The following is a 57,266-nucleotide window of genomic DNA, read 5'->3' on the forward strand; positions in this document are numbered from 1 at the left end:
TTTTCAGTGGGAAAAACTTCGACACCGAGGAGTTCAAGTGCATCTTGTTCTCTCCACCAGAGAAAGTGTCAATTTATTTCTACAGGACTGACAAGGAGTTTCACACTGAATTTCTAGAGGACATGATCGAGGAGAACGATGTATACGGGCTTCTGATTATAGAGAGAGACGAGGCCACCATAGGTATGTTGAGGGGAAGTAGACTCGAGGTTTTAGATGAGCTGCAGGGCTACATACCCGGCAAGCACCACAAAGGAGGACAGAGCCAGAGGCGCGAGGCGAGGATAATTGAGGAGCTAGTACACGAGTTTCACAAGGAGGTAGGCGACAGGGCCAACTCTTACTTCCTCCCCTATTTAGAGAGCAAGAAGTTGAAGGGGATCCTAGTGGGGGGACCAGGCTTCGCTAAGCAGGACTTCGTCGAGGGAGACTACCTGGACTACAGGCTCAAGAAATTGGTTATGGAGCCCCTTTTGGACGTGAGCTATCAGGGAGATAACGGCCTGAGGGAGATGGTGACTAGAGCAGGGGACGCATTGAAGGGACAGAAGTTGGTTGAGGTGCAGAAGGCACTCGAGGAGATCAAGTACCACCTAGCGAAGGCTGACGATCTAGTAGTGTACGGTAGAAAAGAGATAGAGACGGCCATGGATGCGGGAGCACTGGAGTACCTCGTTGTGTATGAGGACGATAACACGGCCTCTTTGATTCAGAGGGCCGAGAACTCCAAGGTCAATCTTTATGTCATAGGGGACGAAGTGCCCGAAGCGGAGTGGATAAGGAAAACCTTTGCGGGAGCGGTTGGGAAACTGCGCTACAAGCTCTGAATCCCCATTTTGCATTTACGAGGTTTAAGAGGGTGGAAGGTTCTTCTCGTAGAAGAGATTGCCTCTAGAAAAGTGTGGTTTCTGACTTCCTCCCCGCCCTAAAGGGCGGGGGTTCCCCTCATCGATTCGGGACTACATATCTCATCTGAGGGGCAGTCGAGAGGGTCAGAGACCCCCTCCCATTTAGGTTCACGACCGCGATTACGTCACGGTCGTTTTCACATCCACAACTACACCTAAACCAACGGTGGGCGACTTCCTCCATCTTTTTACCGCACTTAGGACACGAGACAGAAGAATAACTAGGATTAACATGCTCAACGACCATACCGCGTTTCCTAGCTTGCCACTCAACCCAACACTGAATCCTGCGATATTGCATCAAGTACAATTTATCGCGAAATTCCTTCGACAACTTATTCACGTTTTTGATGAGGTTCTTGAGGTTCTCCAACTTTATGACGTTAGCACCCATCGTTTCGGCGATTTCAACGACCCACTTCCCCACTTTCCTAGCGAAGTCCTCCAGAATTCTCTTAGCTTTTCGATGAAAAGAGCAGACTCTATACAAGGTCCTCTTGTTCTCCCTCCACCTCTTTGGGTACTTCCTCTGCAAATTCTCAGCTAAAGACTTCCAGCGGTGGACCTCTTCAAGGCGAGTCGGGATCCTAACGTAGTCCTTGTCGTCCTTCCCTACGACTACTTCACCCATGTTAATGTCGACGGCGACGCTCGATTTCGGCTCGACCTCCTCCAACGGTTTCTCGAAAACCACTTTGAGGAAAGCCTTCCCGTCTCCGACTACCAACCTGGCCTCCTTCGCCCTCCAGTTAGCATACTCCCTCAAGTTCCTAGGATAGCCTAGAATTGGTAGCTCACCAACACCAGCAATCCTAACGGTCGTTGTTTCAAAGTTTACACTGTAACTTGCTCTAGGAGTTAGCCAAACAGTCGGCTTGTGAACTCTTGGGAAACGACCTCTCCTAGGATTGTTACACCAACCCCTGTACACTGAGAGAGTATCACGGTAACAGTCCTCGGCGACCTTTGATGGTAGAGAGTACTCCTCCCTTAACCTCGTGTACAACTCCTCGTGAACTCTTCCCAATACTCCCTTCTCTTCGTTTTTCACGTTCTCCTTTAACCAAAAGAGGGCGGAACGTAGTGCTTTAACGTAGTTATTCACGAGGGCTAGGAGGGGTTCAGAGAGGGCGATCTTCATAGAAACAGTAGCTCTGATCGCTTTTTTACTCCTCCTAGCCATCAAGGGAATTTAAGGAAAAAAGAAGTATTTAGTTTTTGTCCATCCCCGCCCCTAGAAGGGGCGAGGCTTTCATCCCTTTGTAATTTAAGGGAGCGGAAGTCCCCTTCGGTGAGGACGGATACCCCCTTATAAAAACGTTAATGAGACTCCAACGTCTTCTAGACCTCTACTGTGAGAGCTGGGTCGCACCCTAGGGGCTGGGGGAACTCACGCCCGTGGAGAGGAAACCCTCCGTGACCCCTCTCCCGTACTGTTCACAGGACGGTTCCACTGAACCTCCGCTACGGACGGGGATCGAGGTCCCTCCGAGGAGCGGGACTCACCACGAGGACGCCCCGTCCGCGAGGGCAGGGTAGTTCACTGTAGCTACCCATAGCTTTGAAGACAGCGAACTATGAACCCCTCTCGCCCTTACAGTATGGGTTGCCATAGTTCTTAGACGGAACTTTCACCAAGGGATCGAGGTAATCCTAAAGGAGATGGAGAGTGACAGTGGCGAGGTGTTAGTGCTCTACGTGCTTGAGGAGCGTGTAGATCGAAATTACGGGTGAGAGGCTTCTAGGTCTGCTTTATACTGTTTTTTTATCGGGGAGTGTTGGTGATTGAAGTTGAGCTCCCATACTTTTTAACAGCAACATTCGAAACAGATTTCATTACGGGCCACCGGACCCTCAAATAACTTAAGATTAGATTACTCCACGTCTTCTCATTTCCCCTATTATCTCCTTAATAGGTACGGGCGGGAGGACACCGTAGTTTTCTCGGAATAACTTCGTGAGTTCCTCAGGTTCTTGGAGGCCAACCTCATCAATTATCTTCTTCACAAGGTTGATCTCGTCTTCCCAGTAGTTCCAAGGATACATGAACCAACTCCACTCCCTCACCTCTTCAGCGTAGAAGTCTGGCTTGAACTTCGACGAATTCGCGAGATACTGCAGCGTAGCAGTCCTTACTTCTCTCACGTTGAAGTTCTCTCTTACGAAGTCAGCCGAGAGCATGATGCTATCTCCCGTGTCACATATGTCGTCCACTATCATCACGCTTGCTCCCCTCAGGTCTAGTTTGAATGGGTACTTCACTCGGGCCTCTGGGTTCCTTGATGCCGTTACCACCCAGTGCTCTACCTTTACCGAGACTATGTCTATCACTCCAAGGTGATCAGCCAGAAGCCTACTTGGAACAAGTCCTCCGCGGGCAACTGCCACTATAACGTCAGGGGTGTATCCGTCCTCTTTAACCTTCTCACTAAGTGTTTTGCTGAGCTCCACAATCTTGTCCCAGCCTACTACCTTGACGGGTACCTTGGGCACTATAATTACCCACCCTTCTTCAAAAGGGGGGTTAATCAATCTTTCAGTTCCGCCTCGCAAAGTTTACATAGTCTCCTCGCTCCATCAAATCGCGTCTGGCAGGCGTCGCATATGATGCGTTGACATGAGTCACACCTCCCAATTGCTAAGTTCTCTCCACACAACTCGCAGGTAGTGGACCAACAGATCTCGCACTTTCCTTCCCTTAGGTGATCGGAGCAACATGCTCTGCCACACACCCTACATACATTGCTGGCCTCTGCTTCCCAACAGACTTCACACTTCAATGAAGCTTCTGAACCAAGCCTGAGCCTCTTCATCGTTAGGTGCCTGTTTAGGTGGGTGTTTGAAGTAGAAGGCTGACACCTTATCTAGGGGACCCGTCACTCCCTTATCCAGGGCAACTTTCACCGCCCTTATGACGTCCACTAGGACGGCAGCAGCATTGGCCTTGTCGTCTACCTCCAGACTCATCTCTACCTTTACTGGCGCTCCAGCAAATCCTTCACCCTTAACGTAGATGTAGGCCACCTTGGTGTTGCCTAGGAAAGGAACGAAGTCGCTCGGCCCTATTCTTATCCTTCCCTCGCTCTCTAAGGTGTCGTCCTCTATCGTGCTGGTTACTGCCTTGGTCTTGCTTATTCGCTTAGAGATCAGCCTCTCCTCCGTCTTCATGTTAAGGAAGTCCGTATTTCCTCCGACGTTAAGTTGGTAGGTCTCGTCAACCGTCACCCCCCTCATTCTGAACAGGCTAGTTATGGCCCTGTGGGCTATCGTGGCACCTATCTGGCCTTTTATGTCGTCTCCAGCTACTGGAAGCCCCCTCTCCTTAAACATCCTAGGGAACTCTCCCTTGGGGTCGCTGGCAATGAAAACCGGTATTGCGTTAACGAAGGCCACTCCGGCCTGGAGTGCGGCCTTGGCGTAGGCTCGGGTTGCCTCCTCGCTTCCCACTGGCAGGAGGTTCACCAAGACTTCTGCTTCACTTCGCTTCAATTCCTCCACCACCGCATCCACTGTTCCGTTCCTCACTGGTTTGAAGGCGTCAATCATGTGAGGTGCTACTCCGTCAAGTACAGGACCAGCTACGACCTTCACTCCCTTCTTCTTCAGTTCCACGATCTTCCTCGTTATGTTAGGACTCTCAAAGATGGCCTCACTAACGTCCTTCCCTACCTTGTTTTCAGAGACGTCGAAGGCTGCCACCACCTCCAAGTCCGAGACTCTGTACTTTCCCACTACCGGTGTTATGAGCCCTTCAGTGTATTCTGGTCCCTTGCTTCTGTAGAATTCTATCCCTTGAACTAACATTGAGGCACAGTTACCTAGCCCAGCGATGGCGACCTTGATCATTTAACCCCGTGTGTTCTGTTAGTAGGTAATAAAAACTGCTAGTGATGAGGGTTTAGGCTGAGTGGTGAGGAGGTGGAGCGACACTGAGGTGGTCCCCACGTTAAGGAGATTATATGTCAGGGTCAGCGGAAGAGTCCAAGGGGTAGGGTTCAGAAACTTTGTGTTGAGAAATGCCAAGAGACTCGGTCTGAGAGGTTACGTAGTCAACTTACCCGACGGGACCGTCGAAATAGTGGCAGAGGGCCACGAAGAGATGTTAAAGAGGTTACTGAAGCTAGCATCGAGAGGCCCTCCCTTGGCCGAGGTGAGGAACCTGGAATTTTCGTTCCATGAATACACTGGCGAGTTCCAGGACTTTGTAGTTAGGAAGTGAATTCCCCGGAAGGCAGTGAAGTATTTTAACCACAGCGTTGTTTAAGACGCTCGGTGTATCTGTTGCGCCAATGGAGTTAAACCCGAGGGATATAGTACCAGAGTTTTGGTACAATATTATTCCAGATCTGCCTAGGCCTTTACCTCCCCCTAGAGATCCACCTGGGGCCGATTTCTCTAGGATAGACCTCCTGAGGGACATCATGCCACAGGAGGTGTTGAGACAACAATTCACCGTCGAGAGGTTCGTTAAGATCCCAGAGGAGGTAAGGGACAGGTATTTGAACATAGGAAGGCCGACTCCCCTCTTACGAGCCAGGAAGTTGGAGGAGAAATTGAGGACTCCCGCTAGGATATACTTCAAGTACGAGGGTGCCACACCCACAGGATCCCACAAGATAAACGCCGCCATCCCTCAAGCCTACTACGCTCAAGCTGAGGGCATTTCAGCGGTTACCACCGAGACTGGAGCTGGGCAGTGGGGAACAGCTGTCGCCCTTGCGGCTTCCATGTTCGGCCTGAAGTCGTCTGTCTTCATGGTTAGAGTAAGCTATGAGCAGAAGCCCATGAGGAAGACCATAATGAACCTCTATGGGGCAGATGTCTACGCCAGCCCAACCAATTTCACCGAAGCGGGAAAAAGGGCATTATCGAGGGATCCCAATCATCCCGGCTCCTTGGGGATAGCTATGAGCGAGGCTGTTGAGTATGCCCTGAAGCAGAGGTGGAAGTACCTGGTTGGCAGCGTCCTAGACGTGGTGTTGCTATACCAGAGCGTGATCGGCCTTGAGACCTCAACGCAGTTGGAGGCTGTGGGAGAGGAACCCGACGTCCTAATTGGTTGTGTGGGAGGTGGGAGTAACTTCGGTGGCTTCGCCTTTCCTTTCCTAGGGCACGGGACTAAAGCCAGACTGATAGCAGTGGGACCGGCGGAGGTCCCGAAGTTCAGCTCTGGGAAGTACGAATACGATTACCCAGACGAAGCGGGTCTACTCCCCATGATTAAGATGTTGACGTTGGGAAGGGAATATGTCCCGCCTCCAATCTATGCTGGTGGACTAAGATATCACGGGGTAGCCCCCAGCCTCAGCCTACTGATGCAGGAGGGAAGAGTTGAGTGGAGGGAGTATGAGGAGCCAGAGATCTTCGAAGCAGCGAAACTCTTTTCGGAGACTCAAGGCATAGTTCCGGCGCCTGAGTCGGCGCATGCGGTGAAGGCAGTGGTGGATGAAGCGATGAGGGCTAAACGTGATGGAGAAAGGAGGACTATAGCGTTCAACCTGAGTGGACACGGGTTACTAGACCTTTCCAATTACGAGAGTATGATGAAGAGGTTCAAGAGTTGAGGAAGCTCGTGGTTTACGACACTTTGGGTTTCCCCACCCCTCAGGACTTCCTCAAGTTCAGTGAAGGGTTGAAGGGGGCCGGCTGTGACATTTACGAGGTGGGACTTCCTCCGAAGTATGCCAAGTACGACGGACCCGTTATACGAAGGAGTCACCAGACGGTCAGTAAGTTCGGCGACCTGAGCGGATCCCTCAAGGAAGCAGTAGAGGTCTCTAAGGTCCCCGTAGTTGTCTTGACCTATCTAGAGGAACACCTCGATAGGCTCAGAGAATTCCTAAAGTCCCTCAGGGAGTCTAAAGTGGAGGGAGTACTCTTTCCAGACCTTCTGATAGATTTCCCAGATCAGTTGGAGGCTGTCGTATCCAAGGTGAGGAGTGAGGGACTTAAGAACGTCATATTCACAGCTCCTTCCGTCCCTGACTCCATAATAAAAAGGAGCGGCGAAATCACCGACATGTTCCTGTATTACGGAGTGAGGCCAACTACCGGCATACCCATTCCAGTTGACGTTGGAGCCCTTATACGTAGAGTGAGGAACATGGTTAGGTCTGATCTGATAGTAGGGTTCGGCCTCTCTAGCGAGTCCGACCTTAGGTCGGCACTACGGGCTGGGGCCGACGGCGTGGCGGTAGGTACAGCATTAATTACTGAGCTGGAGGGGAGAGGGGTGACAGGTGGGCTGGCCCTAGTGAGGAAGTACAGGGAGATCCTCGATGGAGCTTAGGTCCCTTTTAACAAAGGTCCTGGAGGGGTACACCCTCACCGTCGAGGAGTCTAGGGAACTAGCGTCACATATAGTGAGAGGGAAACTACAGGAGGCACAGACTGCGGGGGCCCTGATCGCTATGAAAGTGAGGGGAGAATCACCCACAGAAGTAATTGGGTTCGCGGAGGCCATGAGGGAGAGCATGATCAAGGTGAGTGGGCCCTCAAGATCCGTAGACACTGCTGGCACAGGAGGAGATACGTACGGAACTTTGAACGTGAGTACTGCAGTGGCCCTACTTGTAAGCAGCTTAGTCCCTGTAGCAAAGCATGGCAATAGGGCGGTTAGCTCTAGTTCTGGGAGTGCCGATGTATTGGAGGAGCTAGGTTACAGTATAGATGTTGAGCCTCAACAAGTTGAGGAGCTCCTTACATCGGTTGGCTTCGTTTTTCTCTTCGCTCAGAAGTATCACCCAGCCATGAAGAACGTAGCACCGGTCAGACGTGCCCTAGGAGTTAAGACTGTCTTCAATCTGCTCGGGCCACTCACTAATCCAGCGCAGGTGAGAAGGCAGCTAGTGGGCGTCTACTCCAAGAGGGCAGTGGAGCTTCTGAGTCACGCTGTTCCCGAGTTGGGATATGAGAAGGTGGTGTTGGTGCACGGGGAGCCTGGACTCGACGAGGTTAGCCCCTGTTGTGAGACCCATATAACGGAGGTTACGCCACATGGAGCAGAGACCTACTCTTTATTTCCTGCTGACCTCGGCGTATCCTCCGTATCTTTGGAAAGGGTGAAGGTGGAGAACGCGAGGGAGTCGGCCCTGAGGATCCTTAGAGCCTTTGCCGGCTTGGATAAGGATTCGAGAAACTTCATCAAACTGAATGCCGCTCTTGCTCTCTATGCAGCGGGGGTAGTGTCTAGTCCTAAGGACGGAGCTGAGTTGGCGGAGCAATGCTTCGTGGATTCTCTGGAGAGGGTGAGGAAGATAGTGGAGAGCCACGGCGATCCAAATAGGTTTGAGGAAGTGAAGAGGATTGCCCTTGCTTAAGATCTGTGGGCTAACAAGAATAGAAGACGCCCTAGCTGCTCGTGGCGCTGACATGTTGGGTGTGGTATTAGAGCCTAGTAGCCCCCGTGTAGGTTCCTTGACCCTGCTCAGGGACATCAAGTCCGAGGTGAAGGTTCCAGCGGTCGCGGTGAGGGTCAGTGGCTCCCTTGAGGAGATGTTCGATCTGGCCAGAGACGCCGACTACCTCCAGATCCACAGGGTCCTCACTAATGATGAACTTGAAGCGCTAAGTAGCTACGAAAAGAGGAAGATCCTTTACGTTCCAGCCGACCTCAAGTTCCTAAATTACTTGAAGAACGCATGCGAGAGAGGGGACCTAGTCCTGGTGGATTCCCCTTCTAAAACCTCAGCCACAGACTTGAAGGTTGCCGCAGTTATGCTATCAGAATGTTCTAAGGCCGGACTGGCAGGGGGGATAGGCCTCGACAACTTGGACTCCTACTTGAAGCTTCAGCCATACTTCCTTGATGTATCAAGGGGAGTTGAAATCTCACCGGGAGTCAAGGACCATCGGAAGCTAAGGGAACTGATAAGGAGGGTGAAAGGATGAACATTCTCCTCATAGGGGAGATCCCCCAACCATACGAACTCTTCAGGTGCGCGGAGGCGAACGAGGAGAGGGCCGCGTTGTTGGAGAGCGTCGAAGGTCCTCAGACTAGGTCGAGGTACAGTATCGTTGCTTGGGGGAGTAGGGCCTATCTCCAAATTACCGGGAGTGGTGAAGTCACGGGCGATATCTCAGGGAGTGTAGGTTCGCTCAGTACCATCATGACAGATCTTGTATCGAGATCTCCGAAGTTGAACGTTCCTACGCACTTCAAGGGAGGAGCTCTTGGGTACCTCTCTTACGACGCGGTTAGACATTGGGAGAGGATAAGAGAACTCTCCAGGCCTTGGGAGAACTGGCCTGACGGAGAGTTCTTCGTTCCAGCAAACTTGGCAGTGTACGATCACGTGAACGGGAAAGTTTACGTGGAGGGAGAGGTGCCTAGATGCGGGCAGATCTCTATTGGAACGGTCAATTTCTCCAAGCTAGACGAGACGATGAGTGACGGAGAATACATCAACGCGGTGAAGAAGATCTTAGAGTATATCAGGGAAGGCTACGTCTTCCAAACCGTCCCCTCAAAGGGTTACAGGTACGTGTGGAAAGGAGACCTGACCTCACTTTACTATAAGCTCAGACAGGTTAACCCCTCACCTTACATGTTCTACTTAAAGTTCGGAAAGAGGACGCTCTTGGGTTCCAGTCCAGAAACTCTATTCAGGACCACTGAGGGCACGGTAGAGAGCTATCCCATAGCAGGTACTAGGCCCCGCGGTAATAGTGCAGTGGAAGATTTGAGGCTGGAACAGGAGCTACTGGCGTCAGAGAAGGAGAGGGCAGAACATTTGATGTTAGTTGATCTAGCACGCAATGACTTGGGCAAGGTCTCCGTTCCTGGTTCGGTCACAGTGCCAGAGCTCATGTATGTTGAGAAGTATAGTCATGTCCAGCATATCGTTAGTAAAGTGGTAGGAACGTTGAAGAGGAATCTAACTTCCATGGACGTAATGAGGGCCACGTTCCCAGCTGGCACAGTCACAGGCGCACCTAAGCCTATGGCTATGAACCTCATAGAGCAACTGGAGACCGCAAGGAGAGGCCCTTACGCCGGGGCCGTAGGTTACGTCTCAACCGAGGGTAACTCTCAATTCGCCATAACTATTAGGAGCGCATTCGTTAATGGCGAAGTGTTCAGGATACAGGCAGGAGGTGGAATAGTTTACGATTCCTCTCCAGAGGGAGAACTACAGGAAGTGAAGTATAAACTTAAGGCCTTAACGGTTTCCATGGGGGTGTGAGGGTGGATCTTACTCTAATAATAGACAACTACGATAGCTTCGTTTATAATATAGTGCAGGCAGTGGCGGAGCTGGGGACTAGGCCTGTAGTGGTGAGGAACGACGAGATATCTGTGAGTGGAGTAGAGAGAATGGAACCAGACCGCATTATCATTTCTCCTGGACCAGGCACACCGGAGAAGGCGGAAGACATGGGGATCGTAATAGATGTGATAAGGCGTCTAGCTCCGAGGCTACCTATCTTGGGGGTGTGCTTAGGTCACCAGGCAATAGGCTACGCCTTCGGCAGTACCATCAGGAAGGCAAAGAGGGTTATGCATGGGAAACTGAGTCAGGTAGTAAGGAGGGGAAGCCTGATTTATCAGGGAATGCCGGAACAGTTCGAGGCCACCCGGTATCACAGTCTCGTGGTGGATGGAGTAAGGGATCCACTGAAAATAAACGCCTTCTCAAAGGACGATGGCGAGGTAATGGGCATAGAGCACGTCGAATACAGGGTGTTCGGGGTGCAGTTCCACCCAGAGAGTGTCGGGACCAAGGAGGGTTATAAAGTGTTCTACAATTTCCTTAATAGGGTGTGAACTGTTTGCCACGCTACCTATCAGGTTGGCTGAAGGAAGTAGTGCAGCTCTCCTTAAATAAACCTAGAACTGGGAGGAACAGGGAGAGGCCTGTTTATAGTCTCTCCCGTGTCATAACACTTGCCAAGGCCTCTGGGGTAACTCCAGTGATAGCAGAGTTTAAGAGAGCCTCTCCCTCAGGGTTCAGCCAGGAGAGAGACCTCAACTCTTACGCCAAGTTCATGGAGGATAACGGTGCAGTAGCGCTCAGCGTGTTAACGGAGCAGAAGTTCTTCAGAGGTTCCTACAACGATCTATATAACGCGAGCAGTATTGTAAAGATCCCAGTACTTATGAAGGACTTTGTCGTGACTGAGTCACAGATCGAGGACGCCTTTCAGCTAGGGGCTGATGCCGTTCTTCTGATTGTTAGATTACTTACCAGGAGGGAGCTCTGTGGACTTATTACCTTCGCTCATACGTTCGGACTGGAGGCCCTCGTGGAGGTGCATGACGAGAGTGACCTAGAGATCGCTCAAGCCTGTGGAGCACAGCTCATAGGTCTTAACTCGAGGGACTTGGAGACTCTCAAGGTTAACTTAGAGAATCCATTGAAACTCCTAGAGAAGGTGAGGAAATCGATCAAGGTGGTAGAGAGCGGCATAAGGACGAAGCAGGACATCTCCTTGTTTAAGGAGAAGGGGGCCGATGCCTTCTTGATTGGAACCACATTAATGCAGGAGCCCTCTAGGATCAAAGAGTTAATATCTGCGTAACTTGTCTCCTGATCGATGCGACCGATCGAGCGTTTCGCTCCCAATCTAAACTCGCTTGCGGGCGAGAGCACGCTGGTTTATCAGGAGAAAGCTAGGGAAGTGGCGGCCCGTGGTGTTAAGGTGATCAATTTCGGTATAGGTCAGCCCGACGTTCCGACCCCAGCAGTAGCCAGGGAGGAGGCGAAACTTGCCCTTGATCAGGGATTCACAGGTTACACCTCCGCTTTAGGACTCGAGGAACTTAGGCAGGCGGTGGCTGACGACCTCAAAGAACGGCTAGGGAGCGATGTGAGGAAGGAAGAGGTCATTATCACTCCAGGTGCCAAGATGTCCCTGTTCTTAGCCTTCGCGGCCTTCGTAGCCCCTGGGGATGAGGTCCTTCTCTTCGATCCAGCGTTCTACTCCTACGCCGAGGTCGCTAGATTGCTTGGCGCTAGGCCAACATACGCTAAGATGAGACGTGAGTCTGGGAAGGGCTTCTCCATAGATCTGGAAGATGTGCAGTCCAAGCTGTCTCCCAAAACCAAAATGATTGTACTCAACAATCCAAGTAATCCGACGGCAGCTCTACTAGATAAGAAGGAGGTTGAAGGATTAGCTCAGATCGCTAAGGAAAGGGGAATACTTCTGCTCTCCGACGAGATCTACGATCACTTCATCTACGAGGGTGAGATGGCTAGCTCACTTGACGATTCATCTTGGAGGGATTACGTAATCTATGTGAACGGCTTCAGTAAGACCTTCTCCATGACTGGGTGGAGACTGGGCTATGTAGTCGCGGACAGCTCGGTTATAAAGAAGATGGGGACATTGGCAGCTAACACTTATACGTGTCCCAACAGCTTCGCTCAGCGAGGAGCGTTGGGAGCGTTCAGGGCCAAGGGAGAAGTTCAGCAAATGGTGGACCTCTTCAAGAGGAGAAGGGACGTGATTTATGGTGAGCTATCTTCCTTGAAGGGTGTAAGTCTCGATAAACCACGTGCTACGTTCTACGCATTCTTGGAGGTGACCCAGGTACTTAAGACCACTGGATGGTCGGCTAAACAGTTCTCCATTAAGCTCATAGAAGAGAAAGGTGTCGTCACAATACCGGGCGACGTTTTCCCAGAGAATGTGGGAAGGAACTACGTTAGGCTTAGCTTCGCCTTAGCAGAAGATAAAATAAGGGAGGGGACGAAGAGAATAGCTGAGTTCGTAAGGGAATCTCTGGGATGAAGAGACTGCGATCCGTGAGTGGTGATTTGATTCCCATGGGCTGACCTATTCAGGGTCAATTAACGATCTCCGCTCCTATTTCTGGTGCCTCCTCCCTGAGGAGTTCGGTTATTCTCAAGGTCTTGGTTAGGTCCTCCATCACTGGGTCGATCTTGTTGAGGAACTCCTTGCTACCTAACAGTTTGACCTTCACGGGAGCATTCATTGCTAGTCTGTTCCTTATTTTAGCGGTTCTGATCGCAGATGTAGCCTTAGTGAGGTTCCTCCCTATCTCTAAGCTCTCTTTGTCATCTTCTATGTCCTCAACTCGAGGTAGCCCAAGAAGCATCACGCTGATCTCTTCACTGTAGAGCCTAGAGTATATTTCCTCAGTGACATGAGGGGCCACTGGATGAAGAAGGACCAACACATCCCTCAAGATCCTTAGTAGGGTGTAAGAACAGGAAGGGTCACCTGAGGAAAGCCTATACTTTATGAGCTCGAGGTATTCATCGGCCAAGATCTCCCAGAAGAAATGGTAGATCTCCTTCACTACTAAGTTGTAATTGTACTCGTTGTAGGCTTCCACCACCCTCTTAACCATGGACTTATGCTCGTTTAGTATCCATCTATCGATTAAATGAAGTTGGATCGGCCTCTCATTTACTTTGGGCGCAGTCGAGGCCAGCCTAGCTGCGTTCCACAGCTTCTGCAGAAAGAGTCTGTAAGTCTTCACCTTCTCCCATTTGAATGGAAAGTCATCTCCTATTGCAGTCTCCAAGAGGGTTAGTCTCAACGGATCGGCACCATATTCGTCTATCCTATCAAGGGGAGAGACCGTGTTTCCCTTACTCTTACTCATCCTTGTTCCGTCAGGTCCCAACACCTGACCGTTCACGAGGACGTCTTGGAAGGGAATTTTCCCCGTTAGTACGATGCTCCTGAAGAATGAGTAGAACAACCACGTCCTTATTATGTCTGTTCCCTGCTCTCTTAGGCTTGTTGGGAAGGTCTTCGAGAACCTTTTAGGATTGTCGAAGTAGCCGGCGATAAAGAGAGCGGTTATACTCGAGTCTACCCACACGTCTGCAACGTCAGTGATAGGTCGTAGTTTAGCCCCACAAGTTGGACAGAGTTCCACGGGTGGAGAATCCTTGGCTGGGTCCACTGGGAGATCTTCTTCCCTAGCTGGGACCAGGTGACCCCTTTCACACCTCCAGAAAGGAATAGGAGTTCCATAGAGCCTCTGCCTGCTTATGTTCCAGTCCCACTCTAGACCTTTTATCCATTCTTCCAAGTAGTAAGCCATTCTAGCGGGCTTGAAGTTCATTTCTTTGATCTTCTCTAGGAGCAGCTGCTTGTATGGGAGCACTTCCACATATATTTGCTCCTTAATTAGAAACTCCACTGGAGCTCCGCAGTCAGATCTCTCTGTGTGGCTGATCACGTTATGCCTTATTTGTTCAGTTCTCTCGAGGTAATTTCCCCCCTTGAGAAGCTCCAGCATTTTCTTTTTGGCGTCCCTGACCCTCATCCCATCTAATTGGCCAGTGTTAATCATCCTTCCCTTATCATCAACCACTTGGGTTATACCTAAACCGTACTTCAATATCCATCTTATATCTTGCGGATCTCCGAAAGAACACACCATCACTGCACCGGTGCCGAAGTCCTTGTCAACGGCCTCGTCGGCAATCACCTTCACTTTTCTGTTAAAGATAGGAGCTATGGCAGTTCTTCCCACAACGTTAGTGTACCTCGGATCTGACGGGTGGACTACTATTGCTTGCACAGCGGGGATGAGCTCAGGTCTAGTGGTGGCAATAGTTATGTTTCCTCCCCCTCAAGGGGAAACTTAACGTAGGCCAGTACCCCTTCTTCCTCTTTATATCCGACCTCACTTTGTGCTAGTGCGGTCTCGCATTTTGGACACCAATAGACAGGCCCCTCCTTGTTCTTGAGCAAACCCTTCCCGAACATCTCCAATAGGCTCCTTTGTACGGCCCTCCTGTAGTTTGATTCGTAAGTTCTATACTCGAACCTTTCCCACTCCGGCCTGTATCCAAGGCGTACCATCCCTTCTTTCATCTTGGAGATCATCTCTTCCGTCCACTCTCTGCACTTCTGAAGGAAGAGTTCCCTTTTCTCCTTAGGAACGCCTAGTTTGTATTGCACCTTCAGTTCCGTGGGAAGTCCCTGGGTGTCCCACCCCTGTGGGTGAAGTACATTGTAGCCTGCTAATCTTCTGAACCTAGCAGTAGTGTCTATGATTGTTACCCAGTAGGCATGTCCCATATGCAGTTCGCCGCTGGTGAACGGGGGTGGCGTATCTATCACAAAGGAGGGTTTATCGCTGTCCTCCTTGAATCTAAACACCCTCTCGTAGAATTCTCTAGTTAGCCACAGGTTTTGCCATTTCTGTTCCACGACCTTAGGGTCGTAGTGCGTGGGCCACTGGTCTACGTTGGACATCTCAGACCCATGGGATAGACGGTGCTCTCGATTTAAGAGTGTTACTAAAGACTGTACTATACGTCCTTTATCAATGGGGATTAAGGAAACGGAAAGTCCTCACATTTCAAATAATACTACGCCGATCATAACTGTCAATTGCGGTCACCGACGGAGTAATAACGGAGTGCCTCTGTCGAAGGGAGAGTTTGTGAGGTAACGCCTCTGCTCCAACTAGTTTGACAGATTCTCTAGAGGGTGCGGGATGGGAAATAACCTGAGTGTCCATGGAAGCCTCACCCTCCACCATCAGATAATGGGCATATGGAACATGAAGTCCTTTCCGTCAGGGTGGGGTAGTTGACGTAGGTTTGAATCGAGGAGAACCATTCAGGGTAGCGAGGAAGTCAGTTTGGCCACCTTCTTCTGCTTCAAGAATCTAGCCCAATCCACTAGATTAACTAGTAGCTGTGATATGAACTTCTTTGCGTCCTGATCTATCAGGTTGCCTTGGCTGTCGAACTTCTGACTGGCGAAGGTGACAAAGACCTCAGGCAGGTTTACAGGATAGATGTTAAGGAACACGAACATCTGACGCAAGTGGTACTGAGCCCTAGATCCGCCGAGCATACCGATCGAGGCACTCATTACAGCAGCAGGCTTTCCATCGAAAGAATTATCTCCGTAAGGCCTTGAAGCCCAGTCGATAGCATTCTTCAGTACCCCTGGAACCGAGTAGTTATACTCAGGAGTTGCAAAGAGTATGGCATCTGCCTCCTTTATTTTCCTTTTGAGTTCCCTCACAGGTTCGGGCGGATTGTTCTCCTCGTCCTGATTGAAAGGTGGTATTAGGTGCAAGTTCTCATATATTTCGAGGGTGGCCCCATAGGGGAGTAACGATGAAGCCGCCCTCAGCAACATCTTGTTATAAGAATTCTTCCTTATGCTGCCAGGTATCCCTAATATTCGGACGGTCTCCATATGCTTTTACTTGCTCAAGTAAATTATAAAGCTGTCGTTCCTTTTAGTTCAAGAGTAGTAAACTACCCCCAGAAGAGGTCTCTGGTGTAGAAAGATGAAATATAGCAAGCTCCTGCAATAGAAGGAGATAAAATTCTCTACTTTAATAGATACTTTGTTGATTCATATACCTTGAGAATGAGTTTAAGGGTTTGAATAAGAGCCCAACTGCCTCTGCTCTCATGTCGGTAGCAGCCAGTAGTTTCAGATAAGCTTTGAAGTTCATACGCTTTTGAGTTAAAATGAAATCGGCCATGCTAGACCAGCTGTGGGTCGTCCTGCTGATGGGCGGAGGAAGAACTGAATCCGCGACTTCGGTGAAGTCTAAGGGCCGAGGATCGATGTCAAATGTAATCAATCCTAAGAAGCCCAAATCCTGTGGACAGGAAACCTCTACTATACATCACCTTTTCCGAGTAGGTGTACATCGAGTTTCCTGGAAGAAGGAAATCCTCGTCGGGAGGGTGATGCATTTCTATGTCTCAGGTAAACCACCTCAAATCAAGGGTAATGCCTTTTCTTAATCGAACTGCCCACTCAGATATTTGCTTTTGGGATATCCCAAATATCCTAAAACTAGGATTTGGAAATTGATTAGTGGGTTGGCATTGTAGGTGTAGTAAGGTCACGAGGACGTTCTTGTCATCGTTAGCTATCACAAGTTCGACCAAGAGGGGTTCTCTGTCACTCTCCACCGTCCTGAGATGAGAAATGTAAAAACCCGAATCGTTGGGGGATCCTCGAGGATAGTTGGGGAGGTGGGTAGCAAAATATTTAAGGAGAAAAGCTCCCGTTGTGAAGAGATCTTAAATGAGTCTGAGAATAAAGGGGACTAACTCTCACGGTAGCTTAGGGTGGTTCGAGGTTAACTGCAGGATTTGTAATACAACATTAAGAATAGGCACAGATCTTGTTTACGTCTGTCCTAAAGATGAAAAACGGTATCACGCTTACTTCTGCGAGGCGTGCAAGAGGGGAGTAAAGGGGAAGTGCCCCTACTGCAGTACAGAGTTAGTTACAGTAATCTAGTACTGCTTAATGTGTAACTCCTCCCTTGCGCACTAGGTTTCTCGCTGAACCTTCAAAGATTTCCGTAAATGAGAAGTGTTAAGTATGATAGGAGCTACAGTTGCTGCCACATGGTGATTACCATTAGAGAAACTCGTTTGGCCCTACTGAGTCTAAGGCACATTAGAAACTCCAAAACCTCTGGGCGTCTGTGTTCTGGGTTAGGAATTCTAAATTTTAGGCTAAATAGTTTGAATACTCGTCTTGGCTGAAACCATAGATGTAACGGTATTTTTATACCTTATTTCGTAGAAATGGGACCTCAGTGATTTGATGATTCTCAAGTTCAAGGTGAATGGAAGACAGGTTTCGTTTGTTGAGAGCGGGAAAAAGAGTTACCTAGTTGTCGACCTAGACATTAAGTGTAGTAAAGTTTTAGAGGACAATCTTTCCTACCTAGACGCGAACTTAGAGGATAGTGGAATAAAATTGGTCAAACTCGTATTCTGCACCTCATCAAGCGAAACCTATTTGTGCTCTGCTGTAGCTGAAACTAACCTAAAAGTAGTGAGTCAGACCGAAGCAGAGCGAGTTTACGATGTGATCTCTAACCTCGCGAGGCGAGCGTCACCCTGTACCCTCCTTCCCTGAGCTTCGCGGATAGGACCTCTGCGTAGTTTACTACAGCAGTCGATTTGACGGACTGTATCAGCACCTTCATTTCCAAGGTCCTTAAATCCCTCTTCTCAGCGAAGGCTTGGATCAACGTATCCTCATCAGGGGAACAGATTATCAGAGCTCCCACTTTTATCGACTTGCCCAACTCTCGCATAGCCGACTCTAGGAGCTCCATCGCATCCTTCATCTTATATGTCTCGTCCAATAGAACCTCTAACTCAACTGAGAACACTTCAACCACCGTTGACCTTCTTAACTGGGACTTTTAATTGCTCCATCGCCCTTTTCACTAACTCCACGTAAGATGAATCCCCTTCTACTCTCTTCAGTTTCAACTTTCTGTACTTCATTTTCAACAGGACATTATTTTCCCTAATCACCACAACTTCCCCCTCAACTTTCTTCTTCAAATTCCTTACAAACCTCATATATACGACCGTTCCCCTAACCTTTGAGACATCTATAGTCATAGCCTCTCCAACCGAATAGGTCGGCTTTGCCTTTTTCCCTTGCGCGTTAACCTCAACTAAGGAATCTTGTCTGACTTCTAGTGCTAACGCCCTAGCAGCATGTTTGCCGCTCTTACTTTTTGAGTTTTCCAGTAAAAGCTCCACTCCTTGTCAACCTCACCGCATCTAATATCCCATTTAGGTCCAGTTTATCATCTAGGTAAGCGTCAATTAAGACATCACTCTTAATTAGGGCTCTTAGCATTGTCCTTCTCAAGTGAGGTGGTGAACCTCTATATATGGAAAGAAGTATCCTTTGGATCCTTATTCTATTATCCAGCCAACCCAGCCGCTCCTCTAGAAATTGGTCAAACTCCTTCTCTTTAGTTAAAGCCTCGAACGCGACTTCTGCCGAGATCGCTGAGGGTCTTATCCCCTCACCGCTCATTGGAAAGACTAGTCCTCGTGCTTCCCCAACTTTCAGTTTCCTGTTTCCGACTTCTCCCACGGATATTGGAGCACCCCTCAAGTCCTTCAATTCATACTCTCCTAACTTGGTCTTCATATAATCGAGAAGTGCTCTCCTAGAGTTCCTCTCCTCTAGAAAGCCAGCTCCTACGTTGATTGTTCCCTCCGCGGCTGGAAATACCCAATAGAAACCGGTTAACTTGGAGTCGAACTCAAAGATAGCCCTATCCAACTGTGAGCCAGTCTTGACTATGGCCCGAGTGGTATACACTACTTCTCTGTCCATTGGATAGGGTCCTCTGGCGTCAATTGTGACGTCGTAATTTCCATCGTAGGTTCTACTTAACTTGGTGATGGACCTCATACTGTTTATCCAACCCCACTTATCAATAACGAGCCATTTTGGATATCTATAATCTACATCGTACATTAATTCACCGTCCAAGTAGAAGGCGAAGTTCTTGACCTCTACGTCCACCTTCCAAGGGAAGGGAGGGGTGTAGACATTAGGTACTATATCACCACAGGGTTTGAAGTACTTATCTTTTAGGTCATAGAGGTCGACCTGCTGTCCCACACCTCTCAGAAGCATGTAGAGTAGGGAACCCGCCACTCCCCCTCCCAGTATCCCTATCTTCACGCTCAACAGTTAGAGGACACAACTTTAAACATTCATAGAGTTTTCATGCCGAGTCGGGACTTAATCTTCCCCATCGGACTCTGTGATGGTTGGGCAGTTTAGCGAATTTTCTATCCACTGCGTTAACTCATGATCTCATGCGCAATGTCTAGGTCTGAGGGCCCGTTGAAGCATCTGCACCTAATGGCGTCTCACTACTAAACTGGGAACATCTCTTCATTTCTTTTACCAGCATTAACTGGTGTACTCACTTCGCCCTCACGGACGGGAATTCCTGCTTCATAGCTTCACCTTACCCAACGGCTAGAGTGAGGAGCTCCAGGGGCGTCGAGGGACTCCCCAGCTCCGACCTAGATCGGTTAGTGTTAGCGAAGGGCCTTGGGATGGGGCAGAAGCGTACCTCGTGCCTTTGTCTGGACGTCTCGGCGACTCACCCTTTCGACGACTGTCGTTAGTACAGTCCCTTGAGGCTGAATTTAAATAGAGGCTGTCCATTCCACGGGAGGCGTCTCCCCCTCGACCTCTTTAAGATAAAGAGTTTATGCGCAATTAGATCTTTTAAAAATTTATATTCAACTCTAAGTCCTTGGGTTTCACTAGAGTCTCAGAGTTCCACTCGATTACACCCCTCCGCTTCCATTAGCGGGATTATCCCAAGTCGTTTACGGGAAACTTCACACAGATGGGGAAATATACACATCGCCCACGACGTCACTAAAATACCTCATCGACGTAGTGGCCTCAATTTGATGTTTTATTTTAACTTTCATATTAAAATATATAACTTTGCTATTCGAACTAAACTATTGATAACAAAGTTGGACTCATCACTTTATTACAGCTTCGTAACCTTTCTCATCTATTAGTTTGGCAAGTTCCTCTCCACCACTCGCGACTAATTTGCCCCTATTGAGAACGTGAATAACGTCCGTCTTCACGTAGTCCAGTATCCTCCTATAGTGAGTTATTATCAAGTACCCAGTCCCATTCTCTTTAAGGAGTTGGTTTATACTATCTCCTATCATTTTCAATCCATCAACATCCACTCCAGAGTCTGGCTCGTCTAGTATTGCGAATTTGGGTCTCAGGATCAACATCTGTAGTATTTCTGCCCTCTTTTTCTCCCCTCCGCTGAACCCCTCGTGAACGCCCCTATTCAGTAACGACTCTCCGAGGTTGACTTTCTTAACTACTTCTTTAACCTTCTGAAGAAGGGCCACTGCGTTCTCGTTATAGCCGTAAATCCTATTGTACTCTGCGAGGAGAAGTGTAGAGAGCTTGACGCCGGGGATCTCCACCGGCAACTGGAAGGCTAAGAACAATCCCTTCTTCACCTTTTCGTGAGTCTCTAAGTTAGTAATGTTTTCATCATTAAGGAGTATTCTCCCCTTAGTGATCTTGTACTTAGGGTGCCCCATCAGGGCGAGGGATAGGGAGGTCTTCCCACTTCCGTTGGGTCCCATAAGCGCATGTATCTCGCCACTCCTAATCTCGAGGTTTATTCCCCTTATTACCTCCTTTCCTTCCACTTCGACGTGAAGGTCTTCTATAGTTAGCTTCGCCATCCCTGCTCAACCTCACTTACTGGCTTCCCTCAATAAAAACTCCACAGCTTGAATTCTCCATGGCCTTCTCTAGCAGGTCCAACATAGAGTCGAGGACATAATGTAAAGACATCACCTCCGGCCTGGAGTTCTTAAGCTCCTTGAGTTCCTCTCTACTCTGCACAATCATGGTGAAGCCGTTGTTTATTCTCTTATAGCTTGGGAAGATAAGTGACATCACAACTTCGTCGAGTACATCGTTTACCTTCTGCAGTAGGCCCCTTACGATGTGGGATTCATCCTCACTCAACTCGACTTCAGAAAGCAATTCCTCTAGCTTCTCGACGTAGTGGGTCACTGTCATGAGAGTCTGGGCTGCCAGTAGCGCCAAGTAACCTAAAGTGAAACCGTTCTCCTTGTCCTCTCTCTTACCGATTATTCGTCTACTGAGCATGTAGTGGACTCTTTTGAGCTCCTCGAGCGTTCCCTTCTCAGTGGTCCTCTTCTTCTCCTGCACTACGAAGGAACTCAAGTCATCTATCTGTTTAGCCACTATGTTAAGCATCCTCCTCAGCAAGGATTCGACGCCTACCTTCTCTGAATCGAGAAGACAGTCTATTCTTATTAGGCTGTCACCGATCTCAGTTACTTCCATTCCCACCATCTGTTTCACAGAACTCATCACCTCCTCAAACTCCTTCTGTCCAAAGGACTTCTTACTCTCCAGCACAATCTCGTCGTAGCCTAGCGAGTACAGGCACGATATGGTCCTGTGCAGCTGTTGTTTAGTAGAATCCACGTCAACTCTTATGGATTTTTTGGCTGGGCTTACCTTCACCTTCTCTGCAGTGAGCCTAAGGGATCCGCTGGACTCCAACTCCATTATCACCTTATCCCCCGGCTTTATGTTCCACTTGTTTATCCATTTCTTAGGCAAGGTGATGAAGAGGGAGGAAGAGCCGAGCTTCTGCACCTTCCGACTCTCTACGTCTTTCTGTTCTCCGTTGATGGAACTGCGCAAAGTAGACCCTATTAGCCTATCTTAAACCGCGTTTATAAAGATGTTGCAAAGACCATATATGAGTTTCGTCACTGTATAATGTCAGTCTATTTTAGGGATTGTCAGCTTCAACCTCCCCTTAACTTTCGACATCCTTAATTTGTCAGCGGAAGCATTTGGAGGTACCCTGAAGGAGAGACGATATCTATGGCCCTGTTTATTTACGCACATTACGCTGACCTTATCTCCCTCTATCTTCACGTTAACGTCGCTAGTCTCCACATAGGGAATATCTATAACGTAGTAGTAGAATCCTTGGTCTTCGTATAGCGTGTAAAGTGGAGTGAGTTCTCCCATTCCACCATACCTGATCCTTTCTAACCTACTCATGAGCTCCTCTATCTCCCTCCTTATTTCCTCTATCTCCCTCTCAACTAAGTTCTCCGGCTCTGTTGTGGTCCTCTTGTAAGTGGGCATGGTGAATCACGCGTAGGTAGTCGGCCCGGCTCTGCCGCTTATGTTCTTCTTGGTCTCTTCCATCAATCCTCTTATCCTTGCCCTTATCGCCTCTGCCTCCTTCAGTAAGTTATCGGTGGAGACAGAGAAGCCCGTGAACTTAGAAACGACCTCTATCGCTGCAGCTGACGCCTCTGGATCTGGAAGGTCCAAGAAGGATTCAACGGTCACGACTAAGTTCCTTAAACCTCTCCTCTTCGACTCTAGCAAGATCGGGGCATATGGTCCGGCTATGTAGCCCTCGTCGAACCTAGGCGCGAGACTCATTTTCTCTGTTTCTTTGGCTAGCTCTTCGTTGCTGGTGATCCAATATACTCCGAGTCTCTCCAGATCTAACCTGTTTGGAACTGGAATTCCAGTCACTGATATCAGGGCGTAGACGTCGAACTTAGTTGCTAGGGAGCACACAAGCTCTGCCACGTCTGTTGCAAGGGCAGGAGGTATGGCGACCCATGAGTTGAATACCAGCATGTTCTGGGAATAGTAGAGCCTGATTGGTGGTTTCGCTAATCCTCCAGAGACCTGGACAATCGTGGGAGAGAGTTTCTGCAAGTAAAAGTGAGCCACCTCAGCCATTCTTGTTTCTCTTATCAAATATTCCGCGGCTATCTGCCCTACGAGTCCTGCGTCTGGGAGACCCACGAACAAGTACCTCGGTTTAGGTAGAGTTGGTTCCTCTAACATTACGGTCTCGTAAGACACTTCACTCACCTATCTTCTTCATGTAGTTCTCGGGTGTGAGTAGGTTAGCCAATGGCCCTGAAGGCTTTATCTTGAAGATCCATCCCTCACCGTAGGGATCCTTGTTGAGCAGCTCTGGAGACTCCACGAGTCGCTCATTGACCTCGGTTATTGTACCGTCAACTGGAGAGTATATATCGGCGGCGGCCTTAACCGATTCCACGACTGCTATTGGATCTCCTTTCCTGACTTGCGTGTTAGGTTTTGGTAGATCGACTCCAATTATGTCCCTGAGTTTCTTTTGCGCGTAGTCCGTTATTCCAACTATTAAGACGTCCTTCTCTACCTTAACCCACTCGTCCGAGTCCGTGTAGAGCCTATCGTTCACTATTAAGTACTTTGTCCTTTTCTCCATACTTTTACACCAGTGGGAAATCTGTCAGCTTGGCCTCTATTCGTCTTCCTCTCACTTCCACTTTAGAAGAGTAGCCCAAGAAGAGGTGGGAGGACTTCACGTATCCCATCCCTATGACCCGGGTTAGGTATGGTGAGTAAGTTGAGCTGGTGACCACACCTATCTCTTGGTCCTCGACCATTATTTTGCTATCTCTTCTTGGGATGACCCTTTCACCTTTCTTCAACTTGAGTCCGACCCTGATCTTGGTAACCCCTGTTCTGAGGGCCTGGACTAAGGCATTCCTCCCCAAGAACTCCTTCTCTAACGAGAACACCCAGTATCTAGCCTCCAGGGGGTTCACTGTTTCGTCGATGTCCTCCCCATAAAGTACGAAACCCATTTCCTGTCTCAAGCTGTCCCTCGCTATCAGTCCAGCTGGTTTGATCCCGTTTGTCCTTAACTTCCTCAGAAGTAACTCCATTTCCTCTGGCCTGGCCCATATTTCTACTCCATCCTCTCCTGTCCATCCAGATCTACTGAGGAGGAAGGTCTCGATCCCCATGTATTTTATGCCCTTCTTGAAGCTTAGAGGCTCGATCTCCACCTTATCAGTGAATTCCCAAACTCTCCTACCCTGCACGGCCACCATAGCATATTCCATGGTCAGGTCCTCAACTTCCAGGCCACTGTTCCGTTTTATCCAAGAGGCCACCTTCTCCCTGTTGACGGCGTTGGTCACTACCAGCCACGAGGATTCTCCTAGAACGTAAATCATCACATCGTCAACGAAGGTTCCCTTGTCCGTAAGGAAGGCTGTGGGTCCAACCATCTTTCCTGCTTCAGTGCTTCCTATTGCCTTGGCCACCAGGTACTCGAACTCCTCCTTTTTCCCTGTCACCATTAATCTCCCCATGTGGGATAGGTCGAAGAAGGCAGCAGAACTCCTCACCGCCATGTGTTCATCTAAATATGATCCGTAACTCATAGGCATAGACCAACCAGCGAACACTCCGAAGTCCGCTCCCATTTCCTCCTCCAGGTTACGTAACCTTGTACTAAACATTATTACCTCACGAAATGTCGAGATAGAGAGGTTATAAGGTTGGGACTGACGCGACACCCGTGGTTACCTAACTTAGGAAGCGTAGGGGAAATGATGAGTTCTATAGGAATTTCCTCACTCGATCAGCTGTTCTCGGATGTCCCCCAATCGGTTAGACTGAAGAAGCCATTGAACGTGGCTGGGAAGCCTCTCTCCGAGCAGGAGATAGTGAGGAGATTGGAGGAACTCGAAAGGAAGAACACTCAACTAGTATGTCCTCCATTCTTGGGCGCTGGAGCCTGTCCTCACTACGTCCCTCAGGCTGTGAAGTTCGTAATAGGGAGGTCAGAGTTCTACACGGCTTACACCCCATACCAGCCAGAGGTGTCCCAAGGCTTACTCCAGGCCATGTTCGAGTATCAGAGCTACATGGCCGAGCTCCTAGAAATGGAGGTGGTTAACTCATCTCTTTACGATTGGGGCTCTGCCCTCTCCGAGGCCGTCTTGATGGCACATAGGGTAACGGGAAGGCGAAGAGTTTTGGTCCCTGAGACTATTAATCCCTTTCATTTGCAAGTCTTGAAGACGTGGACCTACGGGAGAGGTGTCGTTGTCGAGCGAATTCCTTTCGACCACAGAGGCCTCTTGTCTATTGAGGCTCTGGAAGCCGAGCTCTCCAAGGGAGAGGTCGCAGCGGTCTACGTGCAGCAACCTAACTTCCTAGGTGTCCTCGAGGAGGAGTTGGAGTCTGTGGTTGAATTGGCGAAAAAGCATGGAGCACTGTCTATAATGGGAGTCAATCCATTGGTGTTAGGCGTGGTGAGGCCACCTGGAGAATATGGGTTCGATGTAGCAGTGGGGGACGGTCAGGAATTAGGGCTCTCCCTAAACTACGGTGGGCCAATGGTCGGATTCTTCGCAGTGAGGTGGGAAGGACGCCTAGTGAGGCAGATGCCTGGTAGGATTGTTGGACTAACTACCGACTCCGAGGGTAGACAGTCCTACGCCCTCGTTCTTCAGACTAGAGAACAGTTCACCAGAAGGGAGAAAGCCACATCCAACATAACCACCAACGAGGCTCTGATGGCCTTAGCTAACCTAGTGTACCTTAGTCTGCTCGGCCCAAATGGGCTGCGGGAGTTAGATGAGGAGATCATGAGCAGAAGTCACTATGCAGCTAGGAAGTTGCGAGAGGTGGGAGCCTCTTTGCCTTACAGTGGAGAGTTCTTCGAAGAGTTCCTAGTTAGGTTCCCAGCCCGATACAGCAAGGTTAAGGAGAGGATTCGAAGTAGGGGATTACACGGCGGACTTCAGCTAGACGAGAACTCTGCCTTATTCTGTGTTACTGAGGTTCACTCCAAGGACAATATAGATAAGATGGTAGAGGCTGTAGCGGAGGTCATGTGAATGTGGAACCAGGCTAGGTGGGAGGAACCCCTCCTTTTTCAGTACAAAGGGAAGAATAGAGTCGGATTAGCCGTTCCACGGGAAGACGTAAACGATCGAGTGGAAGTTCCAAGTTCAGTTAAGAGGAGGAATCCCCTGGAGTTACCTGAACTGTCGGAACTAGAGGTCGTAAGGCACTTCATAAGGCTGTCTCAGATGAGCTACGGAGTCGACGTTGGGATGGTGCCGTTGGGTTCCTGCACAATGAAGTATAACCCGAAAGTTCAGGAGGCCGCATCTAAATTGACGGAGAACGCTCATCCCCTACAGGACGAGGATACGGTGCAGGGCGTGTTAGAGATGTTGTACGATATGCAGAACTGGCTGGCTGAGATAACTGGAATGGAGCAGTGCAGCCTACAGGTACCTGCGGGTTCCGCAGGCGAGTTGGCAGGTGTTCTGATGATGAAGAAGTATCACGAGGATAAGGGGGAAACAAGGACGGATATGTTGGTTGCAGACAGCGCCCACGGCACCAACCCGGCTAGTGCAGCAATGGCCGGCTTCAAGGTAGTTTACGTAAAGACCGATCACAGGGGACTAGTTGACTACGGGCTACTCAAGGAGATCGTTGGGCCCTCTACGGCCGGATTCATGCTCACCAATCCAAACACGCTAGGCCTTTTCGAGGAGAACATCTTGGAGATCGCGGACACTATACACTCCGTAGATGGAAAGCTCTACTACGACGGTGCTAATTTGAATGGGATAGTTGGAGTCGCTAGGCCTGGAGACATGGGATTCGACATTGTTCATCTCAACCTACACAAGACCTTCGCGGTGCCTCATGGAGGTGGTGGTCCTGGAGCAGGAGCTATCTGTGCCAAGGGTGATATGGTAGATTACTTACCAGGTCCTCTTGTGGGACGCGTAGATGGGTCCTACTCCTGGTCTATGGAGCCCCACAGAAGTATAGGTAGAATCGCTACTTTCCACGGTAACGTGGGAAACGTCGTAAGGTCCTTCGCTTACTTGTTAGGACTAGGTTCGGATGGTGTGAATATGCTAGGTGTCATGAGTACGCTGGCCACTAACTACCTCATGTCTAGGCTTCAAGACGTGAGGGGACTGCAGCTTCCTTTCCCAGGAAGACCTAGAAAACACGAGGTTGTGTACAGTGTAACCCCCGCGTATAACGAGATAGGTTTGACGGCCGAGGATGTAGCTAAGGGCCTCTTAGACAGAGGCTTCTACGCCCCCACGATCTACTTCCCTCCTATAGTTCAGGAATCGTTAATGATAGAGGTAACCGAGACAGAACCCAAGGAGTCCATAGATGAGTTCGCTAGGGCTCTATATGACGTTATGAGGGAGGCCTACTCAGACCTTAAGGCAGTGAAGCAATCACCTAAGAGGACCTCAGTGTCTAGGTTGGACTACGTTAAGGCTAACCATCCAAGCACCTTCACTCCCACCTTCAGAGTTAAGAGGTTGAGAGAGGAGGGATCTCTTCAGGTTCTGAAGTAACTTTCGCTCCTCATTTAGAAGATCCTGTAGAAGATGAGAGAGAGGTAACCGAGGTAAGGAATCGATAATTCGTAGCCTCCAATCGAGAACGTGACCCCTTGAACTCTACTCAGCGGGATCCCATCAACGGGCTCTAACCTAAGTACGTTATCTGGCTCAGGGTTAGTTATCTCGTCCACTCCTTTCGTCACGTAGTTATCTCCGTTCTCCTTTACTACCATATGTACTACATATGTTGACGTGTAGGGAGATCGGTAAATTATCACGTCACCTACATGGACATTATTGGGAGGACTGTAGAAGACTAAATCTCCGTTCTGATATATTGGGTACATGGAGACACCGTCCACGCTAGCTACTGCGAGAACGTTGGTGAACATGAGAAAGTAGATTAACAAAAGGACAGCTATTACGGCGATGTCACTCTTCTTCGTCCTCTCCACCCTCGTCTCCTAAGTCAAGTTCTATAACATACCCTTCGTCTTTCTCTTGCTCTCCCGTCTCTATCCTCTTCTTCCCCTTCTTCCCCTCAACTTCAACTCCGCTCCCTCCCGCCTTTATCTTGGAGACTACCCCCTTCCACCTGTTGCCGCACTTATCACACTCGTACACCCCCATCACTGTAATAGTGATCCTTCCCTGCGCGTCAGGCAGAGGTGAGACCAGTTGCCACGTCTTAGTCGGCTTGTCAACCTTGTTCCCGCAAGCTGGACATACGTCTTGCGCCTCCTTCCTCTTCTTTGGCATATTTTGCAGTGCCTAGATGGGGTTATAAACTAAGGCGAGGAGTACCGCGGCTACTAAGAAAGCCGCCCCCGTAGATATGTACGTCTCTTTGCGAACTAAGATAAGTAAATAGAACAACGCATTTAGGAATGCAACTACTCCCAATTGCCAAGTGAGGGGAGAGTAAATGTATGACAGGAAAAACGGGCATGTTGCCCAAGCGAGTAGGAAGGCCTTCTTATTACTTAACTTGCCCCGTGTTACCCACAGATATAGTGGCGTGAGAGCCCCGTAAGCTATGAAAACAACGGGGATGATCCACATATTTAGCTCCACTCTCCTCGTATTGGAGTGGGTTAAAAATGACACTAGATGATTTCTACTCTATAAAGAACGTTGACGGTCTCGAGATAGTTGATTCGAGAGGAAACCCTACTATAAGGGTCTTTGTGAGGACAGTAGGTGGAATTGCTGCATACGGCGATGCGCCCGCCGGAGCCTCTAAGGGAAGTAGAGAGGCTATAGAGGTGCGGGACCCAGACAGGGTGGGAGGTATGGGAGTTGAGAGAGCTGTAAAGAACGTGAGGGATTACGTTTATCCTGCAATCAGGGGCATGGATGTGCGCGACCAACTCGCGATAGACCACACCTTAATTCAGCTTGACGGTACTCCTAACAAGTCTAAGATAGGAGGGAACGTTACAATAGCCACTTCTATTGCAGTAGCAAAAGTAGCCGCCAAGGCCCAGGGAGTAGAGCTCTTCAATTACATAGGAGGTTCCTCAGCTAATCTAATTCCGGTACCCCTCCTTAACGTAATAAATGGAGGCCTTCATGGAGGGAATAAACTGAAGGTTCAAGAGTTCATCTTGATCCCAGCGGGGTTCGGGGAGTTTTCCGAGTCTTTGATAGCCAGCGTAGAAATATACAGGAAACTGAAACAGGTAATAATTTCGAAGTATGGTAAGATATATAGTGGTCTCGGAGACGAAGGAGGTTATTCTCCCCCTTGGAGTCCGTGGACCAGGCCCTGGAACTCCTTTCTTCAACTATAGAGGAGCTCGGGTTCAAAGGAAAAGTATCGCTTGGAATAGATGCTGCTGCCACTGACTTTTTCAATACTTCCACTGAAAAGTATGAGATAGATGGTAGGGCGTTATCGCCAGGAGAGCTCTTAGACTTCTACATCGAACTGGCCTCAAAATATGATTTAGTTTACATGGAGGATCCTTTTAACGAGAACGATCTGCAGAGCTTTGCCGAGCTCAACTCGAAAGTGCAAAATATGGTGATAGTGGGAGACGACTTGTACACCACCAACGTCGAGTACCTCAGGAAGGGGTTGAGACTCAGGGCTACTGGGGGTGTGATAGTTAAACCTAACCAGGTCGGAACACTGTCAGAGACCTATCAGTTCTGCAAGGAGGCTCTGGATGGTTTCAACAAAATAGTAGTTAGCCATAGAAGTGGGGAGACCGAGGACAGTTTCGTGGCAGACTTAGCGGTAGGGCTCTCGGCTCACTTCGTGAAGACCGGGGCCCCAGCTAGGGGGGAGAGAACCTCAAAGTACAACAGACTCCTTGAGATCGAAAAAATCCATCACTTGAGGTATAGGGGGAAGTCCGCTTAGGGAATCAATATTCCTATTACAACTAGTGCTACGCCTAGTATCGCAAGAAAGAAGAGGAATTCTTTTGTTGTCATAGATGGTATAGCTCTGAAAGCCTTTACGGCGCCGAAGACGAGAAAGCCTAAGAACAACGCGAAGACTATCCCAAGCCCTACGAGTACGAGGACGTCGGATACTCCAGAAACAGACGATATGTGCAGCATTTTCCCTATCTGGGAGATAGTAGTACTGAGTGTCGATATGCTCAAGCTATCACAGAAATTAGTTTCTCCCGTTGCAAACCTTATAACGGTTGAGGTGAATCCTCCTTGCCTTGTGATGAAGGTTAAAAGCGCCTAACTGTGAGGAGACTCCGCTGGCTGAAGGGTGTAAGTACTTATAAGGCTTTCACGTGTAACTGAATTTTTCGAGGAGTGTTAATGCCGCTTTCCCAAGATATATTGGTAAGGTATGTTGGAAGGAAGGTTAAAGATGTTTACGGAAGGGATTTCGGTTACCTCATTCACGTTTACAGCGAAATAGATGGCCAAGTAACTGGAGTGGAGATAGTCAATGGCTCTGTGTTTCAGACCATAGACCCTGCTAGGTTTAAGGTGGAGGGGGAGTCACTTTACGTTCTTCCCGAGTGGAAGGCTGAGGCCATGAGGGTCGTCGGACTTCTAGATAAGATAAGGAAGAGGCAGAAGGCGCTGGAGGAGCTTTATAGCAAAGGGGAGATAAATAAGTCCATGTACGACGACATGAAAAGGAAGCTGGACTCAGAGGCCATAAAACTAAAGGAAGATCATATGAGGATCAGAAATAAGCTGAGGGGAAGATTGAACGAGATCGAAGATCAGTTAGTCCAAATCGATAAAGCGATGACAGCGGTGAAGGTTAGCTACATAGCATCGGAGACCCCAGAGGAACAGTACAAGAGCTCCGTCGAGGTCCTGAGACAGGGGAGGGAGAGCTACGGTCTTGAGAAGGACGACATAAAGAAGACTCTGGATAGGCTTGATTCTCAGGATAAGGAGCCCGTGGAAATAAAGCCCTCACCAATAGCAGTCCCCAGCGAACCCAAAAAAGAGGAGCAATCGATACAACTACCTTTCCCTATTAAAGTTGTAAATAACACCAACACGCTCTGAGGGGTTTTCATGCCTGTATTGGACAAGTTTCCCTTCATTAAGAGGGGGAACTCTAAGAAGGCCCAGTTGGGGCTCCTTCTGGAGGAGATCTCAGTTAGGTTGAAGGATCAGCAGATGAAGCTGGACGAGGCCATGCGTAGACTTAAGGATAGAGACAAGGAGCTCTTCGACCGGGTCGTCAGGTCCCAGATGGAGTCAGACGTGGCCAAGGCCGCCATATACGCCGAGGAGATCTCCGACATAAGGAAGATGTTGAAGATCATATACACAGCATCCTTAGCTATTGAGAAGGTTCGTCTTAAGTTGGAGACGGTGCAGGAGTTGCAGGGACTGTCACTTGTATTGCTCCCCGTGCTTAAGATATTGGGTGGATTGAAGGAGCAAGTAAAGGGCATTGCGCCCGACGTAGCTGTGGCCTTAGACTCTATCACTAGTAGTGTTAACAGCATAGCTGTGGAGACAGGTATACTAAACGAGAAGGCAGTAGTCCCAGCAATTGTGGACGAGCAAGCGAAGAAGATTCTAGACGAAGCACAGAAAATGGCCGAGAATAAGTTGAAAGAATCTCTGCCAGCACTCCCCCAGCCACCCTCCGAACCTCCAAAGGTTAAGACATCAACTAAGAAGTTCGGCGAAGAGGACCTTCTAAATTACGTAAGTAGAACTAACGGCTTCATTGATGTGGAACATGTAAGTAAGATCTACGGGGTCGATAAGGAAGAAGTAATGGAGCTCTTGAGGTTACTAGCTAGAAAGGGAGTGATAGTGCTAGAGGAGTGAGGGGCCAATAGGTTGAGCGGGCAAGTGATGTTAGAGGAGATGGCGAGAAAGTATGCCATAGAGGCAGTCAAGACAGATAAAAGTGGAAAAAGGGAGGAGGCGATAGGCTACTATCAGAAGGCCATAGAAGTCCTAACTCAACTCATATCGCTATACCCTGATTCGGTTGCTAAACATGCCTACGAGCAGATGGTTGCGGAATATAGAAAGAGAATAATGCACTTGAAGGAATTTGCGACTGACCCCGAAGGAGGGAATGATAAGGTAGAGGAAGAGGTTATAATAAAGGAGAAGCCCAAGGTCACCTTTAAGGACATAGTCGGTCTGGAGGATGTGAAGGAGGCGTTGAGGGAGAGCATAGTTTATCCCTCCAAGAGGCCTGACCTTTTCCCACTGGGCTGGCCACGTGGTATACTAATGTACGGTCCCCCAGGGTGTGGGAAAACCATGATCGCCGCTGCAGTTGCGAACGAAATCGAAATGGAATTCCTCCATGTTGACGCGGCCAGTATAATGTCGAAATGGTTAGGGGAGGCCGAGAAGAATGTTTCAAAGATATTTAAGAAAGCAAGGGAGATCTCTAAGTCAGAGAAAAAGCCAGTCGTTATATTCATAGACGAGATCGACGCTCTATTAGGAACTTTCGCCTCGGAGAATGGTGGGGAGGCTAGGGTGAGGAATCAGTTTTTAGGGGAGATGGATGGCATGCTAGACAAGAGCGAGACGTACAGCGTTTACGTGATTGGTGCCACCAACAAACCTTGGAGGTTAGACGAACCTTTCCTGAGGAGGTTCCAGAAGAGAATATACGTCAGACCACCAGACTACCAACAGAGACTTTCGCTCCTCTCCTTCTATGCGTCCAAGATAAAGATGGAGGGGGTGGATCTCCAAGAGTTAGCTAAACAGACCGAAGGCTATGTGGCAAGTGACATTAGGGACATAGTGCAAGCAGTTCACATAAAGGTGGTGAAGGAGATGTTTAAGAACGGACTTTCGGAACCACGGGCAGTAAGAATGGAGGACTTTATGGAGGTATTGAGGGACAGGAAACCTAGCGTCAATCAGGAGCTAATAAAGATCTACGAAGCTTGGCACGAAAAATTCAAAGCACTCTAAGGTCAGATACCCCAGGTTTTACCTCACAGATCGGTTGGCATGTCTCACGTCATCCCTTGATTTCAAATGTTTGTCCTCAAGTCACTTTATTGTTTTCGGGCTTCAATCCATCTTTTTCCTTAACGAAAGTAAAACGTAAGTTCCTCCCGGTAACCTCCTTCTCACGGTGATTGGAAGTACTCCTCTGTCTAGCTCAGCCTCAGCGATGGAGAGAAGGTCCTTAGAGGGGAGGGACTCCACATCGATGAGAGGAACTGCACCCATGGATATTTGAAGCGCTCTGGCCCCTATAATTCTGGCCCTTTCGTACCTAGTGAGACTGTCCTTCCAGACGTTAATGTAGAAGTTCTTGAACTCCAGCTCCCTGTTTGTTGACACGAGGAGGCTGTCCCTTCCCTACTTTAAAAGTTAATCCCACGTTACTTCTTCTTCTAGGAAGCTAGGCAATCTGCAGTCCTCCAAGCTTCTGAGGTCTCCCTCCACTTTCAATATCTCAGATAAAGCTCTTATTAGTTTGGTTAGCGCCCTCCAATCTACTACCCCCATCGTACCTATTCTGATCAGTTTCTCCGAGTTCTCTCCAATTCCCTTGGAAACCTCTATTCCCCTAGCCTTCAGGCCCTTTACTAGCATGGAGGAGTTGACTCCTCCAGTATAGGCGGCGACCACGGTGTTGGAGAAGTCCTCCTCGTCTCCAACCGGCGAGATTCCGATACTCTCCAGCTTTTTCCTGAGAAGTTTTGCGCAGACTTCGTGTCTCTTCCACCTCTGCTCTAACCCCTCCTTAGCTAGAAGCTCCGCGGCTCTCAAGGAAGCGTAGAACGCTCCCACTGCAGCCGTGTAGGGCGTCTCTCCCTTCTCTTGGAACCTAAGGTAATTAGAGAGATCTAGGTAGTTGGGCACGTCCCCCTGAGGTCTAGGACTCTCAGAGAGCGCTACGAACGCCAGCCCAGGTACTGATGCCAGGGCTTTCTGGCTGCAGGAGGCTACTGCGTCCACTTTCCAGCTTCTCATTCTCAAGGGGTGGGCTGCGAACCCTGATACGGAATCCACGAGGAACTTCATTCCCATTCCTTTAACCTTCTTGGAGACCTCGTCCAAGTCCCTTATTGCCACTCCAGAGCTCGTCTCGTTGTGGACTACCGCCACGGCGTCGGCGTCCCTGTGCTTATCGAGGACCTGCTCAACTTGCGCTGGTTTTGGTCTACTTCCGAAGGGAATTGTGACTTCCACAACCTCACAGCCTCTTCTCTTTAGAGAGTCTACCAGCCTCCTCCCGAACTCACCGTACTGGAAAGCTACTACCTTCTCACCCCTGTCCATTGCAGAGTAGACCATGCTTTCTACTCCCAACGTCCCGGAACCTGAGAGGAGCGCTACGTGATCCGTTTCGAAGAAGCCGGACATCAATTCCTCCAACTTTTTCACTACCTCCTTGAATTCCTCCGATCTGTGGTTAACTACCTTAGACGCCTCTGTGGCTACCGTCTTGGGTACGTTAACAGGACCTGGAACTAGAATCAATTTTCTTCACTCCTCAGTTCTTTCAATAGCGCTACCGCCGTGGCTTCGGCGATCCTCCTCTGGGCTTCTACTGTTTGGGCACCTATGTGGGGGGTAACGCTCACTCGTGGATGGTTGAGAAGCTCAATTTCCCACTTGGTCCGTGGAGGTTCGTTCCATAGGACGTCCGTAGCATAGAACCCCACTTTTCCAGTCTTCAGCGCTTGAAGGAGGGCCTCTCCATCTATTGCCTGGGCCCTACTGGTATTCACTATCAGTACGCCCTCCTTAACTTGATCTAGCTCCATTCTTCCCAACACAGCTGGATCTCCCCTTTTCATTCCTACGTGAATGGATATGACGTCTGACTGCTTGAGAAGTTCCTGCAAACTCACCACCTCCGCACCTACGTGGGCAGCAACCTTACCTACGTCTATTGTGTCGTAGGCTAAGGTCTTCATGCCCAACGCCTTAGCAACTGAAGCAACCTTGGATCCAATCCTCCCGAAACCCACCACTCCCAACACTTTCCCATGTAGCTCAGTTCCGGTGATCTTCTCGAATTTACCCGCTCTCGTTCTTTGAAAAGCTTCCTCAAGCCTCCTAGCGGCGGAAACCATCAATCCTAGCGTTAGCTCTACAACGGAGTCGGTGGATGCTCCAGGAGCATAGACCACCCTGATCTTTCTTCTTTCGGCCTCCTCCACATCTATGGTGTCTAGGCCGATGCCTGCCCGGGCGATCACCTTTAACTTGCCTGCCCCCTTTAGGACCTCCTTATCTATTTTGGTCCTGCTTCTCACCACGACGGCGTCGTAATCTCCTACTATAGAGAGAAGTTTCTCCCTAGTCAAGTCTGGCCTGTAGTCCACTGAGACTCCTCCATCCTCCAAGATCTTTAGCAAGAGCTGATCCACTGGGTCTGTGATTAACACTTTATGCTGACCTTGGTTTGATATAGTCCTCTCTGCATTTGATAACATGCTCTTCACCTCTATCGAGAAGAAGTCTTACTGCGACGACGAGCTACACGAGCGGAAAGTGGTAGATCCTTTTCTCACAACCATCAAAAACAATCCTTGGCTAAAACTTCCCACTCGTGTTTCTTTTTGCATGACTAGCTCAGTCCTAATGCGGTGTTTAAATATTTTTCTGAAGTCGTATGGTGTCTTAGAATGGTTGGACGTTGTGATTTTTATCACATCTGCTATAGAAGAAGACGTTCTCCCCACCTAGACGGGTTCCCTTCCGCGATAGTTCCCACTATCGATTCCAGGCTACATCTCTCATAGGACGGGTAGTCGTGGGCTGAACATCTTTCACGTTAACAGAAACGTTTTCGTACTCGTTTTGCGAAAAATTGTTGATTGTAAATGACTTCTCACCTCGACGTGGCCTCCGCCCAGAAGGATGGGAGCGATCAGGAAGAGGTGGTCCCCTCGCCGTCGGACTCCAAGGAGTCCCACGACCTACCTTCGATCTGGATGAGTGTGTGGTTGAGGACCGAGTCCTTACGCTCGATCGAGAATCAACTTGAAACGCTTGAAATGAAGTGTAGAGATAAATGGCTCAGAGACACCCTAGTCGAGGACTCGGCCATCCCGAGAGGACCCGTCGTTGGTTCGCTTAGGGTGCAGGCTATCTATGTCTTTCAGTCCCACCGTGGACCTAGAAGGTCAATATCGCTGAAAAAGAGATTTTCAAAGGGACGTTTAAACTAGTACGGAGGGTGTCAGTTTCCGCAGGGAAAGTCTTACGTCGCGCTCTGACCCCATCTTTGTAACCTATCGTCTCTGTTCTCCTAAATATCTTAAATTAGACTTCAAATGAAGTAGAGCTCTAGAGATGGAAATAGTAACTCCCTTTGTACAAGGATTCAAAAAGAGCTTAGTCTACACGTCTCGACACCTGCCGACTGTTGAACGTCGTCAAAGAGCCTAAGCTAGAGGTCCATGTATACTATTGCCTGGACTGGTTGCTGTCTGGCGATCCGGAGATAGTGCCGCCCTAGCCTATGGAACTTCACTCTTGCGACAAGACGACGCTACAAACAAGGAAGTCGCACCAGGTAAGGTTAGTTCGTTTGTCTGGTGTCGTTCAGTAGGGAGGACTTTCGCTCCCATTCCAGAATTGTGACTCTTAATATCAATGGACCTAATCTCAGGGTGTAGGTTAAGACAGCCTTGTCTTGATATGTTTCCTTCAAGACTGAATTAGTTCCTATGCTCAGGGGAGCATGTCAAGTGGCTAACAAGACAATGGAAGGCTAGGGAGGGTTGAGCCAGACTGGGCCCCTAAGCATAGATTCCTGTAACGAACGAAAGTGAAAAAGAACAGCTTAGGTCATAGCCTAACTGCTATCACATAATTAGTCGCAAGGTACATGAAGAAGAGGGGAAGCAGTAGTAGGTCTGTAACGTTGACTAATGCCTCGATGAGCCAAAGGGTTCCCAGGCCGAAGAGAAGGGAGGATAAGATGAGTTTCAGATGTGGCAGTCTTATCCTCATTATCTGTGCCTTTAGGGCTGCGGTTAAACCTATGACGACGGCAGACGCCGTGGCCGCCCCTACCAATGCTGACGAGTAACTCTGTGGTATTAGGGCTATTAGGACTAAGGCCGCCTCAAATGACTCGGTCACGCTAACCGTATACACCACTGCTAGGCTCTCCCTTTCCTCCTTTCCACCCTTTCGCGTTTTCTTGAATCCTCTTCTCGCACTCCTCAGTAATTTGTACCCAAAGTAGAACAATATGACCGCTGCTGCTAAGAGAACGTATGATAGGGGAAGGAAGGCAATATAGTTGCCTAAGATGAATGTGGGTATCATTACGGTGGCGACCCCAGCCACTGCGTACACAATTGGCTTTAATCCCCTATACAAACCGTAGTATATCATTGCGACGGCTCCGGCTTCTGACAATTCTAAGAGGGTGATCCCAAACGAAGCCAGAAGTATACCTAGCTGAATCATATCGGAGGAACATTGTAACATTAATTAAAAGCGTTCATAGTGAAGAACGGTATAATATATTGTGGTTTTGACATAGCTAATTCCTCCCGCTGACCGAAAGCTTAAATGCTACATTAACGGTGTTAAAGTAGAGGTAAAGCTGAATGAGCGCAGAGAAGATCAACCTTGACCTGAAGGAGATCCTAGATGCCTCCGTCGAGGCCAAGTACAACAACATTTCACAGGAGGAATTCCACAGTAGGATGGTGAGATCTGGGCTTACTAGGAGCACTATCGAGGCCATTTCAAAGGCCAAAGGGGAACCAGAGTGGATGACCAGGCTCAGGGTGAAAGGATTGGAACTCTTTGAGAAGATTCCTACCCCTAACTGGCTCCCTGCAGTGGTGGCCAACCTAGACGTATCTCAGCTTCAGATATATGTCAAACCCGACGTGGACAAGACCTCCAGTTGGGACCAGATACCGACTGAAATAAGGAATTATTACGAGAAAATTGGTGTCCCTCAGTCTGAGCAGAAGTTCCTCGGCGGACTGGTTGCGCAGCTCGATTCTGAATCGATATACGAGAACGTGAAGGGCGAGGTGCAGAGGAAGGGTGTTGTGATGCTCTCCATGGACGATGCCGTGAAGAAGTATCCTGACATGACCAAGGAGTACTTCATGAAGATATTTCCCATGTCTGACCACAAGTTCGCTGCCCTCCACGCCGCCTTGTGGAGTGGGGGCGTCTTTGTCTACGTCCCGAAGGGAGTGAGGGTCAGTATGCCAGTGGAGGGGTACTTCATAATAGGCTCCGAGCTGGAGGGGCAGTTCGAGCACACCCTCATGATAGCCGATGAGGGATCTTGGATACACTTCATTGAGGGATGCAGTGCTCCACAACTTAAGAAGGACTCCTTCCACGACGGTATGGTAGAACTCTATGCAAAGAAGAACTCTTATCTTAAGTTCACTACCGTACAGAATTGGAGTAAGAATGTTATAAACTTCAACAACAAGAGGGCGTGGGCCGATGAGAACGCCACAGTAGAGTGGGTGGAAGGTTCGCTTGGGGCCAAAGTTAGTTTAGTTTACCCCACCACGATACTGAGGGGTAGGGGTGCCTCCTCCACTAGCCTAGTGGTCACAATGGCCAGCGGAGAGGGAGACTGGAAGGACAGCGGATCTAAGATGATACATGCCGCTCCAGACACTAGGAGTAAGGTAGTCAATAAGAACATAGGGTTCAATGGCGGCGTAAATGTCTACAGAGGGCTTATCAGGGTAGATAAGGGAGCCAAGGGAGCGAAGGCGTTTGTAAAGTGCGATTCACTGATGTTAGACGAGAAGACGAAAGCCTACACGTACCCTCACAACCAGGTTCTTGAGGAGGATGCCGACGTAGCTCACGAGGCACATACACTAAGAATGAACGAAGATCAGTTGTTCTACCTGCAGAACAGAGGTATAGACGAGAAGGAGAGTGTCTCCATGCTGGTCCTGGGCTTCGTCGATGACATAATGAGGGGTCTTCCCTTCGAGTACGCGGCAATGTTGAACAAGGTCATAAAACTTGAACTGGAGAAACTGGGAGCCGTAGCATAAGGTGCAGACCCTTTGCCTGTGGTAGACGAGGATTCGATAATACCCCATTTAGACTCTCTTCCCGATAGGGGGGATAGGAAGGAACTTTTCCTGAAATATAGAAACACACCCTACCAGCTAGTTAACGACTCACCCACCATTAAACACTACACCCAGTGGAGCCTTTACGACTCCCTAAACTTGAAGGTGAGACAAGTTTCAGGTGAGCGGCTGGAGCCTCCGTTGAAATACGAACGCTCAACAATACTGCATAATAATGTGCTACAGTCTGGTGTAATGAACGACGAGCTAGGAAAGGACAGGCCCAACCTCGAGGACAAGTTGTCCCTGCTCACTTTGTGCTTGTCCAAGAGAGTCAGCGTAGTTGAAGATGGGAGACACCTGGTGTATCACAGGACTGACGCGGAAGGTGTTTTCTCCCCTCTCTACGTGGAACTGGAAGGAAAAGAGAATTCAGTTACAGAGGTGGTATACATCTCGGAAGCTGTGGGAAGAACTATGAACTCCTTCGTGATCAAAGTTAAAGTACCCAAATCGTCGGTGGTGAACCTCATACTAGTTGAGAGGGATTCCCTCTCTTATACGTACGGCAAGGTCCTTGTCGAGAACTTGGGGGAAGCTAACGTAAGTCTACTCTCCTCTGGAGCCAATCAATCTCACGTAGAGGTGAACACCGAATTAGGGGAAGGTGCTGAGATAAACTTCAACGCGAGGGTCATAGGCGTTAAGGACAACAGACTTGACGTGAAGACCACCGTAAACCACCTCGGAAAGAAGAGTGTAAGCAACGGTGTCTTGAAGGGAGTATCGGGTGACGCGTCCACTGTTACCATAAGGGGGATAGCTACAGTGTCCGAGACAGGGCAAGACTCTAGCACTTCCATAATAGGTAGGGGATTACTCCTTAATCCCTCTTCTCGGGTCGTGGTAACTCCCATGCTAGAGGTGAAGACGGGTAAGGTCGTTATGGCCAAACACTCAGCCTCGGCCTCAAGAGTTAGCGACGACATGATCTTCTACCTCCAAAACAGGGGACTTGACAGGAGAAGTGCAGAGGGCCTGATACTTAGGGGATTCTTGAGCGAGGAAGGAGACTTAGACATAATGAGAGAGCTCATAGAGAGTAGGCTGAGAGAACTAGGTTACTGAGAACTCATCTCTTCGCTTGACCGAGCGGGCGCCTAGTCCTAAGAGAATTTCCGTTATTTCGTTATCTCAATACTTTCGATCAAGTCTCTCCATATGCAGTTATCTCAATACAAGTAGTTGTATAATACGCATTAAGGGATCAACGAGAGGAATGAAAGTGATCGCGTTTAAGGTGGAGGAGGAACTCCTTAACGCCTTAGATATCTACGCACTTAACAAGAGGATGACCAGGAGCGAGGTAATTAGGAACGCACTCAAGAAGTATTTAGAAGAGGAGCCGCCGACGGGACTTGAACCCGCGACCACCGGCTTTCCAGCCAGAGGCTACAAGGCCGGCGCTCTACCGCTGAGCTACGGCGGCACAAATGAGTGAAATATGGCGGAGAGATAAAAAATTTGAGCAAGTCGATAGGAGAGAGTTTAGGTTCGTACCATATTCGTACCAGAAACCAATTCATCGGTAGAAGGAGTTGCTCGCGAATTTATCTTAACAGGGGGGTTCAAAGGGGGCGGAAGACCCCTTCCGTCAGGGAGGGGATGGATAGCCCCCTTTGTATAATTAAATAACTGTCGCGCAAGAACCCTCCTGATGCCCGACGTAGGATTTCGCTTTCGTGCCTATACCAACGAACGGACGTTGAGGGCGTTAAAGGCCCAGTTAAGGATGGCGTGTGAGCTGTACAACACCCTGCGTTGGGCAGACTCCTATTTCTATGCAAGAGATGGAAAAGGTCTGAACCAAACCCAGTTGAGGCAACTCGCCTTGGACCTGAGGAAGCAGGACGAGCAGTATCAACAACTTCACTCTCAAGTTGCTCAGAACGTCGCGGATCGCTTCTACGAGGCTAGGGAGAGGTTCCTCGACGGTCTATCGCGTTTCCCCAAGGAGAGGAAGCCCCACAAGTACTCTTCCCTGGTCTACCCTCAGAGCGGATGGAAGGTGTTGAGTTCAAGGGAGATAAGGGGGAAGAGCAGGGAGGCGAGGGAGGGCCACCCCAAGAAGTTGATGAAGTTGAACCTTTCCCACCTGGGAGTCTTCAAGGTCCTCGTGCATAGGGACTTCCCCCTCGACAAGGTGAAGAGGGTGGTCGTGAAGTTGATGCCTTCGGGGAGGGTCTACATCTCCTTCGTGGTCGATTACGAGTTCCCAAAACTACCTCAGGTCAACAAGGTAACTGCACTCGATGTGGGCATCAAGACCCTCATCATGACGTCCGATGGGGAGTACTTCCCCAACGTGAAGCCTTACGAGAAGGCCCTGTTGAAGGTGAGGCACCTCCACAGGGTACTGTCCAGGAAGGTTTTCCTATCCAAGAACTGGTTCAAGGCGAAGGTCAAGTTAGCCAAGGCCTATGAGCACCTCAGGAACCTGAGGAAAGACATCTACATGAGGCTGGGCAAACACTTCGCAAGGAACTACGACGTCCTCGTCATGGAGGACATAAACGTCAAGAAGCTCGTGGGCAAGTCCCCCAGGAAGTTGAGGATGAGGCTCCACGACGTCGCCTTCCACGAGCTGAATATCTCGAAGTACCAGATGGAGAAGCACGGTAAATCCATCGTCCTCGTGGACCCAGCCCACACGTCCAAAACCTGCGCCAAATGCGGTTACGTGAGGGAAGACCTAACCCTCCTCGATCGAGTGTTCTCCTGTCCACGATGTGGATGGATCACAGACCGCGACTACAACGCCTCCCTGAACATCTTACGTAGATCGGGGTCGGTGCGACCCTCAGTGCCTGTGGAGCTCCGCCCTCTACCGGTACTTCGGTACTGGCAAGGTGGAGCTGGGAAGCAGGAAGCCCCGTCCGTAAGGGCGGGGTGAGTTCACTGGTGAGAAACTCATGGATCTCTAGCTCTACAACACCTTTGCTACGGCAAGGTGAAACATATGTTCTCTATGTTTATAAAAATGTATTGGTTTATATTAAATCCATAGTAAATGGTACTTTAAAGGGGCGTAAAATTGTTACTGACGATACGGATGCCCCAAACTAAAGTAATCCACGTGATGTGTGAAACGGAGGATGTTGGATGAGGTAGTGACATATTCTCCCCGCTATCGAGAGAGCATGCACCAGCTTCGTGTCTTCGGGGCTTGTTTTGTGGAACACCATCTCCACCCGTAGTGAAGTAGAAAGCTCCTTGCCTCTAGGGTAGTTTCCATCTTACCAGAAACACATTGCTTCGAATCCAAAACCTCCTCTAGGACGTCCTTATGATTGGGACGGTTGCCGTAGCGCTCAATAACGTGATAACCCCCTACGGATGCGAGATGTCGAGCCCAACTGTGGTAGCAAGATTCGCTGCGAACCTTCAGACGTTCCTAAATGATGAGTATGGCAGAAAGCATACATAATAATTCTAGATGGAATTATTACCTAAACAACACTTAAAGGGAAGATTTATTTATTAGTCTCTGCAAGAAGACTAGATGAGCAGCTCTGGTACAGGGTCCCAGCTGGGACAGGAGTTAGCTACAGTTCCTTTTGACCAGATGATAAAGAACATCCTACTCGCGATGGTGGCAGGACAGAACGCTGCCAACGCAGCGTTCATAGCGGGAGTTAACGATCTAGCAAACGCTACACTTACCATAAAATATTCTACTTCTAGTGGAAGTCAGAAAGGCTCAAACACAGAAGTGACGGGCAACGCCTTAGCATTTGGTATCCTTCCCATCCTACTAGAGATATCAGGCGCAGTGATCACGATCAAGATAGACCTCACGTTCGTCTCTCAGGTCCAAGAAAGCGTACAGGTCAACGCTGGAGTGGAGGGGCTTGCAGATTTCCTGCTGTTCAGCGCTTCGGTTAACGCTAGATATCAGAACACGTACTCTTTCTCAGCGGACGCCTCGAGTTCCATCGAAATTCACGTGTCACCAGCACCTCCACCTCAGCCCATAATGGAGGTAATAAAAGCCGTCGTTGCGGCAAATCCGCCATCGTCCACCTCAGGGGGCGGTAGCACATCAGGGAGTTAGAACTAGGTAACAGGTTATGCGAATTAGAGTGGTGAGGGGAGTGAGATTATCAACTCTTCTCCTGGCGCTTGCTGTGCAGCTTAGTCAAGGTACTTCTGAAGCGTTGGAGAGATCTCAACCCAAACAACTCATCCCCAACAAAGTAGGAGTCTCCATACCTATACACATAGTAGATACCTCACCTCTCAAAGTATCTCTGTTCAACGCCTATGTAGCCAATTACTACAACATCGACCCCTCAGGTAGGGTAGAGGTAGAACTCACTAGAACTAAAAGGTGAACTATACGTCTACAACTGGAACCCCCGCAGGAGAACTAGAGGAGATAGCGAAGAGGATGACAATGTTGGAACAAGAACTCAAGTCCCTGCAGGGACAGATAGCAGAATTAGAGTCAAAACCGACGGCTCTCGAACTAAGGAGATTGACTTACTCTGGCTTGATGCTCGCACTTCAGGCAGAACTCTTAGAGGTAGATAAAGTAGCTCAAAGTCAATCTGAGGGCCCTACCTCATACGTCGTTTCCGAGTTCACTTTAACTATAAAGGCATTGGCTTCTGTGGACGAGAAGGGTAGACCGATTTTGGCCTTCCCGATCCAAGGAGAGGTCGATCCAGGACAGTTAAGCTCGTTAACAATCAGATTGAGCCCAGTTCCTAGGTTCACAAAACAGATACAGAGAAAGAGCAGCGCCTAAGAAGATCCAAAAATCCTAACTAATATCGCAAATGGAGTAAAGAGACGATAGCATTTTTCCTTAACACCGCAATTTCATGGGGAACAGGAGAGGTAGTTGAGGGGTGCTGAGAGAACTCTCGACATTGATATTCAGAGGGAAGCTAGGGCCCACAGCGATGAGGTGCTCATCAATAGTTCTTTCACTACTATTCACGAGTGAACTACCCTGCCCTCACGGACGGGGCGTCATCGCGGTGAGTCCCGCTCCTCGGAGGAAGCTCGATCTCCTTACGTAGCGGAGGTTCCGTGGAACCTTTCTGTGAATAGCGTGGAAGGGAGGTCACGGAGGGTTTCCTCTCCACGGGCGTGAGTTCCCCCAGTCCCGAGGGTGCGACCCAGCTCTCACAGTAGAGGTCGTAGAAATAGTATTTTGATGACCGTAAAGAGGTTTACATAAGGGGGCTGTCCGTCCCCACGGAAGGGGACTTCCGCCCCCTCAACCCCCGTTAAGTTAAAGTTCATTATTACGACAAGGCCCTCATAGTATTAGCGAGCTGGCGTACCTGAAAATCGATACTTCTCGAACCTCGACTTTTTCAGAAAGGCTCAGTTCGTAGTCTGAGAACCCTCATGACCCTCCCCTCTTATGGACGAATTAGTTGTGCGCCTCGGGACGTTGCTCGGGAGAGTCTATGTCTAATATCGCTTCAATGGAGACGTCCAGATAACGCTCACTTCCTCCGTGACAGTGCCGCAGCGCAGACATATACTTGGTCAGACAGGTGAAGGGGGGACAAAGTCCCAGTGAGCACAGGCACATGGAGGCCACATAGATATAGCTATTAGATATAGCCGTCCCATGGTGTGAGAGGTAGGTAAGGAAGGGGATCCTCAAGGCATACCTTCCTGGACGACTTCGCTACGAGGGTGGAGAGTCTGACTTCCTCCCCGCCCTGGAAGGGACGAGGGTTCCCATCCAGAGGGCTCGTCGTTCCCACCATCGGTTCGGGTTTACATGTCTCGTTTGGTGGGCAGTCGAGTGGATCAGAGATCCACTCCCATTTGAAGAGGAGGGGACTTTCACCCATTACGTCTAGTCCCTTAAGAGAAGGAGATAATAGCTGCTCCTCCCTCAGTCCCATTAAACCTTAGATCGAGCTGGGGAGGAGCGTCGTTAGTACCACTAAGAGAAATTTCACAAAGAAGTATAAATATGAGGGGGCTATCCGTCCCCGCCGTGAAGGGCGAGGCTTTCCGCCCCCTTAACCCCCCTCTCTGTAAACGTAATTGAGCGCAGGTCGAAGGAACTACCGCGCCATCTTGTTGCCCTTACCAGGAAACTCTGTATGAAAGGGCTGAACGATACGAGTTAGGTCCAGGGATCTGTATTCGGCACGGATCTCGCTCTAACCTACAAGGGCCGGCTGGTGGTTCTCCTCGAGGAGTGGAAGAGGGTTCTCCTTTCCGTTAAGCATGTCATCTCATGTTTACGTTAAATTCTACAATTTCTCCTCCCCATCGACAGAACTCACATAAAACTAAGGGAAGTGCCGCCGCGGGGATTTGAACCCCGGACAACCGGATTTCTCAGGGACCGTATGAGTCCGGCGCTCTAGCCGGGCTGAGCTACGGCGGCACAATGTACGGCTCAATCTATCTGTTTTAAAAATTTCGCCCATACCACCTCTATCGCTTCCAGTGATGCGAAGTAAGGAGGCATTTCGTCCTCATCCAGGAGTCTGTTCTATTTGTTCGTAGGGGATCGCTAATCCGAAGACCTTAATATACGTTGCATGGTAGGTGAACTCACCTCGCATTCGCGGATGGGGCTTCCTGCTTCATAGCCTCACCTTACCCAACGGGTAGAGGGCTCCACAGCTCTGAGGACCCCCTACCCCCGATCCCCTCAGGTCTAACGACGTGTTGTAGTCACGATATACTACCCAACCGCACCAGGAACAGGTGAAGGTACCGTCAGTCAGGTCTTCCCTCACGTATCAGCAATTAGTACACGCCTTGGAGATGTACGCTGGGCCCACCATGATCGATTTCTCATCTTACTTCTCCATTTGGTACTTCATCAGTGAGTTGAGTTCGTGGAAGGGAAACTAGTCCCCGTGAGTCGAGGGGACTTGCCACAAGTCGTTTAACGTTAATGTCCTCCATCGCGAGGACGTCGTAGTTCTGGGCTAACCACCTTAGCGGAACCCCACGTCGAGTATAGACTATCTCGAGAAATTATATTTAAATATAGGAAGCCGTCCATCCTTACGGATGGAGTCTTCCTCCCCTTAAACCCTCGATAAGATAACATGAGTGCATGAGAACACCCCGAATTCTCCAGTAACCTTTATATTCTTACTTAAGTAATATGGTAGTATGAGGGTAGTAACAATAAAGGTAAAAGATGAGTATTACGATGTTGCGGAGGAGATGGTAAAAGTAGGATTAGCGAAATCCAAAAATGAGGCCTTTAACTTGATCATATCATACGGTGTGGGCAGAGTCGTGGAACAAATAAAGAGGAGGAAGAGGATAGAGGAGTTGACGGAGAAGTGGTTAAAGGAAGGTTTGCCGTTCGATTTACCTACCTCGAGTGAAGTAATAAGTGACAGGGAATGAAGTATTACATTGATACGAGCCTCGCCGTCGCGTTAGTTTACGAGAGGGACCCCAACCACGAGAGAGCGGTAAAGGTATATCCTAAAGACGGTGAGAGGGTTATTAGCACGTTGGTCTTGGCCGAACTATATTCAGTTTACTCGAGGAGAATGAACATTTCCGATGAAGAATTAGAGGCACTGGTTAACTATACCGTCATTAAATGCGGGTCTAAATTGGAGGAAGTAGAATTCGATAAAGTAGTAGATTACGCCGTAAAGATCTCCAACATGGTGAAGTTGAAGACGTTGGATTTGCTCCATCTGGCAACAAGTGTCCTCATGGGGAGCGAAATATTGAGCCTCGATGAGGAAATATTGGAAGCCAAGAGGAGGTTAAAGGTTAATTCGCTGGAGGGTCATTAATGGTGTGAGAGCGTTCCTGAGGTGATCATAAGGGGGCTCAAGGCATTGAGTCTCATGGGCTCGTCTCGTCCTCGATCTGGAACTTGGGTTAGGCGAAGATCATAAGCCTTACGGTGAACGTATTCCCTGAGATCAGGCACAGATTAAAGTCACGCCTGGGGCCTGGGAATGAAGAGGCTTACTTATCTCCAAAATATTTATCTCGGGGCGGAGGGTTTAAGAAAATCTCCAACGCGAGGTGAAATCCGTAAGGCTAAACGAGATCGAAGTAGAACTGAAGAACAGTGAGAACGAGATGAGAGCTACCCTCTTCTGGTTGGAGAGACTACATCATGGCCGAGATAACGCGTTTGGAAAAGGTGATGAAAGAGGTAACGAAATTCCTCCAACGGCCTCGAAATCATCATATGTGAGGTTAAACCGATTAGCTTGACGCTCAAGTATTTCCTCCAGATCAGTGAGGTTTCCCAACGAAGAGATCAGGATACCCAGGATATTGTTTGAACAGTTATCTCATTCATTGTGTCCCTTTCCATTTCAATTCCTATCCTGTTCAAGCCGTCTGGGGGTACCTGCTTACAAAGAGGGAGTTGAGGGTGCGGAAGGCCTCGCCCTTCAGGGCGACCATTGATAACCCCCTCAATAGAAGTTAAAACAGAATACTTATCATCGACGCTGACGACGCCCTTCCCCTCTTTAAGTTCCATTGAATCCTCGATGGAGCTGGGGGACCAGTACCTTCCTTACTTTGTTCTTATGGGACTAGACGTCGTAGACCATAGCTTCTCATTTTTCAATTGGGAGTGGACCTCTGATCCACTCAACTGCCCACCAGAGGTGTAAGCCTGGATCGACGGTGGGAACGATGAATCATCTGGAATGGAACCCTTCAGGGGAGGAAGTCAGAGGAAAGCGAACCACCCAGCCCTGATCGGTAGATCGAAAATTCTCTTCGACTTCTTCCTCTCTAACGCTTAGGCTCAGCGAGTTTCTAGATCTACCTTTACGGATGGAGCTCCCCTCGGCCCACCTTGCCCTTAACCTGGTACGGGTAGAGGGAAGGCTACAGGGTGAGGGTAGATCCCACCCCTGATACGGGATGCACGTCGATTATCGCCCGCGAAGGGCCTTCTAGTGGAGCAGAGTTGTACCTCACGGACTCCGCTTCAACCGTGGCGACGCTCACCCCGTTGATGAGTGACATTGGTATAGCGTTTCGCAAATTGATATTCAGATGAGGAGGCCATCCTCCCCTTCCTCCACTGGAGGGGACTACCCCCTAACCATTACTAAGATAAAAATTGAAGCAGAAGCACTTATTTTCTTTATAGTCAATTATTCGAGGCTTTCCTAGTGCGATAACCTTTTTATCCGCCCATAAGTCGGTCTAGATGGAGGTAAACGATAAGGCGATGTTAGCCAAAGACTCCTTAACTAGCGACGACAGGATCATAGGGAAGCACGTCTTCGGCAACCTTTACGATATTGACGAAGCGATCCTATCCGACAAGGAGTTCTTGGAGGAATTAGTTAGAGAAGCGGTGAAGATCGCTAAGATGAGTTTAGTAGAGATTAAGGCCTGGTCCTTCGGTGGGGTAAAGGGGGCGTGTCGGTCATAGCTCTCGTGGAAGAGAGCCACATCGCCCTACACACCTGGAGGGAATACAAGTATGCTACCTTGGATGTTTATACATGCGGCGTGGAAAGTGAGCCCAAGATGGCCTTCGATTACATAGTGTCGAAGCTCTCCCCAAAGAGGTATCAGAGCTTCTACGCTGACAGGAGTAGTTGAAGAAGTCCCCACCACCTATTGTTTTCTTTTATTTCCTCTCTTTTTATTGTTATTCTAGAACTCCGACAGTTGTCGTATATACCCTCCGACAATTGCAAAAGGGATTTAAACTGAAGGCCATATGTGGGTCAGCTGAGAGTTTGAAAGCAGGCATAGTGGGATGGGGAGCCTACGTCCCCAGATACAGGATAAAGTTAGAAGAGATAGTTGATATGTGGGGCTACGATCTCTCAGTAATCTCTTCATTAGGTCTCAGTGAGAAATCTGTCCCAGGTCCTGACGAGGACTCAACTACCATGGCTTGGGAGGCCTCAGTTAACGCCATAAGGAGGTCGGGGGTCAGCCCCAAGCTCATAGACACTGTCCTCTTCGGCTCCGAGTCCAAGGTGTATGCGGTGAAACCTACGTCGACTATATTAGTTGATGCGTTAGGGCTAACCAACCACTCCTTGGCGACAGACATGGAGTTCGCCTGCAGGGCGGCCTCGGTTGGTTTGAGGCTGGCTACGGGAGCGGTCGCGTCAGGTTCATCTAAGTATGCCCTTGTAGTCGGGTCCGACGTCGCTCAATCCAATCCAGGGGACGTACTTGAGCTTAGCTCCGCTGCGGCGGCCGTCAGTTACGTGGTGGGTCCCGAGAAGGAATCGGCAGCTTTAGTGGAGGCCGTCTCATCTTATACTTCGGACACTCCTGACTTCTGGAGGAGAGACGGACAACCGTACCCAGTGCACGGTGAAGGCTTCACTGGAGAACCGGCATACTTCCATCACATAGCATCGGCAGTGAACTCCCTCCTCTCATCCTCCGGCCTCAGGATCAGCGACTTCGATCACGTAGTTTTCCATCAGCCCAATGGAAAGTTCCCCGTGCAGATAGCGAGGAAGCTTGGGTTCTCATTGGAGAAAATAAAGGTGGGCATGGTGGCTCCCTATATAGGCAACCCTTACAATGCCTCCGCACTACTCGGACTGGCCAAGGTCTTGGACGTGGCCAAGCCCAACCAAAGGATCTTGGTTGCTCCATTCGGAAGTGGTGCGGGAAGCGACGCCTATAGCTTGGTCACGACAGACCTGCTGGTCGAGAGGCAGAAGTTGGCTCCCACCGTAGATCAGTATATAGAAGCTAAAAAGTATGTAACATACGCCAAGTATGCCAAGTATACTAATAAGATAAAGGTGTACGAGTGATGGTCAAAGTCTTCCTGACCGCTGCCTCAACTTTTAAGGTAGGAAGACATTATAATATGGGGTTCGGCGATCTAGCTGCCGAAGTCATCTCCTCTCTAGAATCTTCAGTAAGGTCCTCTCAGATCGATGCTGTGGTTGTAGCCTCTGCTTACCCGGAGAAGACCGGCGATCAAGTTATGTTAGCCTCCAAGGTCGTGACGCAGATGGGACTGGGAGATAGGGTCATGGGGTTGAGGACAGAACAGGGGGACGCCAGCGGCTTGGTAGCGCTAGCAGTGGGTTACTCTTTAGTTAGGGCTGGGCTGGCCAATAACGTTCTCTTGCTAGGTATGGAGAAACAGAGCGAGTTCCCTTCTAGGAGACTCAACGACATAGTGGCCCAGAACTTAGATGAGGTCTATGCCCACGGAGTAGGCCTCACTAACCACGCAGTAGCTGCCATTCTCATGAGGGAACACATGAAGAGGTACGGCCACGACTACGAGTACTACGCTAGCTGGCCCATTACTATGCATGAGAATGGGAAACAGAACCCCCACGCCTACCTAGACTTCAAGGTGAACTTGGAGACTGTCAAGTCAGCTCAAGTGGTCTCAGAGCCTTTACGTCTCTTCGACTTGGCCCCCAGGGCCGACGGAGCTGCAGCTGTCCTACTGAGCAGTGACGAGTTCGCCCCTAAAGTTTCAGATTCGCGCGTTGAAGTAGGGCCTGTGTGTTCCTCTACCATTAGGGTAGACTACGAGCCTAGGTTGCTCTCGGCCGCCAACTCCATGAGGTATGCCCTCGACGCGGTGGGACTCTCCATGAGCGACGTGGACCTCTTCGAGGTCCACGACTCCTATAGCGTCATGGCCTCCATGATATTAGAGGAGACCGGCTTGACTCCCCCCGGCAGAGGCCTCGAACTCCTTCAGCACATCCCCATAAATTTAGGGGGTGGACTCAAAGCACGTGGGTATCCGGGAGGTGCCACAGGCATTTATCAACTGGCCGAAATGTACGGGCATCTCACTGGGACATTCCAAGGAAGAAAGGTTGAAAATGTGGAGGTTGGCCTCGTTCAGGGAATGAGTGACTTGGGGGAGACCTCACTAGCGACAGTCCTAAGGGTGATGTAATTGAGGATATCCGTTTCTAGGGTCTGGAGGAACAGACATGTAAACTATAGGATGAGGGCCGCAACCTGTAAGTCCTGCGGAAGCATTACCTTCCCTTACCAGCCTGTCTGTTCCAGGTGCAGGGGAAGGAACGTAGAGCCTGTAGACCTACGTGGTACTGGCAGGATAGTCTCTTACACTGTCAATTACCAATACAGAGAGGGCTTCGACAGACAAGCTCCCCAGATCGTTGCTCTAGTGGAACTGGATGACGGTCCCAAGGTGTTGGGGGTACTGACCGACGTAGAACCAGAGGAGGTCTACGAAGGGCAGAGGGTTTCAGCGGTGTTGCGGAGAGTTTCCGCCGATTCCTACCACGGAATAATATATTACGCACTGAAGTTTAGGCCTGTGAGAGATGGAAGCTGAGATCGACGAGGTAGTTGAGAAGGTTGTCAGAGGAGAGATCCAGCTCCACGAGTTAGATCGCGTGCTGAGCGGCAATCTATCGATGGTTGTGAGAAGACTAGCGGTGGAGAAACTGACCGGCACCAAACTACCCTCCATAGGATCCACCATAATAGACTACGAGGAAGTGAAGAACAGGAACGCAGAGAACGTTATAGGTGGGACCCAGCTTCCGTTGGGGGTCATAGGACCCCTAAAGGTCAGGGGGAAGTGGGCCAACGGTGACTTCTACGTACCTCTCGCTACTACTGAGGGCGCGCTGATCGCCAGTGTGAATAGGGGAGCTAAGGCAGTGACGGCCAGTGACGGTGTCAGGGTCAGAATACTTGGAGATGGAATGGCCAGGGCCCCTGTGTTCAAGCTCGACTCGGTGGATGAGGTGGATGGATTCCTCTCTTGGATTGATGCCAACAGAGCCAAGATAAAAGAAGTGGCTGAGTCCACCACGTCTTTCGGCCGGCTGAGTTCGCTAGAGACCTTCGTTCTGGGTAATAATGTTTGGGTTAGGATAGTCATGGAAACGGGGGACGCTATGGGTATGAATATGGTGACTCTGGCGGCGGAGAAGGTTTGTGAGCTCGTTCAGAGAGAGTACCCAGCCGCCAAATGTGTAGCCCTGAGCGGGAACGTTTGCAGTGATAAGAAGCAGTCTGCCATCAACTCCCTCTTCGGTAGGGGAAAGACCGTGGTGGCCGAGGCCCTAATAAGGGAGGAGGTGCTCTCTAGTCTACTTAAGACCGATGCAGCATCGGTGAGCGACCTCAACCTAAGGAAGAATCTACTGGGTAGTGCCAGAGCTGGTTCTTCACAGTTCAACGCACACTTCGCCAACGTTATAGCGGCTCTCTTCATAGCAACAGGTCAGGACGTGGCCCAGGTCGTGGAGAGCAGCATGGGTTTCACCTGGACCGAGGTGAGGGGAAGAGATCTCTACATTTCCGTTACACTCCCCTCCTTAGAGGTCGGGACAGTGGGGGGTGGGACTAGGCTCCCTACTCAGCGGGAGGCCCTCAGCATAATGGGAGTTCAGGGTAGCGGGAACCCTCCAGGCTCTAACGCCAAGAAGTTCGCGGAGATCGCTGCTGCAACTGTCTTGGCAGGGGAGCTCAACCTCCTTTCTGCCCTCAGCGCAGGGGAGTTGGGCAAGGCCCATAGGAGGCTAGGAAGGAACTTTCAGTCATAGATTAATACTTCCTTATTCTACTAGTTCAGTGTGCTTCCTAGGGAACTTGAAAGGGTGATCCAGCTAACCGCCACTCACCATAGGTGGAGGAGGGAAGAATCGATCAACCTCATAGCATCTGAGAACGTGATGAGTCCGTTAGCTGAGGCTGTGTACGGGACCGACCTCATGTCTAGATATGCGGAGGGGAGGCCATACAAGAGGTACTACCAAGGAACAAAGTACGTCGACGAACTTGAGATCTTGACCATGGACCTCATGAATAGGCTGACTTCTTCCAAGTACTGTGACGTCAGGCCCATAAGTGGCACCATAGCCAACGCCGCTGTTTTCAGAGTCCTCGCCGAACCTGGGGAACAGGCCGCGATCGCCCCAGTTCAGGCTGGGGCTCACGTGAGCCACACCAAGTTTGGTACCTTAGGTGCATTAGGAATAAGGCAAGTGGAGCTCCCTTACGACAGAGAGAGGATGAACGTAGACATCGAGGGAGCTAGGAAGGTGATAGAGAAGGTTAAACCCAAGTTCGTCGTGTTGGGAGGCAGCTTGTATCTCTTTCCGCACCCAGCCAAGGAGATCGCCGAGGCGGCCCACTCGGTGGGAGCTAGGTTAGTATACGACGCTGCTCACGTATACGGCCTGATCGTTGGTGGAGTCTGGAGCAATCCTCTGGAAGAGGGGGCCGACTTCCTCACCGCGTCGACCCACAAGACCTTCCCTGGACCTCAGGGAGGGGTATTGTTCACAAACGACGAGTCGCTCTACAAACCGGTTTCTCACACCATATTCCCCTGGTTCCTTAGCAATCACCACTTACATAGGCTCCCCTCGACCGCTGTAACGGCGTTGGAGATGTTAGAGTTCGGTAGGCAGTACGCTTTCCAGGTGACTAAGAACGCAAAGGCTCTGGCCTCGGCGCTAGTCAGCATGGGCTTCAAGGTTGTAGGGGAGAACCAGGGCTACACCATGAGTCACCAAGTGGCAGTGGACGTCACCTCACAAGGAGGGGGAGCCAGATGTGCAAAAACGTTGGAGGAGGCCAACATAATAGTCAACAAAAACTTGCTACCTGAAGATCCGCCGGAGAAAGTAAGCGATCCCAGCGGTCTCAGGCTGGGAGTGCAGGAGATGACTAGATATGGAATGCGCGAAGGAGATATGGAGGAACTAGCTTCCCTATTTAAAGAACTCCTCATAGATCGCAAAGATCCAGCGATGGTGAAGTCGAAGGTGCTGGAGCTCAGAAAGTCGTTCCTTTCCGTGAAGTACACCTTTGACGTTAAGCTCCCAGACACTCTAACGCCACTGCTGAACATGACTTGATCCTTGTGGGAGTTAATGGTGACGAAGTCGACCTTCTGTGAGTAAGTGCATAGATAGTTCCGGCAAAGGATATTTATCTTAAATTTACAAAAATTGGAGTTAAGGGGGCGGAAAGCCTCGCCCTTCACGGGGGTGAACAGCTCCCTTGTATTTAAATACTTCTTTGTGAAATTTCTCTTAGTGATACTAACGACGCTCCTCCCCAGCTCGATCGAAGGTTTAATGGGACTGTGGGAGGAGCAACCATCGTCTCTCTTCTCCCTTAAGGGACTAGAGCTTTGCGATGAAAGTCCCCTCCTCTTCGAATGGGAGTGGATCTCTGATCCACTCGACTGCCCACCAAACGAGGGATGTAAACCCGAACCGGTGGTGGGAACGACGATCCCTCTGGGAGGGAACCATCGCCCTTCCAGGGCGGTGAGAAAGTCAGAGGCTGGTGGGTGTCTCCGAGCAGACTAGACAAGGATCCGTATACATACTTGACGCAATCAATGACGGTCTCTTAAGCTATTGGCGCATCCCTCATGTACTCCATCAGTAAGGCAAGTCATGAAGAGGGAATCCACTTCGGAGGGATGAGGGTAGTTCGTGTCTAAAAATGAGTATTAGTAAAGTAAAGGCTTCGAGGAGATAGAGCTACACACTTAGAACTGTGGGAACAGAGGTCGAGGGGAACGACCTTACGCGAACCTTCCGTGTGGTTCGTAAGGAGGTTAGGGGAACTTCCGCGGCTGACGTGTGTGTCTTCGTGAATGGCCTAGAAGCCTTCATGGCGAGCGGATACTCGCTCCGTCCACGAAACTGGAATAGTTCACTGAACCTATACTAAATCCGAACGTGAGCTTTTCTTCTGACAATCTCCATCAACTGAGCTACTCTAAGTCGTGAACGGCCCCTCGTCGTGAATTCGATATTCCATCTCAGGTGAACTAGACCGGAGAGCTACTTCCACGATCTGCCATGGAACACCTGAGGAAACTTAGGAGATAGGTATTTCCTATAGTGCACTCCGGTCAGCTCGGCGTTTAGTTAGTGAGAGACGTTGATGAGAGGGTTAAAATGGAGACCACATTAACCACCGTCAGAGAGGTTCTCGCCAATCTCTATCCTCTAATGTCTGATAAGGAGGAGGTGCGACCGCCGGGATTTGAACCCGGGATTTCCTGCGTGGCAGGCAGGCGTCCTGATCCAGGCTAGACGACGGCCGCACAACACTGCACGAAGATTAAGGTTATAAATGTTCTTCCTTTAGAAGGAAGGGATTTTTAACCAGGACGAAAGTTTGACTGTATGGGAAGTTTCGAGACCTTAAGCAGAGTAGTCGAAACAGTTAACTCTGACCAGTCCTTGATGGCGGAGCTCAAGGGTTTTAACAAAGTTTTTCAGTTCGATACTAACGCCGACAAATACTACGTAGTTTTCAACTCAGACGGTTCCCTATCTATCTCTCGAGGGGTTCATCAAAGTCCCTCTGCAACGTTAAGTGCAAGCGAAGAAGTCATGGATGGCATCATTTCGGGAAAGATGGACGCGATATCCGCGTTCTTTCAGGGGAAGCTAAAGGTCTCAGGAGATGTGATGTCAGCTCAGAGGCTCGCATCCATGATTTCTAGGGCCAAGAAGTGAAGAAGGGTTAAGTCTCTTGCCCGAGCTGAAGAAGAAAGACAGTTTGGCTTTGATTGAGACTCGTGGAGCCTACTTGAAGTCTCTAACCCTGGCAGGTAAGCAGGTAATAACACCACCTATCGACGGTAAACCGACGCATGGTGGATGTGCTGTACTGTTTCCCTTCGCAAATAGGGTTAAGGGAGGGCTCTACGTCTTCGCGGGTAAAACTTTCAGGCTTCCAACTAACGAGGAGGGTAACGCTATTCACGGTCTGGTTCTTGATACGGAGTGGCAGATTCAGTCGCACACCCCGTCCTCTATTTCTCTGTCGCTTCGTCTTGAGCATCGAGCGTATCCTACCGTTCTAAAAACGTGTTTGACATACTCCCTAGAGCAGGACCACTTAGACGTCGGCCTATCAGTTATCAACGAAGGCGACTCAGACGGCCCCTTAGTAGTTGGGTTTCATCCCTACTTCAACGTTGGAAAGGAGTGGAGATTGAAGCACTCCTCACCTTTGAGGAGATTGAATATGGTATCTCACTTCCCAGATGGCACTTTTCAAGACTACGACTTCAACTCCCTTGAAGAGCCTTGGAAGTTAACTTTCGACGACTGTTTCGTTGGTGGGGGCACATTAGTTCTGGTTGGTAGGGACTTAAAGCTCTCCATTTCCCGTCGTAATATGGAATTCTTTCAACTCTATAATGGTGTTTATGCGTTAGGTTCGGTTGCCCTGGAGCCAATGACAGGCGCTCCAGACGCTTATAACAACGGAATAGGGCTCACGGTCATTAGGCCAGGGGAGAAGCTCTCGTGCGGCTTCACTTTGTCCATCGTATGAGCCGATATCGTTATCGATATCGAAAAAATATTTAAACCGAGAACCTCCACCGACTTCATGCCTCCCATAGTGCAAGCGATTAAATTAAGCAAAGTCTACAGGACTAAGAAAGTCGAGTACGTTGCCCTTAGAGGAGTTGATCTCGAGATTCAGGGGGGTGAGTTCGTAGCTCTTGTGGGACCCTCGGGTTCAGGTAAAACCACTCTCCTAGACATGATAGGTCTCCTAGACTCACCAACAGCAGGGAAAGTGATTATAAACGGGATCGATGCCACTTCCCTTAGCGAGAGGAAAAAGGCAGAACTGAGGAACAAACACATCGGCTTCGTGTTTCAGTCCTATAACCTGATCACGTATCTCTCTGTTTTGGAGAATGTGGAGCTTCCTCTCGCGGTAGCTGGAATACCATTTTGGAAGAGGAGAAAAAGAGCGGAAGAGGTGCTGGCCGAGATTCCGGGCATGTTGGAACTTAAGGATAAGAAACCCAACGAACTGTCGGGGGGACAACAACAGAGGGTCGCCATAGCTAGGGCCTTAGTGAACGATCCAGAGCTACTCATAGCGGACGAACCCACCGCAAACTTGGACACCAAGACCGGTGAGGCTGTGGTCAAGCTCCTTAAGTCCCTCAGCGTCGAGAAGAAGGTAACTATTCTTATGGCTACTCACGATCCAGACATGATAAAGAACTGTGACAGAGTCATTCACATTAGGGACGGTATGATAGAGAGGGTGGTGGAGCAGTGAAGTGGCTACCTCTCTTATTGCTAATCGCGGCCTCGCTCTTTGTTTCCCTCCCCGCGTTGGCGCAGGTCAACCCACCTCTCTCCGGTCAGAGCCAATGGCTCACGTCTAACGGCGTAGTGGCACCCGGTCAGTCGGGAGTGGTGCTCGAGGTTACCGTTGTGAATAGTGGCACTTATCCTCTATCAGATATCAGACTTACTCCTCAGAACTCGTCTCCACTCCTCTTGTACGGTTACTCTAACGGTTCACCGTCCTTCTACGTAAGTGAGCTGCAACCCGGTTCGGCATACTCCTTCACGGTTACCCTG

58 protein-coding genes, 3 tRNA genes and 3 pseudogenes (2 of these 64 cut by a window edge) are annotated in these 57,266 nt (G+C 49.6%); 36 read left to right on the top strand and 28 right to left on the bottom strand.

The window, feature by feature from the left end; genetic code table 11:
* Window positions 1–827: the 3' portion of a peptide chain release factor aRF-1 gene (gene prf1, locus HS1genome_RS05555; RefSeq protein ID WP_229768180.1), read on the top strand. Its footprint begins 214 nt before the window's first position; only the last 827 of its 1,041 coding nucleotides appear in the window; the start codon falls outside the window, past its left edge; the stop codon is at window positions 825–827.
* Between the two features lie 118 nt (window positions 828–945).
* Here the strand turns inward: prf1 and HS1genome_RS05560 are convergent, their stop codons facing one another.
* The 3 genes from HS1genome_RS05560 to HS1genome_RS05575 all read right to left on the bottom strand — a co-directional run bounded on the left by HS1genome_RS05560 (window position 946) and on the right by HS1genome_RS05575 (window position 4,754).
* Entirely contained in the window at window positions 946–2,091 is a 1,146-nt protein-coding gene (locus HS1genome_RS05560; RefSeq protein WP_126449951.1) for an RNA-guided endonuclease TnpB family protein, read from the bottom strand.
* Window positions 2,092–2,777: 686 nt separating this feature from the next.
* Entirely contained in the window at window positions 2,778–3,401 is a 624-nt protein-coding gene (locus HS1genome_RS05570; RefSeq protein WP_126449952.1) for a phosphoribosyltransferase, read from the bottom strand.
* A 276-nt stretch (window positions 3,402–3,677) separates the two neighbouring features.
* Window positions 3,678–4,754: an inositol-3-phosphate synthase gene (locus HS1genome_RS05575; protein WP_126449953.1), complete on the bottom strand. Its 1,077-nt coding sequence runs from the start codon at window positions 4,752–4,754 to the stop codon at window positions 3,678–3,680.
* Between the two features lie 64 nt (window positions 4,755–4,818).
* Between HS1genome_RS05575 and HS1genome_RS05580 the strand changes: the two genes are divergently transcribed.
* From HS1genome_RS05580 to HS1genome_RS05620, 9 genes are all read left to right on the top strand, one after another.
* Window positions 4,819–5,127, top strand: coding sequence for an acylphosphatase (locus HS1genome_RS05580; protein ID WP_126451335.1), 309 nt, complete (start codon window positions 4,819–4,821; stop codon window positions 5,125–5,127).
* Window positions 5,128–5,197: 70 nt separating this feature from the next.
* A complete protein-coding gene (locus HS1genome_RS05585; protein WP_126449954.1) occupies window positions 5,198–6,472 on the top strand; it encodes a TrpB-like pyridoxal phosphate-dependent enzyme in 1,275 nt (424 codons plus the stop codon).
* On the top strand, window positions 6,469–7,197 hold the full coding sequence (gene trpA / locus HS1genome_RS05590) for a tryptophan synthase subunit alpha (protein ID WP_126449955.1): 729 nt from the start codon (window positions 6,469–6,471) through the stop codon (window positions 7,195–7,197). Before HS1genome_RS05585 ends, trpA begins: the two co-directional genes overlap by 4 nt.
* Window positions 7,187–8,227, top strand: coding sequence for an anthranilate phosphoribosyltransferase (trpD, locus tag HS1genome_RS05595; protein WP_126449956.1), 1,041 nt, complete (start codon window positions 7,187–7,189; stop codon window positions 8,225–8,227). The genes trpA and trpD overlap by 11 nt, the downstream gene beginning before the upstream one ends.
* Complete coding sequence (locus HS1genome_RS05600; protein ID WP_158613725.1) at window positions 8,220–8,798, top strand: phosphoribosylanthranilate isomerase; 579 nt, start codon at window positions 8,220–8,222, stop codon at window positions 8,796–8,798. The genes trpD and HS1genome_RS05600 overlap by 8 nt, the downstream gene beginning before the upstream one ends.
* Entirely contained in the window at window positions 8,795–10,093 is a 1,299-nt protein-coding gene (locus HS1genome_RS05605) for an anthranilate synthase component I (RefSeq protein ID WP_126449958.1), read from the top strand. The genes HS1genome_RS05600 and HS1genome_RS05605 overlap by 4 nt, the downstream gene beginning before the upstream one ends.
* Window positions 10,094–10,095: 2 nt before the next feature.
* Window positions 10,096–10,674, top strand: coding sequence for an anthranilate synthase component II (locus HS1genome_RS05610; protein WP_126449959.1), 579 nt, complete (start codon window positions 10,096–10,098; stop codon window positions 10,672–10,674).
* Between the two features lie 5 nt (window positions 10,675–10,679).
* Window positions 10,680–11,429 (top strand): indole-3-glycerol phosphate synthase TrpC, encoded by a 750-nt coding sequence (gene trpC, locus HS1genome_RS05615; protein WP_126449960.1) that lies wholly within the window; start codon window positions 10,680–10,682, stop codon window positions 11,427–11,429.
* 15 nt (window positions 11,430–11,444) lie between these two features.
* On the top strand, window positions 11,445–12,644 hold the full coding sequence (locus HS1genome_RS05620; RefSeq protein WP_126449961.1) for a pyridoxal phosphate-dependent aminotransferase: 1,200 nt from the start codon (window positions 11,445–11,447) through the stop codon (window positions 12,642–12,644).
* 55 nt (window positions 12,645–12,699) lie between these two features.
* Here HS1genome_RS05620 and HS1genome_RS05625 read toward each other — a convergent pair.
* A pseudogene (locus HS1genome_RS05625) lies at window positions 12,700–15,095 on the bottom strand (valine--tRNA ligase).
* A 369-nt stretch (window positions 15,096–15,464) separates the two neighbouring features.
* Window positions 15,465–16,055, bottom strand: coding sequence for an NADPH-dependent FMN reductase (locus HS1genome_RS05630; protein ID WP_126449962.1), 591 nt, complete (start codon window positions 16,053–16,055; stop codon window positions 15,465–15,467).
* A gap of 849 nt (window positions 16,056–16,904) precedes the next feature.
* Between HS1genome_RS05630 and HS1genome_RS05635 the strand changes: the two genes are divergently transcribed.
* Window positions 16,905–17,123: a hypothetical protein gene (locus HS1genome_RS05635; RefSeq protein WP_126449963.1), complete on the top strand. Its 219-nt coding sequence runs from the start codon at window positions 16,905–16,907 to the stop codon at window positions 17,121–17,123.
* A 586-nt stretch (window positions 17,124–17,709) separates the two neighbouring features.
* On the opposite strand, the gene HS1genome_RS05640 is transcribed toward HS1genome_RS05635, so the two are convergent.
* The 9 genes from HS1genome_RS05640 to gcvT form a co-directional block, all read right to left on the bottom strand.
* Complete coding sequence (locus HS1genome_RS05640) at window positions 17,710–18,021, bottom strand: hypothetical protein (protein WP_126449964.1); 312 nt, start codon at window positions 18,019–18,021, stop codon at window positions 17,710–17,712.
* On the bottom strand, window positions 18,014–18,394 hold the full coding sequence (locus tag HS1genome_RS05645) for a hypothetical protein (RefSeq protein WP_126449965.1): 381 nt from the start codon (window positions 18,392–18,394) through the stop codon (window positions 18,014–18,016). Before HS1genome_RS05645 ends, HS1genome_RS05640 begins: the two co-directional genes overlap by 8 nt.
* A complete protein-coding gene (locus tag HS1genome_RS05650) occupies window positions 18,363–19,337 on the bottom strand; it encodes an NAD(P)/FAD-dependent oxidoreductase (protein ID WP_126449966.1) in 975 nt (324 codons plus the stop codon). The genes HS1genome_RS05645 and HS1genome_RS05650 overlap by 32 nt, the downstream gene beginning before the upstream one ends.
* A gap of 827 nt (window positions 19,338–20,164) precedes the next feature.
* Complete coding sequence (gene sufC / locus HS1genome_RS05655; protein WP_126449967.1) at window positions 20,165–20,902, bottom strand: Fe-S cluster assembly ATPase SufC; 738 nt, start codon at window positions 20,900–20,902, stop codon at window positions 20,165–20,167.
* 16 nt (window positions 20,903–20,918) lie between these two features.
* Window positions 20,919–21,902: an AbrB/MazE/SpoVT family DNA-binding domain-containing protein gene (locus HS1genome_RS05660; protein WP_229768178.1), complete on the bottom strand. Its 984-nt coding sequence runs from the start codon at window positions 21,900–21,902 to the stop codon at window positions 20,919–20,921.
* An 81-nt stretch (window positions 21,903–21,983) separates the two neighbouring features.
* A complete protein-coding gene (locus HS1genome_RS05665) occupies window positions 21,984–22,358 on the bottom strand; it encodes an Hsp20/alpha crystallin family protein (protein ID WP_126449968.1) in 375 nt (124 codons plus the stop codon).
* A gap of 6 nt (window positions 22,359–22,364) precedes the next feature.
* The gene (locus HS1genome_RS05670) at window positions 22,365–23,099 is read right to left on the bottom strand and encodes a proteasome assembly chaperone family protein (protein WP_373286773.1); all 735 of its coding nucleotides are present in this window, start codon (window positions 23,097–23,099) and stop codon (window positions 22,365–22,367) included.
* 1 nt (window position 23,100) lies between these two features.
* On the bottom strand, window positions 23,101–23,493 hold the full coding sequence (gene gcvH, locus HS1genome_RS05675) for a glycine cleavage system protein GcvH (RefSeq protein ID WP_126449969.1): 393 nt from the start codon (window positions 23,491–23,493) through the stop codon (window positions 23,101–23,103).
* A 4-nt stretch (window positions 23,494–23,497) separates the two neighbouring features.
* On the bottom strand, window positions 23,498–24,538 hold the full coding sequence (gene gcvT, locus HS1genome_RS05680) for a glycine cleavage system aminomethyltransferase GcvT (RefSeq protein ID WP_126449970.1): 1,041 nt from the start codon (window positions 24,536–24,538) through the stop codon (window positions 23,498–23,500).
* A 45-nt stretch (window positions 24,539–24,583) separates the two neighbouring features.
* On the opposite strand from gcvT, the gene gcvPA reads away from it, so the two are divergent.
* Together gcvPA and gcvPB are read left to right on the top strand one after the other, a co-directional pair.
* A complete protein-coding gene (gene gcvPA, locus HS1genome_RS05685) occupies window positions 24,584–25,924 on the top strand; it encodes an aminomethyl-transferring glycine dehydrogenase subunit GcvPA (RefSeq protein ID WP_126451338.1) in 1,341 nt (446 codons plus the stop codon).
* Window positions 25,925–27,430, top strand: coding sequence for an aminomethyl-transferring glycine dehydrogenase subunit GcvPB (gcvPB, locus tag HS1genome_RS05690; RefSeq protein ID WP_126449971.1), 1,506 nt, complete (start codon window positions 25,925–25,927; stop codon window positions 27,428–27,430).
* 14 nt (window positions 27,431–27,444) lie between these two features.
* On the opposite strand, the gene HS1genome_RS05695 is transcribed toward gcvPB, so the two are convergent.
* Genes HS1genome_RS05695 through HS1genome_RS05705 form a run of 3 tightly spaced genes read right to left on the bottom strand, consistent with a single transcriptional unit; the run spans window position 27,445 to window position 28,480 of the window.
* Window positions 27,445–27,873, bottom strand: a complete 429-nt coding sequence (locus HS1genome_RS05695) for a signal peptidase I (protein WP_268243610.1) — start codon at window positions 27,871–27,873, stop codon at window positions 27,445–27,447.
* Entirely contained in the window at window positions 27,851–28,177 is a 327-nt protein-coding gene (locus HS1genome_RS05700; protein ID WP_126449972.1) for a chromatin protein Cren7, read from the bottom strand. Before HS1genome_RS05700 ends, HS1genome_RS05695 begins: the two co-directional genes overlap by 23 nt.
* 12 nt (window positions 28,178–28,189) lie before the next feature.
* A complete protein-coding gene (locus HS1genome_RS05705) occupies window positions 28,190–28,480 on the bottom strand; it encodes a hypothetical protein (protein ID WP_126449973.1) in 291 nt (96 codons plus the stop codon).
* 38 nt (window positions 28,481–28,518) lie between these two features.
* On the opposite strand from HS1genome_RS05705, the pseudogene eno reads away from it, so the two are divergent.
* Window positions 28,519–29,786, top strand: a pseudogene (gene eno / locus HS1genome_RS05710) (phosphopyruvate hydratase).
* On the opposite strand, the gene HS1genome_RS05715 reads toward eno, so the two are convergent.
* Window positions 29,783–30,034 carry a hypothetical protein gene (locus HS1genome_RS05715; RefSeq protein ID WP_126449974.1) on the bottom strand — a complete coding sequence of 84 codons (252 nt, stop codon included), beginning with the start codon at window positions 30,032–30,034 and terminating at the stop codon, window positions 29,783–29,785. The pseudogene eno and the gene HS1genome_RS05715 sit on opposite strands and share 4 nt — an antisense overlap.
* 171 nt (window positions 30,035–30,205) lie before the next feature.
* On the opposite strand from HS1genome_RS05715, the gene cdvA reads away from it, so the two are divergent.
* Genes cdvA through cdvC form a run of 3 tightly spaced genes read left to right on the top strand, consistent with a single transcriptional unit; the run spans window position 30,206 to window position 32,815 of the window.
* Complete coding sequence (gene cdvA / locus HS1genome_RS05720; RefSeq protein WP_126449975.1) at window positions 30,206–30,916, top strand: cell division protein CdvA; 711 nt, start codon at window positions 30,206–30,208, stop codon at window positions 30,914–30,916.
* Window positions 30,917–30,925: 9 nt separating this feature from the next.
* Window positions 30,926–31,696: a cell division protein CdvB gene (gene cdvB, locus HS1genome_RS05725; protein WP_126449976.1), complete on the top strand. Its 771-nt coding sequence runs from the start codon at window positions 30,926–30,928 to the stop codon at window positions 31,694–31,696.
* A 12-nt stretch (window positions 31,697–31,708) separates the two neighbouring features.
* Window positions 31,709–32,815 (top strand): cell division protein CdvC, encoded by a 1,107-nt coding sequence (gene cdvC, locus HS1genome_RS05730; RefSeq protein ID WP_126449977.1) that lies wholly within the window; start codon window positions 31,709–31,711, stop codon window positions 32,813–32,815.
* Between the two features lie 102 nt (window positions 32,816–32,917).
* Here cdvC and HS1genome_RS05735 read toward each other — a convergent pair whose 3' ends face one another.
* The 4 genes from HS1genome_RS05735 to HS1genome_RS05755 all read right to left on the bottom strand — a co-directional run bounded on the left by HS1genome_RS05735 (window position 32,918) and on the right by HS1genome_RS05755 (window position 37,291).
* Window positions 32,918–33,193, bottom strand: a complete 276-nt coding sequence (locus tag HS1genome_RS05735; RefSeq protein ID WP_373286772.1) for a DNA-directed RNA polymerase subunit K — start codon at window positions 33,191–33,193, stop codon at window positions 32,918–32,920.
* Between the two features lie 30 nt (window positions 33,194–33,223).
* Entirely contained in the window at window positions 33,224–34,339 is a 1,116-nt protein-coding gene (locus HS1genome_RS05740; protein WP_126449978.1) for a pyridoxal-phosphate-dependent aminotransferase family protein, read from the bottom strand.
* Window positions 34,336–35,301: a D-2-hydroxyacid dehydrogenase gene (locus HS1genome_RS05745; RefSeq protein ID WP_126449979.1), complete on the bottom strand. Its 966-nt coding sequence runs from the start codon at window positions 35,299–35,301 to the stop codon at window positions 34,336–34,338. The genes HS1genome_RS05740 and HS1genome_RS05745 overlap by 4 nt, the downstream gene beginning before the upstream one ends.
* 1,360 nt (window positions 35,302–36,661) lie before the next feature.
* Window positions 36,662–37,291 carry a hypothetical protein gene (locus HS1genome_RS05755; RefSeq protein ID WP_373286771.1) on the bottom strand — a complete coding sequence of 210 codons (630 nt, stop codon included), beginning with the start codon at window positions 37,289–37,291 and terminating at the stop codon, window positions 36,662–36,664.
* Window positions 37,292–37,434: 143 nt separating this feature from the next.
* On the opposite strand from HS1genome_RS05755, the gene sufB reads away from it, so the two are divergent.
* Window positions 37,435–38,874, top strand: coding sequence for a Fe-S cluster assembly protein SufB (gene sufB, locus HS1genome_RS05760; protein WP_126449980.1), 1,440 nt, complete (start codon window positions 37,435–37,437; stop codon window positions 38,872–38,874).
* Window positions 38,875–38,892: 18 nt separating this feature from the next.
* A complete protein-coding gene (locus HS1genome_RS05765; protein WP_229768185.1) occupies window positions 38,893–40,023 on the top strand; it encodes a SufD family Fe-S cluster assembly protein in 1,131 nt (376 codons plus the stop codon).
* Window positions 40,024–40,298: 275 nt separating this feature from the next.
* Here the strand turns inward: HS1genome_RS05765 and HS1genome_RS05775 are convergent.
* Window positions 40,299–40,384 (bottom strand) — tRNA-Thr (locus tag HS1genome_RS05775).
* Window positions 40,385–40,612: 228 nt separating this feature from the next.
* On the opposite strand from HS1genome_RS05775, the gene HS1genome_RS05780 reads away from it, so the two are divergent.
* The 5 genes from HS1genome_RS05780 to HS1genome_RS05795 all read left to right on the top strand — a co-directional run bounded on the left by HS1genome_RS05780 (window position 40,613) and on the right by HS1genome_RS05795 (window position 43,705).
* Window positions 40,613–41,848, top strand: coding sequence for an RNA-guided endonuclease InsQ/TnpB family protein (locus HS1genome_RS05780; RefSeq protein WP_126449982.1), 1,236 nt, complete (start codon window positions 40,613–40,615; stop codon window positions 41,846–41,848).
* Window positions 41,849–42,241: 393 nt separating this feature from the next.
* Complete coding sequence (locus HS1genome_RS11995; protein WP_158613726.1) at window positions 42,242–42,382, top strand: hypothetical protein; 141 nt, start codon at window positions 42,242–42,244, stop codon at window positions 42,380–42,382.
* 75 nt (window positions 42,383–42,457) lie between these two features.
* On the top strand, window positions 42,458–43,009 hold the full coding sequence (locus tag HS1genome_RS05785) for a hypothetical protein (protein WP_126449983.1): 552 nt from the start codon (window positions 42,458–42,460) through the stop codon (window positions 43,007–43,009).
* 16 nt (window positions 43,010–43,025) lie between these two features.
* Complete coding sequence (locus HS1genome_RS05790) at window positions 43,026–43,289, top strand: hypothetical protein (protein ID WP_126449984.1); 264 nt, start codon at window positions 43,026–43,028, stop codon at window positions 43,287–43,289.
* Window positions 43,286–43,705, top strand: a complete 420-nt coding sequence (locus HS1genome_RS05795) for a hypothetical protein (protein WP_126449985.1) — start codon at window positions 43,286–43,288, stop codon at window positions 43,703–43,705. The genes HS1genome_RS05790 and HS1genome_RS05795 overlap by 4 nt, the downstream gene beginning before the upstream one ends.
* A gap of 823 nt (window positions 43,706–44,528) precedes the next feature.
* Here the strand turns inward: HS1genome_RS05795 and HS1genome_RS12590 are convergent.
* From HS1genome_RS12590 to HS1genome_RS05815, 3 genes are all read right to left on the bottom strand, one after another.
* Window positions 44,529–44,828, bottom strand: a complete 300-nt coding sequence (locus HS1genome_RS12590) for a hypothetical protein (protein ID WP_232018794.1) — start codon at window positions 44,826–44,828, stop codon at window positions 44,529–44,531.
* A 406-nt stretch (window positions 44,829–45,234) separates the two neighbouring features.
* Window positions 45,235–45,322 (bottom strand) — tRNA-Met (locus HS1genome_RS05810).
* Between the two features lie 202 nt (window positions 45,323–45,524).
* On the bottom strand, window positions 45,525–45,680 hold the full coding sequence (locus tag HS1genome_RS05815; RefSeq protein WP_126449986.1) for a transposase: 156 nt from the start codon (window positions 45,678–45,680) through the stop codon (window positions 45,525–45,527).
* Between the two features lie 385 nt (window positions 45,681–46,065).
* Here HS1genome_RS05815 and HS1genome_RS05820 point away from each other — a divergent pair, with 385 nt between their 5' ends.
* The gene (locus HS1genome_RS05820; RefSeq protein ID WP_126449987.1) at window positions 46,066–46,308 is read left to right on the top strand and encodes a VapB-type antitoxin; all 243 of its coding nucleotides are present in this window, start codon (window positions 46,066–46,068) and stop codon (window positions 46,306–46,308) included.
* The gene (locus HS1genome_RS05825; protein WP_126449988.1) at window positions 46,305–46,712 is read left to right on the top strand and encodes a type II toxin-antitoxin system VapC family toxin; all 408 of its coding nucleotides are present in this window, start codon (window positions 46,305–46,307) and stop codon (window positions 46,710–46,712) included. Before HS1genome_RS05820 ends, HS1genome_RS05825 begins: the two co-directional genes overlap by 4 nt.
* A gap of 1,063 nt (window positions 46,713–47,775) precedes the next feature.
* On the opposite strand, the gene HS1genome_RS12000 is transcribed toward HS1genome_RS05825, so the two are convergent.
* Window positions 47,776–47,916, bottom strand: a complete 141-nt coding sequence (locus HS1genome_RS12000; RefSeq protein ID WP_158613727.1) for a hypothetical protein — start codon at window positions 47,914–47,916, stop codon at window positions 47,776–47,778.
* A gap of 208 nt (window positions 47,917–48,124) precedes the next feature.
* On the opposite strand from HS1genome_RS12000, the pseudogene speD reads away from it, so the two are divergent.
* The 6 genes and pseudogenes from speD to glyA all read left to right on the top strand — a co-directional run bounded on the left by speD (window position 48,125) and on the right by glyA (window position 53,759).
* Window positions 48,125–48,504: pseudogene (gene speD / locus HS1genome_RS05835) on the top strand (adenosylmethionine decarboxylase).
* A 140-nt stretch (window positions 48,505–48,644) separates the two neighbouring features.
* Window positions 48,645–49,691 carry a hydroxymethylglutaryl-CoA synthase gene (locus tag HS1genome_RS05840; RefSeq protein ID WP_126449989.1) on the top strand — a complete coding sequence of 349 codons (1,047 nt, stop codon included), beginning with the start codon at window positions 48,645–48,647 and terminating at the stop codon, window positions 49,689–49,691.
* A complete protein-coding gene (locus HS1genome_RS05845; RefSeq protein WP_229768231.1) occupies window positions 49,691–50,809 on the top strand; it encodes a thiolase family protein in 1,119 nt (372 codons plus the stop codon). The genes HS1genome_RS05840 and HS1genome_RS05845 overlap by 1 nt, the downstream gene beginning before the upstream one ends.
* On the top strand, window positions 50,810–51,217 hold the full coding sequence (locus HS1genome_RS05850) for a Zn-ribbon domain-containing OB-fold protein (protein ID WP_126449991.1): 408 nt from the start codon (window positions 50,810–50,812) through the stop codon (window positions 51,215–51,217). It begins immediately after the preceding gene.
* Entirely contained in the window at window positions 51,207–52,439 is a 1,233-nt protein-coding gene (gene hmgA / locus HS1genome_RS05855) for a hydroxymethylglutaryl-CoA reductase (NADPH) (RefSeq protein WP_126449992.1), read from the top strand. Before HS1genome_RS05850 ends, hmgA begins: the two co-directional genes overlap by 11 nt.
* A gap of 30 nt (window positions 52,440–52,469) precedes the next feature.
* The gene (gene glyA / locus HS1genome_RS05860) at window positions 52,470–53,759 is read left to right on the top strand and encodes a serine hydroxymethyltransferase (RefSeq protein WP_126449993.1); all 1,290 of its coding nucleotides are present in this window, start codon (window positions 52,470–52,472) and stop codon (window positions 53,757–53,759) included.
* 1,132 nt (window positions 53,760–54,891) lie between these two features.
* Here glyA and HS1genome_RS05870 read toward each other — a convergent pair.
* Window positions 54,892–54,967, bottom strand: a tRNA-Gly gene (locus HS1genome_RS05870).
* 82 nt (window positions 54,968–55,049) lie between these two features.
* Here HS1genome_RS05870 and HS1genome_RS05875 point away from each other — a divergent pair.
* The 4 genes in view from HS1genome_RS05875 to HS1genome_RS05890 are tightly spaced (at most 57 nt apart) and all read left to right on the top strand, a layout consistent with a single transcriptional unit that may run on beyond the window.
* Window positions 55,050–55,385, top strand: a complete 336-nt coding sequence (locus HS1genome_RS05875; protein WP_126449995.1) for an SCP2 sterol-binding domain-containing protein — start codon at window positions 55,050–55,052, stop codon at window positions 55,383–55,385.
* Window positions 55,386–55,401: 16 nt separating this feature from the next.
* Window positions 55,402–56,211 (top strand): aldose 1-epimerase, encoded by an 810-nt coding sequence (locus HS1genome_RS05880; protein WP_126449996.1) that lies wholly within the window; start codon window positions 55,402–55,404, stop codon window positions 56,209–56,211.
* 57 nt (window positions 56,212–56,268) lie between these two features.
* Window positions 56,269–56,958 (top strand): ABC transporter ATP-binding protein, encoded by a 690-nt coding sequence (locus tag HS1genome_RS05885; RefSeq protein WP_126449997.1) that lies wholly within the window; start codon window positions 56,269–56,271, stop codon window positions 56,956–56,958.
* Window positions 56,955–57,266: the 5' portion of a COG1361 S-layer family protein gene (locus HS1genome_RS05890; protein ID WP_126449998.1), read on the top strand. Its footprint extends 1,404 nt past the window's final position; 312 of the gene's 1,716 nt are visible here — the first part of the coding sequence; it begins with the start codon at window positions 56,955–56,957; its stop codon lies off the right edge, out of view. The genes HS1genome_RS05885 and HS1genome_RS05890 overlap by 4 nt, the downstream gene beginning before the upstream one ends.

Origin of the sequence: Sulfodiicoccus acidiphilus (genome assembly GCF_003967175.1) — an archaeon.
Taxonomy (GTDB): domain Archaea; phylum Thermoproteota; class Thermoprotei_A; order Sulfolobales; family Sulfolobaceae; genus Sulfodiicoccus; species Sulfodiicoccus acidiphilus.

Bases quoted from the DNA above. Each gene is read 5' to 3' on its own strand.
- HS1genome_RS05560 (WP_126449951.1), bottom strand. From the start codon at position 2,091: ATGGCTAGGAGGAGTAAAAAAGCGATCAGAGCTACTGTTTCTATGAAG.
- HS1genome_RS05575 (WP_126449953.1), bottom strand. From the start codon at position 4,754: ATGATCAAGGTCGCCATCGCTGGGCTAGGTAACTGTGCCTCAATGTTA.
- HS1genome_RS05585 (WP_126449954.1), top strand. From the start codon at position 5,198: ATGGAGTTAAACCCGAGGGATATAGTACCAGAGTTTTGGTACAATATT.
- trpD (WP_126449956.1), top strand. From the start codon at position 7,187: ATGGAGCTTAGGTCCCTTTTAACAAAGGTCCTGGAGGGGTACACCCTC.
- HS1genome_RS05605 (WP_126449958.1), top strand. From the start codon at position 8,795: ATGAACATTCTCCTCATAGGGGAGATCCCCCAACCATACGAACTCTTC.
- HS1genome_RS05620 (WP_126449961.1), top strand. From the start codon at position 11,445: ATGCGACCGATCGAGCGTTTCGCTCCCAATCTAAACTCGCTTGCGGGC.
- HS1genome_RS05630 (WP_126449962.1), bottom strand. From the start codon at position 16,055: ATGGAGACCGTCCGAATATTAGGGATACCTGGCAGCATAAGGAAGAAT.
- HS1genome_RS05635 (WP_126449963.1), top strand. From the start codon at position 16,905: ATGAGTCTGAGAATAAAGGGGACTAACTCTCACGGTAGCTTAGGGTGG.
- sufC (WP_126449967.1), bottom strand. From the start codon at position 20,902: ATGGCGAAGCTAACTATAGAAGACCTTCACGTCGAAGTGGAAGGAAAG.
- HS1genome_RS05665 (WP_126449968.1), bottom strand. From the start codon at position 22,358: ATGCCCACTTACAAGAGGACCACAACAGAGCCGGAGAACTTAGTTGAG.
- gcvH (WP_126449969.1), bottom strand. From the start codon at position 23,493: ATGGAGAAAAGGACAAAGTACTTAATAGTGAACGATAGGCTCTACACG.
- gcvT (WP_126449970.1), bottom strand. From the start codon at position 24,538: ATGTTTAGTACAAGGTTACGTAACCTGGAGGAGGAAATGGGAGCGGAC.
- gcvPB (WP_126449971.1), top strand. From the start codon at position 25,925: ATGTGGAACCAGGCTAGGTGGGAGGAACCCCTCCTTTTTCAGTACAAA.
- HS1genome_RS05700 (WP_126449972.1), bottom strand. From the start codon at position 28,177: ATGCCAAAGAAGAGGAAGGAGGCGCAAGACGTATGTCCAGCTTGCGGG.
- HS1genome_RS05705 (WP_126449973.1), bottom strand. From the start codon at position 28,480: ATGTGGATCATCCCCGTTGTTTTCATAGCTTACGGGGCTCTCACGCCA.
- cdvA (WP_126449975.1), top strand. From the start codon at position 30,206: ATGCCGCTTTCCCAAGATATATTGGTAAGGTATGTTGGAAGGAAGGTT.
- cdvB (WP_126449976.1), top strand. From the start codon at position 30,926: ATGCCTGTATTGGACAAGTTTCCCTTCATTAAGAGGGGGAACTCTAAG.
- HS1genome_RS05745 (WP_126449979.1), bottom strand. From the start codon at position 35,301: ATGTTATCAAATGCAGAGAGGACTATATCAAACCAAGGTCAGCATAAA.
- HS1genome_RS05755 (WP_373286771.1), bottom strand. From the start codon at position 37,291: ATGATTCAGCTAGGTATACTTCTGGCTTCGTTTGGGATCACCCTCTTA.
- sufB (WP_126449980.1), top strand. From the start codon at position 37,435: ATGAGCGCAGAGAAGATCAACCTTGACCTGAAGGAGATCCTAGATGCC.
- HS1genome_RS05780 (WP_126449982.1), top strand. From the start codon at position 40,613: ATGCCCGACGTAGGATTTCGCTTTCGTGCCTATACCAACGAACGGACG.
- HS1genome_RS11995 (WP_158613726.1), top strand. From the start codon at position 42,242: ATGATTGGGACGGTTGCCGTAGCGCTCAATAACGTGATAACCCCCTAC.
- HS1genome_RS05785 (WP_126449983.1), top strand. From the start codon at position 42,458: ATGAGCAGCTCTGGTACAGGGTCCCAGCTGGGACAGGAGTTAGCTACA.
- HS1genome_RS05790 (WP_126449984.1), top strand. From the start codon at position 43,026: ATGCGAATTAGAGTGGTGAGGGGAGTGAGATTATCAACTCTTCTCCTG.
- HS1genome_RS12590 (WP_232018794.1), bottom strand. From the start codon at position 44,828: ATGGGACTGAGGGAGGAGCAGCTATTATCTCCTTCTCTTAAGGGACTA.
- HS1genome_RS05820 (WP_126449987.1), top strand. From the start codon at position 46,066: ATGAGGGTAGTAACAATAAAGGTAAAAGATGAGTATTACGATGTTGCG.
- HS1genome_RS05825 (WP_126449988.1), top strand. From the start codon at position 46,305: ATGAAGTATTACATTGATACGAGCCTCGCCGTCGCGTTAGTTTACGAG.
- HS1genome_RS12000 (WP_158613727.1), bottom strand. From the start codon at position 47,916: ATGTCACTCATCAACGGGGTGAGCGTCGCCACGGTTGAAGCGGAGTCC.
- HS1genome_RS05845 (WP_229768231.1), top strand. From the start codon at position 49,691: ATGGTCAAAGTCTTCCTGACCGCTGCCTCAACTTTTAAGGTAGGAAGA.
- hmgA (WP_126449992.1), top strand. From the start codon at position 51,207: ATGGAAGCTGAGATCGACGAGGTAGTTGAGAAGGTTGTCAGAGGAGAG.
- HS1genome_RS05875 (WP_126449995.1), top strand. From the start codon at position 55,050: ATGGGAAGTTTCGAGACCTTAAGCAGAGTAGTCGAAACAGTTAACTCT.
- HS1genome_RS05885 (WP_126449997.1), top strand. From the start codon at position 56,269: ATGCCTCCCATAGTGCAAGCGATTAAATTAAGCAAAGTCTACAGGACT.